The organism is Paenibacillus sp. 1SOY10 (genome assembly GCF_056836745.1).
The window spans coordinates 1-57,671 of record NZ_JBXENK010000009.1 but is presented as its reverse complement, the minus strand read 5'-3'; the positions used below and the strand labels follow the sequence as shown (position 1 = coordinate 57,671).

The window sequence follows — 57,671 nt, the reverse complement described above, 5'->3', positions numbered from 1 at the left end:
GTATTTCCTGTTCAGTATGCAGAGGGGAGAGCGCCTGCCTCCGCGGATGAAATCGCGTTATCTGTGATTAACGGGAGCGAGCTGGGGAAGCGGGTTGGCGATGTGCTTAGCCTGGTTATCCAGGGACAGGAGCGGCAACTGACGGTCTCCGGGATTTATTCGGATGTTACCAATGGGGGCAAGACGGCCAAGGCCATGTTCATTGCACCATCAGTGGATATCATGTGGAGCGTTATCGGAGTGGAGTTGCAGGACCCGTCATTGACGAATGCCAAGGTGGCTGAACTGACAAAAAAATTCAGTGATGTGAAGATCTCAGGCCTAGCTGAATATATGAATCAGACCTTCGGTTCCACGGTCAACTCGATTGGCATGGCTGCACGAATTGCGATAGTGGTGGCGATAGTCATCATGGTGCTGGTCACCTTGCTATTCATGCGTATGCTGGTCCTGAAGGATCGGTATGCTATCGCTGTTCTGAAAGCCATCGGCTTTACGAACTCGGATATTGGTCTGCAATATGTTTGGCGTTCAGTCTGCGTACTGGTGCTTGGGCTGGTGGCGGGAACGCTTCTGGCTAATACCGTGGGTGAGGGACTGGCGGGGGCAGTGGTCTCTTCGCTGGGCGTCTCTTCCTTCACCTTCGAGATTGACCCCTTGTCAGCGTATCTGCTTTGTCCGCTTATGATGGCTGGCACCGTCCTTGCAGCGACGCTGATCGGCACGTCGGGAGCCGGAAAAATTCAAATATCGGATCATATAAAGGAGTAGACATGCACATGATTACAGGTCATGATATGATCAAAGCCTTTGGCGCAGGCGAGGAACGACGCCGTGTTCTGGATGGCGTATCGGTAGAGATCGGCGAAGGCGAGTTCGTGGCGGTGATGGGACCTTCCGGCTCCGGTAAGTCGACTTTATTGTTTGCACTTAGCGGCATGGATTATCTGGACAGCGGGACGGTATCCTTTGCCGGCAGGGACTTATCTGCTCTGGATAGCGAAGAGCTTGCCAGCCTGCGTAGAACACAGATGGGATTTGTATTTCAGCAGGCTACTCTGCTGAAGAATCTGAATTTAATAGACAATATTATTTTGCCTGGTATTCGTGAGAATCGGAAAAATGCAGCATCTATCATCGCCAGAGCGAAAATGCTGATGAGCAAGACGGGCATTGCGGAACTGGAGAAGCGTGATATAACCCAGGTATCCGGTGGTCAGCTTCAGCGGGCGGGCATCTGTCGTGCCCTGCTTGGGAGCCCCAAGGTCATTTTTGGTGACGAGCCCACCGGAGCGCTGAACTCCAGATCGGCCGAAGAGATCATGGACATCTTCACTGATATCCATGCGGAGGGCACAACGGTGATGCTGGTTACGCACGATGCCCAGGTAGCGGCGCGAACGCAGCGTATCCTGTTCATGCGTGACGGCAGCATTGTAAGTGAGATGCGTCTATCGAAATACGAAGGTCATAGTATGGACGATAGAATAGGAGCCGTTACGGCGAAGCTGCGTGAAATCGGAATATGATAGGAGAAGGAAAGAAGCCTCATGAGAATGATTATTTCACCTGCCAAGAAGATGAATACCGATACGGATATTCTGGATTATCGTAAACTGCCGGGGTGGCTGGCCGAGACAGAGCAACTGCTGCAACAACTTCAAGGGATGTCTTATGATGAGCTCAAGTCCCTCTGGAAATGTAATGATGCTATTGCACAGTTAAACGAAGAACGGATTCGGCAAATGCAGCTAACGGAAAGGTTGACCCCGGCGATTTATTCCTATGAAGGTATTCAATATCAATATATGTCACCCGGCGTGTTCAGTAAGCAGGAGCTTGATTATCTGGAGGAGCATCTGCGTATTTTATCAGGATTTTACGGATTACTACGACCGTTTGATGGTGTTGTACCCTATCGACTGGAGATGCAGGCCAAGCTCGCTGGGCCGGGATTCCGCTCTCTCTATGAATTTTGGGGCCGAAGGCTGGCTGATGCGTTGTTCTCCGAGACCGATTGCATCGTTAATCTGGCTTCCAAGGAATATAGCAAGTGCATTACCCCCTACTTGGAAGACAACATTAGCTTCGTGACCTGTGTGTTCGGCCAGCTTGTTGGCGACAAGGTCGTCGAGAAGGGAGCGCTGGTCAAGATGGCCCGGGGGGAAATGGTTCGCTACATGACCGAACGTCAGATTGCATCTCTTGAAGAGATCAAGCACTTCGACCGGATGGAGTTTAAGTATAATAATACGTTGTCCGATGAGCATACTTATGTCTTTATTCAATAATATACAGTCATGCCCCCCTCGCTGAAGGCGAGGGGGGGGTTCGGCTGGACGGCAGAAAGCGAAAATGAGCGATAAGTTGGGTGCATTTTGTTCCCGTGCCTGAGAGAGGAGATTTTTATGAGAATCTTTGATGCTCATTTCCATATTATTGATTTTGATTTTCCAATCCAGGAGAACCAAGGATACACGCCCCCCAGCTATGTGGTGGAAGATTATAAGCATGAGACTGAGGCCTTGAATGTATTAGGCGGAGCCATCGTGTCCGGTTCGTTCCAGGCATTTGACCAAGCTTATTTATTGAAGGCGCTCCAGCAGATGGGTCCCACATTTTGTGGCGTTACCCAGTTGCCTTATACGACTACCGATGAAGAAATTATCAGGTTGGATCAAGCTGGGGTCAGAGCCTTACGTTTCAATATCAAAAGAGGTGGATCAGAGGATTTAAGCCACCTGAACAATTTGGCCAGGAGGGTCTACGATCTGGTGGGATGGCATAGCGAGCTTTATATAGATGCGAGAGAACTATCCGAAGTAGCAGCAACCCTTGAACGCTTACCTGCGGTATCCATTGATGATTTGGGCTTATCGGAAGAGGGATTGCCTTATTTATTAAAGTTAGTGGATAAAGGCGTCCGAGTGAAAGCCACGGGCTTTGGACGTGTGGAGTTAGATATTGAGCAAGCATTACGCTCGATCTACCATGTCAATCCTGATGCTCTTATGTTTGGAACAGATTTGCCGTCTACCCGGGCGAGAAGGCCTTTTGAAGTGGCGGATATTGCATTGATCCAGCAGTTATTTGATGAGCAGGCAGCCGATAAGATTTTGTTCACCAATGCTATGAATTGGTATTTTAAATAAGCTTGTCCTGTGTAATCAAGAGGGTACCCTACAGCAACGAAAAAATCGTGCTTGGGGTACCCTTTCTGCATGAGTTCATTTCGAGGTATGATATTAGGCAAAAGGTAAATAGGCTCCTTCAACTTCAACCTTTCGATCATTTCCGGTCGTCCGGTATTTGACATCAATCCAGGCGCCTTGCTGGAACTTCGGAATGTCGATAACCGAGATAAAGGTTCTGACCGTCGCGGGGAAGCTCTGACCACTTGGCTCTGTCACCATCAGGTCCAGTTCGATGCCTGGTCGGTCATCCATGGTTGAGGAGGTCTGCCTGACCGATTGGATCAGGGCCTTGGCTTGAATGCCTTCCACCAGAATATCCCTGCGGGTGTGCAAGGTTTCCCGTTGCTGGCGAAGTCTCATGAAGACGAAGAGGAATGTCAGGGAACTGGTGATCAGCGCTACAACAATCCACAAAATAATCAAGACTGTGCTGGTCATGGTAACCTCCTAAATGGAATATAGAGAATATTTCATTACCTATTTTCTTGTAATTTTCTCAGTAACACAAGCGACCAAGCAAAATAGATGAACCCAGAGAGGAGAACTCACATGAATACGACACTTAAAGCGCTAGAGGATGCTTACTATATGGCTATAAGTCTCAAAATAAACCGTGAAGACAGAAAAGACTTCCAGCAAAATTTCCAGAAACAATTGGTCCAGGAACTGAATTTTCACTTCAATAATATGGTTATTGGAGAGGTGGAGATTTATAGTCATCGGTTCGCCGCAGAGAAGCATGGGGATTTCCAGAAATGGGATTACCTTGTGCTGATTCCTGTGCATCAGATGGAGCAGGCGGACTCCGTATTTACTGAGTTGAGCAAGAGCCAGCTTTTCTCCCAATACGAGACGGTTCGAACGGAATTGCTTGTTACCACTCCCAACAGCACGTATCCAATCCCAGGGGAAAAAGCGCAAAAAAGAAAAATTTCTCCTTTTTACGCCGTTGAATATGTGGACGTGCACTCGCCTTACTTGGACGAATTTCGCGATATCATGGTGACCAATAATGGTCCGGCCATGCGCTATATTATGGAAAATGTGGGTTGGTGTCATTATTTTCTGGCTTTGGAGACGATCAAAGTATATGCTCACCATTCCGACTATCCAACTTGGAACCAAATACATGTCATTGGTTTATATCCCGATGCTTTAATCCGTTATAAGAAAGATTTCTCCAAAGGCCTGGCATTGGCGAACCAGATTACGTTTGATGACAACTTTGAACGTTTAAAGAAGATTAGGACGATGTTGTACAAATCCTTAGGTGGAAAAGTATCTAATTGCGCTAAATAAGTGTCCCCGAAAATTTTTGTTGACAAAGTTCTACAAAGTTTTTATATTCAAAACATACTAAACCACTTGGATAAAATGATTTAACGCAGCTCAGAGACAAAAATTTTCAACATGTGAAGGGGACAGAAGGATATGGCAAAGAAATGGTTCAGTCTCGTCTTGGTAATTACCGTGGTTTCATTGCTTGCCGCTTGCGGAAATGGTGCGGGCAAGAATGGTACGACAAATAATACCGGGGGAAATACAGCGGCTAATACAAGCGCAGCAGATAGCTACCCGGAGAAAAATATTGAATTTATCGTTCCGTTCAGTGCAGGCGGGGTCTCGGATATCCTAACACGCAGCTTTGTTGAAGCCGCTACGGGCATTATTGATACAACCATTACCGTCAAGAACGTTAACGGTGGTTCCGGTACTGTCGGCAACTACGAGTTGGTTCGGGCGAAGCCGGATGGATACACATGGTTGTGGGCTGCGACAGGTCACCTGTCCTCAGCGCTTCATATTACACCGGCTGAATACACCATGGAGGATTACACGATCGTTAACAAAATCGGGGATATGGTTGGGATCATCGTCGTTCCTAAGAATTCTCCGTTCCAAACGTTGGAAGATCTTATTAACCACGCCAAGGCTAATTCGGGTGAACTAACGATTGGTAACCCGGGTGAAGCTACCGTGGTGGCGATGCTGGCCTATTTGCTAGAGGATCGTACCGAAGCGACATTCCAACACGTTCCATTCCAGGGTAGCGGCGAATTGCTGCCAGCCGTTCTCGGTGGACATGTGGACGCAGGGATCATGAATGTGCCAGAGGTAGCTTCCCAAGTATCAGCCGGAGAGCTTCGCGCACTGGCTGTGTTGAGTGAGAACCGTGTCGATCAACTGCCTGACGTACCCACTATTTCTGAAGCTGGTGTAGATGGAGTCAGCGGTGGCGCAGGTCACTTTATCGTCATTCCGAACAATGTAGATCCAGCCATCGTAGCGAAGATCGACGAGTTGACCAAGAAGGTATACGAGTCGGATAAATTTAAGGAGCTTATGGCGCAGGCAGGCTACCAATTGGGCTACAAGAACGCAGAGGACTCACGTGCTGAGGTTGAAGCTTGGTATCAAGCCACTGGCGAAATCTATGAGAAGTTAGGAAAAACTAAATAATGAGCCGTCCTGTTTTCCTCGCCCGTATCCTGACTGCCTTCTTGATGCTGGGAGCAGGAATCGTTACACGAATTCAAACAGCCGGCTTGCCCTTTGGGACTCTCAAACGAATAGGGTCGGGATTTTTCCCGACGCTATTCGGCAATTTAATGATCATATTAAGCCTATGTATGCTAGTTTCGTTATTTGTGGCCTATCGCCGCGGGCAAGTCAATCAAGTGGAGACAGAAGATATCATTACTAGCCTCAAGGGGTTCGGCGTGTTTCTGGCCATCCTTATCGGCTTTATCCTGATCAATCATTTTGCTGGCTTTGTTATTGCCTCTCTGGTGGCTGTATTCGCGGCAGGCTTTGCGCTCGGGTTAAAGGGTTGGCGCTTGTGGGTGCTAACGGCAGCAACGACCCTGGTGATCTGGCTGGTGTTCGATCTTTGGCTGATGTTATCATTGCCATCCGGAATATGGTTCTCTTAACCTCACAGCAACTGCGATTGGAAGGAGCAGCAACATGTCAGAACAAATTATAGAAGGTATATTAGCCGCCTTCACCTTCAAGCACTTGCTTATCTGCTTGCTGGGTGTCGCCTTGGGAACGTTGGTTGGCGTATTACCGGGGCTCGGACCTGTGGGTGCTATCTCCATGCTTTTGCCGATTACATTCTCCATGGAGCCCTTGGCGGCATTGATTCTTATTGCGGGTATTTATTTCGGCGGGATGTACGGCGGATCGACCACCTCGATCCTGGTGAATGTCCCGGGAGAAGCAGCCTCGGTGGTCACGACCCTGGACGGGTACAAGATGACACAGAAGGGCCGGGCGGGTGCCGCTTTATCCATCGCAGCAATCGGATCGTTCGTGGCGGGTACAATTGGCGTTATCCTCTTAACCTTTATGGCCCCACCCTTGGCGCGAATGGCCTTGAAGTTCGGGCCCCCGGAATACTTCGCCATCGTCCTTGTCGGCCTGCTGGTCTTGTCCCGGATGACCGACAAATCTTTGATTCGCAGTTACTTGCTAATCGCTTGCGGTATCGTCATCTCCGTGATCGGTATTGATCCGGTCAGTGGTGGCCTACGATTGACGTTTGGCTTGCCATCTCTGTTCGATGGGCTCGATTTTATCCCTGTTATTATGGGGCTGTACGGCTTAAGTGAGGTTCTGTCCGCTTGGGAGAACAACGATACGAAGCCGGTCAAGGCAGATTTGTCGTTTAGAAAATTGCTTCCCACCAAAAATGAATTCAAGCGAAGTACGGGACCGATGGTTCGCGGGGGTCTGCTGGGCTTCATTATGGGCTTGATTCCTGGCCCGGCCAGTATTCTTAGTACCTATGCTTCCTACGGTTTGGAGAAGAGGCTCTCCAAGCATCCCGAGGAATTCGGTGAAGGCGCAATTGAAGGAGTAGCTGGACCGGAGTCGGCCAACAACGGCGCAAGTACGGGGGCCCTGGTTCCCTTGCTGTCGCTAGGGGTTCCGTTCTCTCCGCTGCCAGCTATCCTGCTGAGTGCCTTTATGATTCAAGGGATCACGCCGGGGCCGATGATGATTCAGGATCATCCCACGATCTTCTGGGCGCTTATTGCCAGCATGTATATCGGGAATGTGATGCTGCTGATTCTTAATCTGCCTATGGTTGGTCTCTTCGCCAAGATTGCTCACCTGCGCTCTGCGGTGCTAATGCCTATCGTGCTGATCTTTTGTATCGTGGGTGCCTTCTCGGTGAGAAGCAGCATGGCCGACGTAGTCATCATGGTCATCTTTGGTGCTTTGGGTTATCTGCTTCGCAAGGCGAAGATGGAACCATCTCCGTTGGTGCTGGGTGTAATGCTCGGTCCAACGCTGGAAAATTCGTTCAACCAATCCACTCTGATCTTCAAGGGTGATCTGACCATGTTCCTGACACGTCCGATTTCCGGGACGTTGTTGATTTTGGGAATTCTGGTCACGATATGGCCGCTAATTATGAAGCTGGTTCGCATGCTCACTTCAAAAAACAAGCACACAGCAGCTAAAGAATAGAGGGCTCGCGATATGAAAAAGGTAGAGACCGTATATGATGTCATCGTAATAGGCAGCGGGGGCGCCGGGCTGAAAGCAGCCTTGGCCTCTGCCGAGAAGGGGGCCAAGGTGCTCGTCTTGACCAAGGGCGAGCCTCAGCGTTCGGGCGGAACCTTGTCCGCGCATTACTCCTTCTGTGCGGTCCCTCCTGTCTCCTCTGCCGGAGATACCCCGGAACAATTTGCAGAAGATATCATTCGTTCAAGCGAGGGCATCAGTGACCCGTCGCTTGTTCGTGTATTAACGGAGCAAGCGTATGATGCGATAGCCTATGCGGAAGCCTTGGGTGTCAAGTTCGACCGCACTGAGGAGGGTGACGAGCATCACCTGGGCTGGTTGGCCGGGCATACGCATGCCAGAGCGTTCCATGCAGGCAATGTGGTCGGCCGTGACCTGACCAGAGTGCTGATGCGGCGGCTCACCAAGCAACAGGTCGATATCCAGGCATTTACCCAGGTGCTTCAATTGCACGTGGACCAAGGCCTGTATAAAGGCCTGTTTGCTTATCATCTGCCAACGGATGAACTGCGCTATTACACTTCCAAGTCCGTTATTATCGCGACCGGTGGCGGCTCGCAGCTCTACGAATTAAATACAAATCCGGTCGAGGCTACCGGCGATGGGTATAGTCTGGCGTTGCAAGCCGGTCTTGAGCTGGTGGACATGGAGTTTGTCCAGTTCTATCCTACGGTGTTGGTAGCTCCGAAGGGAACGCGAGGCCTGATGTTCAATTCAGGCATCGTCATTCCCCGCGGCGCAACGATCAAGAATGCGGGTGGCGAAGACGTATGGGAGCGGAATGAGGCAGGCGACCTCAAGCAAGCTACCCGGGATACGATGTCCCGGGTGATGGCCGCTGAGATTGCGGCGGGCTACGGAACGGAGCAGGGCGGCTTGATCGTCGATGCCTCTGCCGTGGACGATAGCGATCTGCCGCAGTTGCAGCAGCAGCTCTTAACAGACCTGGGGGTAGACGGTGCCTCCAAGCGGTATGAGGTGGCCCCCGGGGCCCACTACTTCATGGGCGGCATCCGCATCAATCCCCGGGCAGGGACCTCCGTCTCCGGCATCTTCGCCGCCGGAGAATGCACAGGCGGTCTGCATGGCGCCAACCGGCTGGCCGGAAATGCGCTGTCGGAGAATCAAGTCTTCGGCGCTATCGCCGGATATGAAGCGGCCGAATATGCGCTAAGCCAGCAGGGGAGCGGGCCGCTGAGTCCCAAGGCGAAGATAGCGGGTCAAGGTGACGGAAGTGATGTTGATCAGAGTGAAAGAAGCATCGTGCAGCAGTATGAGGGAAGTTTGGCCGCAGCATTTAGTCAATTTCAGGCTCGTTGGGGGTTTGTATTTGACCAACCGCAGACGGCAATTGGTAGTAAAGTCAGAAGTGCTGACGGCGAAGGTAACGAGGGCCGAAGCGATGATGATGAAGGCGCGAGTGGTAACGATGAAGGCGGACGCGGTAATAGTGAAGGTGGAAGCGGACGCGGTAATAGCCAAGTTCATGAAGACGGAGCTCATGTTGGTGACAAGCCTATCCACAAGCAGAGTCATAAAGAGGGCAATATTGCGGCCTGGACGAAGCAACTCAAGAGCCTGATGCAGCGTGATGTAGGCGTCAATCGCTCGGAGGAGCGACTTCGCTTGGCTTTTGAGCAATGTGAGGAGATCGAGGCGGCTTTGTGCAGCCAATTTGCGGTGACGCATCCAAGCTTGCCGTATAATCGCGAGCGAATGAAGGCCATCGAGCTCCGGCATATGCTGCTGGTGGCCAAGGCGGTCATCTATGGCGCGCTGGAGCGGCGCGAGAGCAGAGGCGCCCACAACCGGGCCGATGCTCCCGGCAAGCAGCCTGAATACCAAGCGAGCATCGTGGTGACCTTCACCAGCGATTCCCCTCGCCCGTGGTCACACACATTGATTCCACGAGAGATAGAGTGACTTTACAGGGAACGCGTAAGCATGGAGCATGATAAGAAAAAGCACAACACTTAATTAAGTAACAAGAACACGGAACAGTTAATGAGCGACATAACAAGTACCAGCATAAGTAGGACAAATAAGTCGCAGTAACACATCACAGTAACAAGTAGAACAAATAAGTAACAAGTAGAACAAATAAGTAACAAGTAACAAGTAACAGTAACAAGTACAAGAAGTAACAGAACTCAGTAGACGAAACAAGTAACTAGTAGCAAGCAGCAGAAACTAGTGTAATCAGAAAACACTAATTAGTAACAAGGAACAGGAAAGCACACAAAAGCTCCTGACTTGAAGAGTAATCTGCAACCGGGATTAGAACTTAGGGTGGTTTGGAGCAGGCAATTCATACTCCACTTATAATCTACTCTACTCAAACTCTACTGGCGGCTGTTATCTTAAGGTTTTCCAGTAAAGCTGGGCTTTGTGAAGGAATTAGTAGGAAAAACTCCTGCTAATTCGCGGGATATTGGCAAAATAACGCATTTATATGGAATTGCTCCTGCTAATTATGGCAATTTTGCTGCCTGGTAGCTGAAATGGACAAATTAGATGGAGGATTTCCCGTTAATTAGTTGAAAAGGGCTAGAATCGGGGAATTAGCGGGAGAATTTCCCGCTAATCTATCTTATGAGAGTAGCCGACACAAGTCGAACTACTCGAACAGGAACAGGGGATGAAGGCATGCCGGAAGTAAGGCCAACAACCAAACGACTGTATGTCGAGAGAAGAGAACATGCTGAGGCAGAGCCCTATACGGCCTGCTATGACATTCCCTATGAGGAAGGCATGACCCATATGGACGCTTTGCGTTTCATCGCGGATGAGGTGGACCCGAGCTTTGCCTTCTATGAGCATAGCTGCAAGCGAGGCTTTTGCGGGGCGTGTCTGATTCAGGTGGATGGCAAAAAGTTGTTAAGCTGCCGGTCGCTCCTGCCTTCTGATCGGGAAGAGCAGGTCATCAAGCCCGCGCTGAAAGTAGACAAGGATTATTACCCACGAGTGGATAAATAGATTTAGAGGGATACAGAGAATTGAGATATACCAAGAAAGGAAGGATTCAACATGAGCAGAAGCGAGTGGTTGAAGCAAGAGGCGGCCAAGCACACTGAAGCCTGGTCAGCCATACGGCGCGAGTTGCATCAATATCCAGAACTCTCGAATGAGGAGTTCGAAACAACGAAGAAAATCCGGAGCTGGCTGGAGCAGGCGGGGGTAACCTTGCTGCCTTTTCCGCTGCCAACAGGTGTGCTTGCCGAGATTAAGGGTGACAAGCCGGGGCCGGTTATCATGCTTCGCGCGGATATTGATGCTTTGCCTATTTTTGAGGAAGCGGATGTCGATTACAAATCCAAGGTGGACGGCAAAATGCATGCATGTGGTCATGATTTTCACACCACATCGATGATTGGCGCAGCTACCTTGCTACAAGCCAGACGTGAGGATATCGCGGGCACGATACGCATTTTGTTCCAGCCTGCGGAGGAAATTGCCGTCGGTGCCAAGGCGGTTATTGAAGCCAAAGTGCTGGATGGCGTACAGGCAATCTTTGGGATGCATAACAAGCCGGAGCTGCCGGTAGGAACGATTGGCTTGAAGCCTGGACCGCTGATGGCTTCTGTGGACCGTTTCGAGATTGAGGTGTACGGAAAAGGTGGCCATGCCGGGATTCCCAATGCAACGGTGGACCCTATTGTGGTCAGCTCCGCAATTGTCTCGGCTTTGCAGACGGTGATCAGCCGCAACGCCAGCCCGCGTCATTCTGCTGTGGTCAGCGTGACCCGACTGGAGTCCGGTACGACCTGGAATGTAATCCCGGATACGGCTCAGATGGAAGGGACAGTTCGTACCTTTGAACCGGAAGCGAGAGCGGCGATCCCTGAGCAGATGCGCCGGGTGGTGGAGCAAGTAGCTGCTGGATTCGGAGCAACTGCGAAGCTGATTTGGCACGGTATGCTCTCTGCGGTGCAGAATGATGCGGCAATGGTAGAGATTGTGGCCGAGGCGGCGGCCTTGCAGCAGCTAACTGTGGTTGAAGCCGAGCCAACGATGGGTGGCGAGGACTTTGCTTTGTACCAGGAGCTGATTCCCGGTAACTTCCTCTGGATGGGAACTAGCGGTACGGAGCAGTGGCATCATCCCAAGTTCACGCTGAATGAGGGAGCGATTGAGGTGAGTGCGGCTTTGTTTGCGGAGACGGCTCTGCTGGCGCTGGAAAAGTTGGCGTAAAGGCTAGCTGATCGAAAGAAGCAAAGTAGTCATGGGAAGCAAACTAGTCAAGGGCGCAAAGTAATCAAAGGAAGCAAAGTAGCTATGAAGAAATCAATTTGCTGGAAGATGTGTAGCTAGACTATGGCATATCGCAAGCGGCGCGAGACTCAGCAGAAGGAGGCGGGAGAATGGCTCATCAAGCGGACGTGGAAGGATGGACACGGCAAGTCGCTGAATTTGCCGCTAACACTCCTATTTCATGGACAAGCGGGCTTAAGGATAAAATCTACGACGGGATTACGGACTGGTTAGCTTCGACTTTGGCTGCCAGACAGGACCCTATGGCAGAGCAGCTTTTGCGCTCACTAGGTTATACGGTCTTGGATGCATCCCTCCAGCCATTCCCTTGTACGGTTATCGGCCGGAGCGAACGGGTTTCGGCGTTGGATGCGGCCTTGATCAACGGCTACTTGGCCCATGCGCTTGATTATGATGATGCGCATGAGGATGTGAGGGGCCATCCCAGCGCGGTCCTGCTCTCCGCCTTGATGGCGGAAGCCGAGCAGTGGGCCAGCCCCGGCTTGGCCCTCATGGAAGGCTACCTCATCGGTATGGAGACGATGTGCCAGCTTGGACGCTTGTTGGGCGCTGCCCATTATGAGCAGGGCTGGCACACCACCTCCACCGCGGGAGGGATCAGCGCCGCGGTCGCCGTCGGGCGCATGCGCGGGCTGACCACAAGGCAGCTACAGCACGCCATCGGGCTGGCCGCGACGCAGGCGGGCGGCCTACGCGCCCACTTTGGCACCCCGGTCAAGCCGCTGCATGCGGGATTGGCTGCGCGAGCCGGAGTGCTCGCAGCCAGAATGGCCGCGGAGGGCGTGGAAGGTGCCGAGGAAGTGCTGCAGGGCAAGCAAGGCTTCCTGCATATGTATCGCCACGGCCGGGAAGGCGAAGTGCTTGACACCGCTGGATGGGGCAAGCCTTGGCGGCTGGAGGCCCCGGGCCTGTGGTTCAAGAAGTCCCCATGCTGCTCGGCTTCTTACCATGCCATCGATGCAGCGAATACCCTCTGGGAGCAGCATCGTTATGCTCCAGGTGATATTCAAAGCGTCAAGCTGATTTATCCGCCGGGCGGGGATGCCGCTTTAGTCATCCGCGAGCCCCGGAACGGGATGGAAGGCCGCTTTAGCGCTGAGTATATTGCCGCTCTGAAGCTGACGCGCCCGGAGCTGTCTCTGCAAGATTTTGAAGAACAGCCTATAGATGAAGCCATATTACAGTTAATCGGACGATCTCATCGGGAGTATCGTTCCGATATCCAGGTATACCCCGAGGCCATGCCAAAGGGGAGGTTCACCATCGTTGAGGTGACGAAGCGGGACGGGACAATGGCTTCGGCCCGCTGCGACGTACCCAATGGTTCCCCAGGCAAGCCGCTGGCACCTGAGGAAATTGCCTACAAGTTCAGACTTGCAGCAGAGGGAACCTTTCAAAACGTGAATGAAGCATTCCAGCGAGTGCGGCAGCTTGATGAGCTTGAGCAAGTAGCTGATTTATGGGTTGGCGCACAACGACTACAATAGGGGAGGAACTACAATTATGCCATCACATGTCATTGATATGATCATGATGCAGAACAATTTTGGAACAGCAGAAATGCGCGAGGTGTGGAACGATGAGAGCCGCTTGCAGAAGCATCTGGACGTGGAAGCAGCCTTGGCTTTGGCTGAAGCGGAGGTGGGCCTGATTCCTGCCGAAGCAGCTCGTGCTATTGCCAATGCCGCTAAGGTGGAGAACATGGACATTCAGGCTATCGCTAACGAAGTATTGAAGGTGAAGCATTCCCTGATTCCAACCATCAAGCGCCTGCAAGAGCTGGCAGGTCCCGAGCATGGCGAGTGGGTCCACTATGGGGCAACAACTCAGGATATCGTCGATACAGGCTTCATGTTGCAGTTGAAGGAAGCCCATCATATTTTAGTACGGGATACCAAGGCAGTAGCAGTCGAGTTGGCCAAACTAGCCGAAACCTACAAGAGTACGCCGATCGCTGGACGCTCGCATGGGATGCAAGGATTGCCGACGACTTTTGGTTTTAAAATGGCTGTTGTGCTGGATGAAATCATTCGTCACCTGGACCGGTTGAAGGAAGCCGAAGCCAGAGTGTTTACGGGTGTGATTGGCGGGGGCGTGGGGACGCATGCTTCCTTCGGCGAGCAGGGACCGGAGATCGAGCGGAGAACGATGGACAAGCTTGGCCTGAACACGGCGAATATTTGCTGGCATTCGTCCCGTGACCGCTCGGCGGAATATGCGGGAACCGTCGGCATGATCTCAGCCACCTTAGGCAAGCTGGCAAATGAATTCTACAACTTGATGCGTACGGAAATCGATGAGCTGGAAGAGCCGTTCACATCGGGGAAAATTGGCTCGACCACCATGCCGCATAAGCGAAATCCTGCTGCACTCGAAGGCGTAGCCAGTCTGGTTAAGCCGGTTCGCTACAATGTAGCTCTGGCACAGGAGTGTATGATCGTGGAACACGAACGCGATGCCATGTCCTGGCGCGGTGAATGGGTGGCTATTCCGGAGAACTGCATTTATGTGTCAGCGCAACTCGCTTCTATGAAAAACATATTAGCAGGCTTGATTGTGAAGCCGGACCATATGCTGCGCAACCTGAATGCGCTTGGCGGCTTGCTGCTGTCCGAACGTGTGATGTTCGTGCTGGCTGGTCCACTTGGCAAGCAAACGGCTCATGAAGTGGTATATGAATTATGTATGGAGAGCGTAGAGAAGGAGATCCCGTTCCGCGATGTGTTGATGAGCGATGAGCGGGTGACTGCCGTCTTTACAAGAGAGCAACTGGAAGAGGTCATGGACCCGTCCACCTATCTGGGGAGCGCTCCACAAACCGTCGAACGCGTACTCGTTGCAGCAAGACAAACAGGCTATCTAACGGAGGATGCGCAATGAACATACAATGGGATCACTTAATCGCGGAGCCCGGCCAATCGGTTAGCGGCTATGTTAAGGTAGGAGAATTGTCCAATTGGGCAACGGTAGAAATGCCGGTCATGATTGTCAATGGTGTGGAGGAAGGTCCGGTGCTTTGGCTCAACGGTGCCATTCATGGTGATGAGTTGAACGGTCCCATGGCTATTCGGGAGGTCTTCCCTCAGCTCGATCCGGCCAAGCTCAAAGGAGCTGTCATTGCTACGCCGGTCTCCAACCCTTACGCCTGGCAAGCCCGGCGGAAGAACACGCCACAGGACGAGCTTGATATGGACATGCAATTTCCGGGCAACCCGAAGGGAACCTTATCTCAGCGCTTGCCGTACTATCTTTTTGAGAAAATTAAGACTTACGCGACGCATCTGATTGATTTCCATTCCTTGGGGACGCCTTATGATGCCTTGCCTTATACCGTCTATAAAAAAGTACCAAACGATCAAGTCGGGGCTAGCGAGCAAGGGGAGCGGATGGCGCGTGCCTTTGGTGGCTCCGTACATTGCTGTGTGGATCTGAATGGCAACTTGAATGAGTTGCCGGGCAACGTAGCTGGTTTTCTGGATGTTCAGTGCCTGATGCATGGCATTCCGGCCTTTATGACGGAGCTTGGATCAGGTGGCCAGATTCAGCAGGATATGGTGGACTATGGCCAGCGGGGGATTTGGGCCGTGTTGCATGAGCTTGGTATGTGGGCGGAGGCGCCTGAGCCGCCGGTGCATACGCAGACCAAAACGTTGACGAAGCGCAAATTCATTTACGCGGATCGAGGCGGGTTGGTGGTTCAGCAAGCGCCAAGCGGCAGTATTGTACGAAAAGGTGAGCGGATCTGCTCTATCATTGACATGTTCTCGGTGGTGCAAGAGGTACTGGCCGAAGAAGACACCTATATTATCGCCAGTCGCAAGAATCCGCCGGTAGACGCCGGGGACCGGGTTGCCTTTGTTGGCGTGGAATGGAGAGAGGACCAGTAATATGACGACATTTCGAATCGCAACAGTAGAGGATGCACCGGAAATTCAAACGTTGTCGCATAAAGCGTACGCCTCCGTTCGCGACCTGGGTATCAACTTTGCAGCGGCAACGGCCGATTTGGCTACCGTGGAGAAGAATATCCGCAACAATATTTGCCTGGTGATGGAGGAAGACGGCAAAATTATCTCGACGATCTCCGTTCGCCTGCCTTGGGGACAGCAGCCTGGGCCGTTTGGATTGCCGCATGTCTGGTGGTTCGCTACGGACCCCGATGTGGGCCGCAAAGGAATTGGTCGTGAGATGATTACCTGGGCGGAGGAAAGCTTCGTCCGTGATACGTTAAGAGCTCCTGCCGTGTCTCTGGGCACAGCCGAGGAGCACCCGTGGTTAATTGAGATGTATGAGCGCCGTGGCTATGAGATCATGCATAAGAAAGCGCTGGGACGGGGACATATCACTGTGTTTATGAAAAAAGTGCTGAATCCTGCGTTTTTAGAAGGGGCGGATCATTAAATGAGTGGAGATCGTTACGACATCGACGGCATCACACCTCACGAGGCACTGCGTAACCCAGTCATTGATCAATTGGTTCGCCATAAATCGGTCCGCAGCTTCGAGCCGGGTCGCCCCTTGGAAGAAGGGGTCATTGAGACGATGCTGACCGCAGCGCAAAGTGCCCCGAATTCCTCGAATTTTCAATCCTGGAGCGTCATTGTTATTGAGGACCCGGAGCGTAAGGCGCAGTTGATGCAGCTATGTGACAATCAGGCCTTTATTGGGGAGTCCTCGGTGTTCCTGGTCTTTTGCGCGGATGCTTCCCGGCATAAATATGTAACGGATCGTCAGGGCTATCCGTTCAACTCGGATTATCTGGAGCTGCTGTTGGTATCCAGCTTCGATAGCATGCTCGCCGTGCAAAATGCTTCAACTGCCGCGGAATCGCTGGGCCTCGGCTGCTGTATGGTAGGAGCTATTCGGAACAAGGCCCGTGAAGTGGCCAAGCTGCTGAAGCTGCCTCCATTGTGCTATGCAACCGTCGGGCTCGCAGTAGGTTATCCTGCGCGTGACACCAAGGTGAAGCCACGTTTGCCGCAACAGGTGATCGTTCACCGTGAAGAATATTCGACGGCTGCGCTGGAAGAGGGAATTCAGGCCTATGATGCGAAGATGGCGAATACGGGTATTTATGAGGGACGGCGCATTAACATCCCCGGTGTCACACCGGAAGTGGAGCCGGAGCATTACGGCTGGCTCGAGCATACGGCCAGACGCATGGCGCGGGGGAATGATTTCCGCCGTGATTTGGCCCCATTTTTGACGGAGCATGGATTTACCTTGAAGTAAAGAACCAGTCTGGACAAGCCCAAGTTTTATTTTTTTGAACTACCTCTAAGGGAGGGCTCAAGCATGAGTAAGCAAACATCAGAAGCATCGGTAAGACTGGGACGCGATCTCTTATTCGATATGCTGACGGCATATGACATTCCTTATGTATTCGGAAATCCAGGGACCTCGGAGTTGCCTTTCATCGACGGCGCTGAGCAGTACGGACATATTGAGTATATCTCCGCCTTGCATGAGGCGAATGCGGTATCTATGGCGATGGGTTATGCCCGCCAATCCCACAAGCCAGGGGTGGCTATTGTGCATGTGGCCCCCGGACTGGCGAATGCCATGGGGAATATCTATAATGCCTACCGGGCAGGTATCCCGCTGGTGATTATTGCCGGGCAGCATCATAGTGATTGGCTGCTCGGGGAGCCAATTCTGGCGGGGGATCATGTGAAGCAGGTTGAGAGCATGACGAAGTGGGCCCATGAAATTCGCAATATGGCGGAATATCCTGTGGCTATGCAGCGTGCTTTTAAGGTAGCGATGACGGAGCCGAAGGGCCCCGTATTCTTATCTGTTCCGTACAACCTTTCATTGACACCGACCGAGGCACGGATTGGTAAGCCTGAGTTGTTCGAGCAGGCCATCTCTGTATCGAGATCATCGGTCAAGCTGTTTTTGGATAAATTATTGAGCCATGAGCGAATCCTGTTGATTAGCGGGGACCAGGTCGGAGATCAGCAGGCGGTGGGTCTTTTGCAGGAATGGGCAGAACTGCTAGGAGCACCGGTTATGGCGGAAGGGATGCCAACGCGGCAAAATATTGACTCCGCCCATCCCCAATATTTAGGCACATTCCCTATGAATGCGGGCGTCATCAGGCAGGTATATGCGGAATGTGATGCCCTGGTGATGGTCGGTACAACGGTCCAATTGCCGGCAGCGTTGTCTGATGGGTTGGGACTTCTGGTCGAGGATCAGAAGCCGGTGTTCTATATCCAGCAGGACGCCTGGGAGATTGCCAAGAATCCAGGTCTTGCCTACGGCTTGCAAGGCTCGGTTCGTGGCTTGCTGGAGCAGCTTGTCGAGGCAACTTCCGGTCTGTTGACCGAAGCCCTGCAGCAAGTGGTGCAGGAAAGAAGGAGCAAGACAGAGGAAGCCGCCGCACGCAGACGGGAGAGCTTGCAAGCGCAGCTAGAACAAGACCGGGCGGAGGAGCGTATTACGGCTTCGGTGTTGGCTGCTGAACTGAACCGGCAACTGGAGCCATTGCCTGAAGGGAAATTTACGCTCGTCAATGAGGCGGTCTCCAATTCGGTGGCGTTCGTTCAGCATATGCATCTGTGGGAACCCCATCAGTATACCGCGGGTAAGGGGGGAGGCCTTGGACATGGCGTAGGTCAGGCCCTTGGCATCAAGCTTGCTGACCCTGAGCGAACGGTGGTCTGTGCGGTGGGTGACGGTACCTTCTTGTATTATCCGCAGATTTTGTATAGCGCGGTGACTTATGACATTCCGGTGCTGTTCCTCATCGTACAGAATGAAGCTTATCGTGTCTTGAAGCAAGGCCTTCAGGCAATGGGAGAGCCGCTGGGTCATAAGGAGATTCCTTCTCTGGAGCTAGAGGGGGCAGCCCATATGATGAAGCTGGCCGAAGCCTTCGGTGTTGAAGGGGAGACGGTACGAGACAAGGAAGCATTGGCTCCTGCGTTGGAGCGGGCGCTTTCGAGAAGTCAGAAGCAGCCATACATGCTGGAGGTTTATGTAAAATAAAGCTGATGGTTGGTACTGATCAGGCTCGGGAGATTTGCGATTAGAAATGCGAGTTCAAAAAGTGGGGTTTACAGGATCAAGAGAATTCAAGATTTGATGCCAAATCTACTCCTCGAACTGCTTCGTTCTGGGAAGACGACTTTTTGAACAACCTCTAGAAGGAGCGAGAGTCCATGCAAAATCAAGCAGGTAAGCTATTTATAGGCGGTCAATGGCTGGAGACGGAGCAGCATATCGATGTGTTCAATCCGGCTACGCTGGAGAAAATCGCCGATGCTCCGCTAGCTAGTAGGGCACAGGTAACGGCTGCGGTGGATGCCGCAGCCGCAGCGTTGCCAGCTTGGAAAGCACGTACCGCGCAGGAGCGGGCGGTGCTGATGCTCAAATGGTATGCGCTGATTGAAGAGCATAAGGAGCGGATCGCTCGCACGATGACGGAGGAGCAAGGCAAGCCGTATCCGGAAGCGCTGGGCGAGGTCACTTACGCGAACAGCTTTGTACAATGGTTTGCAGAAGAGGGCAAGCGGGTCTACGGGGATACGGTGCCGGCTTCGCATCCCGACAAGCGGATTATCACCATCAAGCAGCCGGTAGGCGTGGTGGCGGCCATCACCCCTTGGAATTTCCCCGCGGCGATGATTACGCGCAAGATCAGCCCGGCGATTGCTGCTGGCTGTACGGTGGTTATCAAGCCTAGCGAGCTAACGCCGCTGACGGCTTATTTGTTAGCTGAGCTGGCGGAGCAAGCGGGCATTCCGGCAGGAGTCCTGAACGTGATTACGGGTGATCCTGAGCAAATCGGCAAGCTGTGGATGGATGATAAGCGGGTACGCAAGGTTTCTTTTACCGGCTCAACCCGGGTCGGCAAGCTGCTGATGGCCAGTGCTGCAGCCACGGTCAAAAATATATCGCTGGAGCTTGGTGGTCACGCGCCGTTTATTGTGACGCGGTCCGCCGATCTGGATTTGGCGGTACAGCATTTTATCGGGGTCAAGTTCAGAAATGCGGGACAGACCTGCGTGTGTCCGAACCGTGTTTATGTGCATAGCACCGTGAAGGAATTGTTTATTAGCAAGCTCACGGCCGCGCTAGAAGGCCTCAAGGTAGGCAACGGCCTGGAGGAGGGCGTGGCAATCGGAGCGCTGATTAACGAGCAGGGCAAGGAAAAAGTGGAGCGCCATATCGCAGATGCGGAGGCTCAAGGTGCCACGGTTATTCGCACCAAGCAAGCCTTGCCGCAGGAGGGGTATTTCGTAGCTCCCACGCTGTTAATCGACGTTAAAGAGAACATGCTGTGCATGAACGAAGAGACGTTTGGACCCGTTGCGCCTATCTTGGCCTACGACACGTTGGAGGAAGTCATTCAGCAGGCAAACGATACGCCTTACGGCTTGGCTGCCTATGTATTCAGCCAGCAGTTGACGGAGGCCTTCCACCTGAGTGAAGCCCTGGATTATGGCATCATCGGTCTGAACGACGGCTTCCCGGCGACAGCCCAGGCTCCGTTCGGCGGGATGAAGGAAAGCGGACTAGGCCGCGAAGGGGGATACTGGGGCCTGGACGAGTTCCTGGAAACCAAATATATCTCGATGAATTTAGGATAAATTCATACTTCGCTATACTATAGTGTAGTGAGGATTGAGAAGTACGAACTGAGAAATAAGGAACGAGGAGTAAGGAATGAGGTGTGGGATGCGAGGTGCGAATCCCAAGGGAAACTGATTTTCCTCGGCGGAGTCGCACCTTTTTGGTTTGGGATCGCCAGACCTCACCTATTTAACTGGAAATCCTCCCGCTAATTTGCGCAAATTAGCGGGAGGATTTCCCACTAGTTGTGGAAATACCGATCCAAGCTACAAATAGAGACGCACGGTAGATTGAACCGTGCGTCTTTGTCCTAGCGAGGTACTTAGCATCACACTCTATAAAGTAATAAAATACCGAATTTCCTCTTGATCCGCCGTAAAACCAAGGGACTGATAAAGAGTCAAGGCAGAGTGATTCGTAGTCAGCGCCGTCAGGCTGGCGTAGGGCAGGCCCCGGGCTTGGAGGTAAGTCAAAGCTTGAACCAGCAGGTGCTTGGCGATGCCGCGTTGTCTCCACGGCTTGCGGACGAATAGATCTTCAATCAAGCCATAGCCAGTCTCTTGCCAGACCATCAGGCTAGCCACAATCTGGTCTTCCTCTCGTACGACCAAGGCGGTCCAATGGGGTTTACTTTTGTATTCAGCCAGACGGCCCTGTCCCAAAGGGGTATCGGGCCAAATCTCGGCTTCGATATCCAGATAGGTGCTTTCCTCCTCGGGGGTTCTCATGCTCCAAGGCGAGTAGCTAAGCCCCTTGGGAATTGCTGCTGTCGGAATGGCTTCCTTCAGGCTACGGCTCATGCTAAACAAGCTATTTAAATAGTTAAATCCTTGTTGAACAAAAAATTCCTCATTCGCTGTTTCTTCCTTCAAATAACCCACACATAACCGCGTTTCGTATGCCGCAGGCAACGTTGCTTGGAGTTGCCGGGCTCTTTGCAGAAGCGGTTGGTAAACTTGATTCAGCAGATCATAGTCCCTGTCCCTCTGGGGCAAAGCCTTGAGATTAACATAGATGGAGTGATAATTCTCTGCCGGACGCCCTGGGGGCACCGTGTTAATGATGCTTACTTGTCCTTTGGCAACCATTTTCCCATCCTCAAACGCACAGTAAACATTCTCCCAATGCTCTTCCTCTCCAATCCACCAGAAGATAGAGTTCCCCTGAGTAGTTATGGCCTGATACAATTCACCGAGTAGAGGCATATCTTCTTGCCGGAATGGACGAATGACCGTATTGGATGTTTGATTCAATATTGAAACCCTCTTCGTGGAAGGGACTTCGCAGTTTACAGGGCAATGATGCGAGCTTTCCCTTCAAAATGTCCCTTCAATAACCGCCCGTTGTCCATCACAAGCGCCTCCCTTTTGCTAATTTCCAGACTAATGCTCACTGTGTACGTTAGCATAATTTGAGCGACGCCTCCAAGTTACTTAATGGCTATAATTGTTCTTTCCTGACTAAGCCATCAGGCTGCCTAGTCCGCGGGTCACGTACGGGAGCGCCAACTCTATATATTGCTCGGCAGGTAAATTGCTGTTCTGACGCCAATCCATGGACGCGCCAATCATTCCCCAGCTAAGCATGACCGCTGCAACTCTCAAGGACTCATTACTGGCTCCACCATGCTGATTCATTAGCATTTGGCCGAAGGCCTGTTCCAATTCCTTCTGAATGATGGCTTCAATGGTAGTCTTAAATGTCTCAAAGCCGCTGCGGCAGCGTGCGTAGAGGCTAGTTTGAAACCGGGTGACGCACAGGAAAATATCTGTAATCGTCGCTGCGTCCAGCAGGGTGTATCCGGCAATCTGGTGGCATACGGTATCTGTGAACTCTTTGCGCAACACCTTCTCCAGCAGGTCATATTTGTCAACAAAATGATAATAAAAAGTCGCTCGGTTCACGGTTGCCTCATGGGTGATATCCTGGATAGTAATGTCCTTGAACTCCTTGCTGGTCAGCAGGTGGGCAAAGGCGTCCATAATCAACTTCTGTGTTCGAACGATGCGTGGATCAAGCTTGGTTGTTGTTGTCACGAGAGTCCCTCATTTCATTCATAAACTTTTAAAGACAAATGGATCAATATGTTGTATATCCGACGCTGCTTGGGAATTGTCGGTTGATTGGTAAGCTGAACTATTTTATGATAACTATACAACAAATGTTGTATAAACTAAAAGTGTTGCAATATATAAAAAGAATGCAGAAGGTAATGTTGCTCTTACGGGCAGAAATGGACTGAAAGCACGGATTTATAGGGAGTTTTTCCAGCTAAACACCGAAAATCGGCTCATTTCCATAAATTAGCGGGAGAATTTCCTACTAATGGGTAAGGCCGAGCTTCTTCGCTGAGGTTATGACCTTATGGCGCCTATTGAGCTATGGCCCTATGGCGGCTAGTGAGCAGGTCCGGGGTTTCTTCGCCAAGGTTGTGGCTGTGTGGCAACCAGCGCTGCAAGTCGGGGCTTCTGCTCTTCCCCCAAGGTTACTCCTGTATAGCCCCAGCCCCGCATACTCCAAACCAATACTAGTTTTCCAATCATCCCCCTCAACGCTTCACCTGAGGGGGATTTTTCCTGTGTCCAGCGCATCACATAGTGCCAGCCCGCCAGCTTCTATTCTCCCACCATTCTCCCTTCACAAAAGCAACCATCTCGATCTTCTTTCCCAATGTGGCCGTGCGGTTGCGCGCATGCTATTCTGTAATCACTCAACAGCTTAAACCATTAGTCCCAAGGGAGGAAGGTCATGACGGATCAGGATAGCAGCATGAGTCTGTTGCAGGAGTTCAAGGGTAATCGGAAGCTGCTCAACGCCATTGGTGACGAGACCAGACAAGCGATTATTATCACTCTCATGCAAGGGACGTGGTCGCCGGGGATGAGAGTCGGGGAGATTACAGAACACACCAATTTGTCCCGTCCCGCGGTGTCGCATCAACTGAAAATTTTGAAAGAGGCCAAGGTCATCAACGTACGCAAGCAAGGGACGATGAATTTTTACTATCTGGATGCGGTAAGCGAGTTAAAGGGACTTAAAGCTCTGATTGAGCATTTTATCAGGGATTGCAAGCAACAAGAAGGAGGGGATCAGTAAATGTATCAAGGGAAAACAGCGCTAATCACAGGAGCATCCTCCGGCATTGGAGAATCCTTCGCGCACGAATTGGCGGGCAAAGGAATGAACTTAATTGTTGTCGCTCGCTCCGAAAGTAAGCTGAAGCAACTTGCCCAGACACTCATGGCTAAGCATAACGTACAAGTGGATGTCGTCGTAGCCGATCTGACGCAGGATGGTGTAGCCCATAGCGTGTATGATCAGATTACGCAATTGCAGCGCAAGGTGGATTTGCTGGTTAATAATGCGGGCGTGGCTTACTATGGTGTTTTTGATAAAATGTCTTTGGAAAAGCAAGAGAATGAGATTAAATTAAACGTCTTGACGGTGGTCAGCTTGACACACCTCATTTTGCAAGACATGCTTAAACGCCGTCAGGGGGCTATTATCAATGTAGCCTCAGGCTCCGGGTTTCAACCCACGCCCTTCATGGCCGTATATGGCGCAACCAAAGCATTCATCATCTCTTGGAGCGAATCATTATGGGCAGAAACCAGAAGCCAAGGAATTACCGTCGTTACTTTATGCCCGGGCCGTACGGCAACCAATATACAGGAGGTAATGGGCGGGGATACCGGGGCTCCAGGCAAGGATGTACCGCCTGCCCAGGTCGTGCAAACGGGACTGCGTGCGCTGGAGAAAGACAAGATGACGGTGATTGATGGTGTAGGAAACTATTGGGTAGCGCAGCTTGCTCGTTTATTTCCTCGTAAATTTGTTGTCAATCTTTCCTATCGTATCTTTGGCAAAAATGTCACTCATGGCGTTTAGCGGACAATCTAAGTTCAGGGAGATCCCTGATTACTCATAATAAGGAAGAGAATGCGAAATTGGCGTTCTCTTTTTTTCTTTACAATATTTTCATGGTTTTAACATATATGTTGTCTTGCTCTAATACTTAGCACCTAACATGGCAATAGGTATGGCTAGATGATGCTAAAAAATACCTTTGCGAAGGAGACTCGGGATGATGAGTATGAAGAATGTAAAGACCAAAATAGCAGGTTTACTATTAGGTGCAATGCTGATTGCTCCAGTATCTGCCGGGAATGCCTTTGCGCAGGAAGAGAACGCCAAATTGTATCAACCGGATGGATTTGGCAAATTGGCCTCGGTCGGCCTGGCCACCTCAACCTCTACGGTAAACAAGCCAGCAGTAGCTCCCCACGTCAAGAATAATGCGCCTAATCGTATTGTAGCTACCTTTAATGGGGACACACGGACGCAAATGGGCTTTAACTGGTATACCTCGGATCAATTTCAAGATGCTTATGTATGGGTAAGCGAATCGAATACGATGGCTGAACCGGTCTCTTTCAAAGCTACGGCTAAAGTCGTGGAGGCTCATTACATAGAGCGGGACAAGAACGGATTTTTGATCTTTGCCAAGGTAAAAACGGATGAAAATAAGAAGCAATCGATTGTGGGCTATTTTACGGATGAAGGTACGGTCGGAGAAAGCTTCAACCCGAGCAAGGAGCTTGGTGAAGATTCAGACCTTTCCTCCAAGGTGCAAGTGCAGAAGGTAAAGGAAGCCTCCTACAAAGCACTGGCAACAGGGCTAAAGCCAAATACCCAATACTACTATCAGGTGGGGTCGGAGAAGGGGCAAAAGAGCGCAGTAGGGCAATTTAAGACATCGGGCGACTCCGGGGATACCTTCAAGTTCATCCATTATACGGATACACAAAATGCGTACTGGAACGAGCATGCGAGAAATGAAGCAGCCTATGGGGCAAGTACACTTGAAAAGGCGCTGGAAACAGCAGGAGATGCCAACTTTGTCGTTCATACTGGCGATGTTGTAGAAATTGCTGAGGTGGAGGACGAATGGGTTGATTTGTTCAGCCAATCCCAAAGTTCTTTGTTAATGGGGCCATTAGCTCCTGCCTCTGGCAATCATGATGAGGCAGCACTGACCAGCGGTGAGAAATTTCTGGAATCCTTCAACGACCACTTCAATGTACCAGCAGCGCAGGGGAAAATTGATGGTGGCTCTTATTATTCCTATGATTATAACGGCGTTCATTTCGTTGTCGCTAACACCAATGATAATAAAAATGAAGACAAGAAGGCGCTTGGCAAGGAACAAATGGACTGGATTAGACAGGACGTAGAGCAAGCGAGGAAGAAGGGTGCAAAATGGGTTGTGCTGCAATACCACAAGCCTCTGTTCTCCAAGTCATATCACTCCCTATCTGATGAAGACGTTCAAAATGTCAGAGACGATTTTATGAAGCTGATCGATGATCTGGACATTGATGTGGCCATGCAAGGACATGATCATGTGATGTCGGTCACGAAATCCTTAAAATATGCTCCTAAATCGGAGAGCTTTGCGAATGCCCAGATCGATTATGCGAATATGACAACTGGAGCAGATCAGGTCGAATATTATGATAATCCGCAGGGGACGGTCTTTATTTTACCGAACACGGGTGGGACTAAGGCTTATGATGATATCTATGGCAAGTCCCTGGAGCATATCAAGCAAGTCAGACCTAAACTGAGCTGGTTAACTCAGGAGAATCTGGATCATTACAACTCGTTGTTTGCCTTTGGCAACCAGCCACAGAAGAGTGAGAAGTTCACCAAGTCTCATTCTAATAACAGAGATTCCTCCCAACAGAACTTCGCCGTTTATGAATTTAATGATAATGAACTCACCGTTAAGGTGTATCAGGTATATGGCGATTTGTCCAAGTACGAGTCAAGACAAGTGAAGCTGGTCCATGAGTTTGGCATTCAGAAGAATTAATTTCAGCAGCTAGCACCTTTCCGAGGGAATTTTGTTATTCGCCCACCAAAATAGCTATAATAAACTTAACTATTGATGGAAAGGGTTGGATACCATTAAACTACGGGATAAAGTGATTGTCGTTACGGGTGCGGGTGGCGGAATTGGAAGACAATTGGTGCTGAACCTACTGGGCAGAGGGGCACATGTGGCCGCTGTCGATATTAGCAAGGAAGCTCTGGAGGGAACCGTTCAAGCGGCGGGCAGCCATAGCAGCAAGCTGTCCATCCACACGTTGAATTTAACGGAGCGGGAAGTGGTTGAGGCCCTGCCCGAACAGGTGATCGAGCGCCACGGGCAAGTGGATGGCATCCTGAATAATGCCGGGATTATCCACCCGTTCATCCATGTGAATGATCTTGATTACGACAAGATTAAGCAGGTCATGGATATTAACTTTTACGGGACGCTCTATATGGTGAAGACCTTTCTTCCGCATTTGCTGGCAAGACCGGCTGCGCATATCTGCAACGTGTCGAGCATGGGGGGATTCCTTCCGGTTCCCGGTCAGACGATTTACGGGGCATCCAAGGCTGCAGTGAAGCTGCTGACCGAAGGGTTACAGGCTGAGCTTAAGGATACGAATGTGAAGGTCACGGTGGTGTTCCCGGGTGGGGTAAGCACCAATATTATGAAGAATTCCGGCATCGACAATATGGACAATACAGAAGCTAGTCAGGAGCAGTTGGCGCAATTGCTAACCCCTGAGCAAGCCGCTGAAATTATTGTGAGCGGGATGGAAAGTGATAAAGTACGCATTTACGCAGGCAAAGACTCCCGACTCATGGACAAAATATATCGGCTCAGCCCGGCAAAAGCTACCAACCTGATTGCTGATAAAATGAAGGACCTCGTCTAAGAGGGGAATGCAGTAGAGGTATTTGCACAAAATGTTCGAAAAAAATAGCCGTCCTGTCGAGCGTATCGGAAGCGCAGCAGGACGGCTATTTTCTATAATATAGTGGGGAGCATTTTATGCCCGTGGCTTAAAGATACCAAATGGGCGTCCAACGGGCAGGAAGCTTCTTCCAAAGTGGACATTAAGCACGGCTGCCCCTGCTCCATAGAGGGATAGAAGCCCGATACAGAGCTCTGCCCATGCCGCCAGAGCATGTGAAAGTTCAGGAAGAATGCCAAAGGCATCCAGACTCAGCCCCAGAAACAGGACATCAATCAGAGCAAAAATGAAGAAGAGCACTTTATGTGTCTCCATCGCACCGATGGTCATAAATAACGTGAAAATGAGGTAGCCAAGGAAGGCAAAGCCTAATTGTTTGCCGTCCACACCGGAAGCAAGCTCAGCCCCGAATACCCCCAGCTTGATCAGCCAGCTTGTCCCCATGGCGAACCAGAAAAAGGCATAGGCTCCAAATGCGGTCATGCCAAAGGTGTTATTATGCTTGCCGTCCTGAATGCTGGCAAATAACTGCGCGAACGCTCCAAGAAAGATGGCCCATGGAATGGCGTAGCTGAGGCCCTCCGTCCATCCCAGCTTTTGTGAGGATGCCACCAGAGTGACAATCGCCAGCCCGAATAAGCCGATTCCGCTGGGATCGGCCGTAATGATTTTTACTTGTGTTGATGTTGCGTTGTGCATAGTGTAGGTTGAGCCTCCATAGTTCATTTCGCTGCCATTCCTCCGATACCGCAGAATGGACACATGGATGTATTGTAACTGACCAAGGGGAGTACGTATAGTGGTCATTTTGTTACAACCAAAATAGTAGATGATTTGAGAAGTTTTTGTTCATTTATAGAGTATAGAAATGGTTCTTGAGGGCATCTAATCTCTCAAGTATCAGATGCTTCAAGCTGGCAGGCTGAATAGAGGACAACGCCTCCCCGTAAGCCAGGAAGTAGCTGGCGATAAACCGCTCTTCTCCCTTGTTGTAAAAGCCTCGTATGATGTGCTTGCCATGCTCGTGGTACAACTCCATGGACGGATAATGCTCCTTATGGAACAGGTCCACCCCTTTCGCAGACACTTCGACTTCGAACCAGGTCGCATCCGGCTCGCGATACATCTCTCTGGCATCACTAAAAAAGTCGGCCAGCGGCTTGGCCTTATATTGATCAGATGGCCCCACGGCATGGATCTTATCACAGCGGAACACTTGCGGCTTCTGTGTCTGGAAGTTGTAAGCTGTCGCATACCACTGCCCATAGGCCGAGGTAATATCAAAGAACTGGACGTAGTAACGTTTGAGGTTGAGACTATCCCCTTTGGCATAACGCACCTCGCACACTTTTTCTTCCACGGCCATGTGCAGAATCTGGTCCAGGTATTTGCACTCATTGTTGCTCTGGTAACTGTGCAGGCTAAAGATCAATTCCATCTTCCGCAGCTTCTGCTTCCGTTCCTCGGAAATACATCCCTCGAACTTCTGCTTCAAGGTGGCGACGCTCAAGTGAAAGGGCGTGGATTGATAAGCACTTAACGTCTGCATGGAAAAATATAAGGCTTGCACCTCATCTACAGTGAACACAATGGGCGACAATAGGCGGTTGGGCAGAATGCCATAGTATCCGTTGCGTCCGGGCTTGGAATAAATAGGCATGCCGATTTCTTCCAAGGACCCTATATCGCGCAGGGCGGTGCTTTTTGAAATAGCGTATCGCTCCATGATGTGCTTGAGCTGGAAGGACTTCTTATCATTGAGGTAGATCATCATATCGTTCAGACGTTCTGACTTTCTCATGCAGATTCCTCTTTCTGATTAAAAGGTTTCATTTATTGACACCATTTAATAATATACTACAACTCAGAACGACAATAAAAGGAGTGTAGGATATATGAATACAGAACAAGAATTTATCCGTATGATGGACATCCAGACCGAGCTTGCCTTGGCGACTTCGGTCCAGGATCAGCCCAATGTGAGAATTGTAAATTTTGTTTATGACAAGGATGCCAAGATGATTATGTTCACCAGCTTCGTTCAAAATCAAAAGGTCAAAGAAATGGAAGTCAACGCGAGCGTAGCCTTTACCACCGTCCCCCATGAGGGAACCCAGCATGTCAAGGCGAAAGGGAAGGTGCAGAGAAGCCGCCATACGGTGGCCGAGGTAGCGGATTTATTTAACCAGAAAATCCCTGGCTACCATGAAGTGGTAGAACAGGGCGGGGATGCGTTGGTGCTCTATGAGATTATCTTCGATTCAGCCGTCGTCACGTTGGATTTTGAGCATATCGGAAAGTACAGCCTGGCGGATTGATGCTTTTAGCAAGGGAGGAGGGGCGCTGCGAGATTGCAGCGCCTTTTGCTTACTGCATCACACCTTCATAGGATGTGCAAGTCTTCGAACTCGACTCTGATCGAGTCCCCTTCATAATAGAAGCGCAGAAGCAATGTCCAGTCGTTCAAGTCTCCGTTCACGGTAAGAGCATATTCGCAAGTCATACCCGAGCCGTCGTTAAAATGATAGAACTGCAACTGCTTGTACTCGTAGTTGGGACGGAAGGTGCAAGGCACACCGTAGACATCAATTCCCCCGGTCTCCTCCACAATATGCTCTCTCATTTGCTGTAGCCATTCAGGTGTATAGCTGCCCATATCATCCACAAGCGTGGGAATACGATCCAAATCTCCTTGAGCAAGCGCATCAACAATCGCTTGGAGTGTAGGCATCACATCCTGCTCCTCGTGGTCCTTCGTTCTTGGAATCATAGCCTGGCCTCCGGGTGTTCGTAGTAGGTAAGTTTTATTTTATGGCTCTAAGAAAAAGCTGCAATAGCGCATATGCATCTTTACGTTGCGTATCTGTACATTGATCAAGAGCATCAATGATTAGCTTGGATTCATCGTTATTATGGGACTTGTCCAACTGGCCTAGAAGAAGCTGATCAGGAGACAATTTTAGTAAGGAACAGACGGCAAGCATGGTTTCAATCGACATCCCCACTTTTCCACGCTCAATATCAGCGCAAAACTTAGGTACACGTCCTATCCGCTCTGCGAATTCTTCTTGAGAAAGACCTAACGCTTTTCTACGGGAACGAATGCGTTCACCGACAGCTATTTTATCATAATCGGTCATGTTAAATCCTTCCTGAATCATAGTTTTCAAGTACTATTATGTAGGAGTTTTAAATTGACTTTAATGAGTTATAAAAGTAATATTTATAGTAGTTTTAAGATTCTATATTCTTTCCTCTAAAGGTTGAAGAAATACGTTGTTTGAAAAAGGAGAGGTAGAATGCCAGTTCCTATATGGTTCCTTAATGCCATTCGTCAAAGGCTGGACTTGATTATGCTGGACATTGAACGGCAGTCAGAATGGCGTAAGCTTCGGGCTGAAGAGCGTAGCGCCTTTGCAGAAATGTTTCCTGGTGAGGACAAAATGAAGGGGGCAGATTATTTGGAATGGGAGGACAAGCATCTATTCAGACGAGCTGTTGAACATGAATTACTTTATACCCAAGGTGTGAAGGATGGTATCCAACTGATGATTGGCATAATGGAAGAAGTGAATAGTAAATAAGGAGCAAATACGCTTTGGGGCGAAACTTCAAGCAGCATTGCTGGAAGAACGAGTGGAAAAATGGTATTGCACTTGTGGTTGCAATTTCTAAAAAATACAACAATAATTAGGGTAACTGTATTGTGAAAATCATTTTGGTGCGAACCCCAAGCGAACATGATTTTCCTGGGAGATTCGCACCAAAATAAGTTACTTTCATTTCTTTATATGTAAAAATATAGAATTATTTGAGCCGTTTTTAATTAAAGTAAGGCTATGAATGGCTAATTAGGCAGCATAATACCCTTATTATGTTAAAAATCGGGGTCGCACCTTACGCAGGTGCGTGGATTGAAATCACTCGTAAGATTGTTGACCCCCGGAAGACGACGGTCGCACCTTACGCAGGTGCGTGGATTGAAATCAGGATGAACGTATTGCCAGTAAGTGGATCATTGTGTCGCACCTTACGCAGGTGCGTGGATTGAAATTTCTTCTCCGAACCCTGTGTTGTGTGGCGGGTGTGGTCGCACCTTACATAGGTGCGTGGATTGAAATTTCGCCAGCCCGGTCTGACTCAAAAAGCAGGGGACCGTCGCACCTTACATAGGTGCGTGGATTGAAATTACGCACTTGTAAACAGGTCTGTCCCAAAAGTCCTTGTCGCACCTTACGCAGGTGCGCGGAATGTAATAACACGAAAGAGGGGTGATTTTTAGGAGGTTCCAGTCGCACCTTACACTGTTGTATAGAGCGAACGGCTTATGTACTTGCTGCCCCTATTAACTTACACATCCAGTAATCTATAGAATTGGAGAAAAGTATGCATCAACAAAACACTATTTTTTCTTTGGAGTACCTGCCATTGCTTATTAGATTAAACTGTCAGGAGGCTGCTAGATTGCCAGCTTTTCTTGGCTCGACCCTGCATGGGATTGTCGGGTGGGCGTTGCAGAATGATAGGGAGGCCTATACTTACTTGTTTGAGAACCGTCGTTTGGGAGGGGCGAAGCAAGATATAGTTAATCCATACATGATTGAGCCGCCGAGACCTCGCAGTGTTTATCATTCAGGAGATGAGCTTTCCTTCAAGCTTGTGCTGTTTGGAAATGCTATAAACTATGCCGAAAGAGTGGTAACTACCCTAGCAAAAGCCGATACCTTTAGGCTAGGGGCTGAACGGAAAAGCTTTAAATTATTGGATATCCTACATGCTGAACGATTTTCTTCTATATGGCAAAGAGGTCATGTTCATACGAATTCAATAACTCCTGTCAATATTAATTCTGTTGCAACAACAGAGTTTGCCAAGTGGTGTTCTATTCATCTATTGACACCCGTTCGCATTCGACGTGGCGGGGAACTAGTGCAGCATATTGATTTCTCAACTATTATACGAGGCGGGGTTCGAAGAATAGAGACGTTAACCGAGCGCTATGGTGGGTTGATTAATGGAGATATGGCTACAAATGCTATTACTTTGGCAGGGGAGGCACAGCAAATTTCTTCCGGTTTATATCTGAATGAAATGCATAGGTATTCCAATCGTAAGAGTGAATCTGTAGATTGGAGTGGAATGCTTGGGGCTATGACTTTTGAAGGCGAATTGAGTATTTTTACCCCTTGGTTAAATGCGGTGCGTATCTTGCATGTTGGACGGAACACAACTTTTGGCTGTGGGCAGCTAGATGTTGTTTATCGATAGAAGGAAGATTAAAAACTGCCTAGGTGTGCGTTCTGACTCTGTCAGGAGCATGCCTTTTTAGTATTTTAGACCTATTCGTTTTCATTGAAATGTAGATATACTATCTATAATTTTGGGTTTTTTGTCGAAATTTTAGAGGGGATTTGGGAAAATGTGCTACAATAATGGTGAAAATGACCATTTTATCCTATTGAACCGAGGTGTCTCTGCATATGTCCAAAGAACTATCTGTTGAAGAGAAGAAGAATAAGCTTATAAACAACGTCAGAGAAAATTACCGCCAGGTTGAAAAGTCTATTGTGAATCAATTGTTTATGAAGCATGATTTGCACGGAACAACGATAGGTTCGGAACGTGAAATGATTTGGGCGCAACTCTTTGAAATGATCATTCCGCGAAAATTTGTTATTGAGTCATCTGTCTTTATTATAGATTCTGAAGGAAAGGTCTCTCATGAAGTAGATTTAGCGATTATGGACGAAACTTATACTCCGTATATCTTCCGCTATGGAAAGGTGAAATTTGTGCCTATTGAAGCGGTTGCGGCCGTGGTTGAGTGCAAGAGTCAGAGTACTAAAGGGGTTAGAAACTGGGCAAAAAGTTTGAATAAGCTCCGTACTTCAGATGATTCTTTTGCAAGAATGGCAACCCAAATCGCTCATACAGCAGTCGTTACACAAAAGTCTACCCGTCCCATTCGTATCCTCTGCACTCTAAAAAATTGCAGTGAAGAAGTTGCGAAACAGTTTGATTTTACTTTACTTGCCATTAAACCCGATGGGAATATCGAAATCAACCTCAATCCCCAAAAATCAGGGTCATCGTTATTAGAGTGGTATAGGGATCTCAATTTTCACAAGCCTAAAATTCAACAAGATGAGTTAATTAAAATTAAAAATACGAACCAATTAGAAACGGTCTATCTAAATCAGTACAGCGTTCAGGATGAAAAAGGAATTAACGTCTCCTTACTCACCTTTAACTTCCAGTTAAATCAACTATTGATGTTAATCAACAACCCCATTTTGTTCCCACACCGTGCTTACGCCAAGCTATTCAATCACTTGGGAGAGGAAGGCCAGCAATGAGTAAATATGTAGTAGCGATCTCCATAGATAAGGTTCAGAGCTTTCTTTATTATGTGTTAAATGCCCCAACTCAAGATAAACAAACCAATAGCGGCACGTTAAGTACAATCATCCAATCCTCAAGAATGATCTCGGAACAATTCTATGAAGACATTGGTATTGAGGGAAGTAAACAAGAGACGTTCGCAAATCATATTGACGAACAATTATTGAAAAGTTCAGGGAATTGCGTGTTTATTACTTCGCTTCTGGAGGCTGAAATTGCTGAAAGATTAAAGAAGTTGTTCAGGAGCTACTATAAAAAATTTAACGGACAACTGCTTATGAAATATACTTACTTCCCTTTGGAGAGCCTGGAACAGCCTGATCCAAACCGTAATGGCTCGTCCTATCAACTGCTTGCTATAAAGGAAAGTAAACGGCGATTGCGTGCAGATGTATGTCTGAGTCGAATTGTTGAACAGAATAAAGAATTATTATTTGGTTTTGAAGGATCTATTGAACTGCCTCCGGGTGAATCTTCTTCTGCAATTGGTTCAAAGTACCCAGCTTTCACAAAAACCATCAATGATCTGTTTGATGAGAAAGAAGCAGACAATGAAAATCACTTCCGTATAGCCGTCATTAAGGGCGATTTGGACGGTATGGGGGAGTTATTCAAAAGTATTAAAAATTACGAATTATACAATGTTGTAAGCAATATACTCTCCGACTATGTGTCACTGGATTATCTTCATCAACTCACAACAACTAAACGACAAGCTACAGAGAACGAGAGTAATCGACTTCGGTTATATCCCCTCTATATGGCTGGTGATGATGTGTTTTTTGCTGTGCCAGTGCATCAATTGGGCGATGGAATCAGTATTTGCAAGGGTGTCTTGTCGAAATTGAATAAAGAAATTGAACAGGCTTGCAAGAAATTGGGACATAGCATCAATTCATTAGAACTGTCTATGAGTATTGGAGTTGATCTTACATTCAATCGGGAGCCAATTCGTTATTATTATGAGCGTGTACAGAGACAGTTGGAGCTGGCTAAAGCAGAGGGACACGGTCCTGAGGCCACCAACGACATGCGTCCTATTAATCGTATAAAAATCAGTATTAACAACCTTGTTTTCCATGATTACATGAAAGAAAAACGGAATCAGAAAGTCGAAAATTTGGAAAAGGCTGATGAGAATAACGCCAATCTAATCACATGGCAATCCATGATGGATGGCGTAGAGAGATTAAGCGCAGCGGTGAAACAAGAGTTTGCGGCGCACCATTTCTTGTACGGGCTTTTAAATAAAATTACAGATCCTGAGTTCTGTGAAAATGAACTCAAGTATAGCAATGCTTTGTTCTATCATTTAATTCCGCAGCATCTTGAGAGTGAGAACCAACACTTAAGAAATGCTGAGCTTTCACTGCTGGAAGCGATTATGGGGCGAATTTTGCGAATTAAATTCATAGGAAAGACCCTAAAGGGAAAACTCAAGGTTAAAAAAGAGATACTTCTTGATGACTCACATAAAAAAAGGTTAGAAGGGTATATTCGTGTGTTGCTTTTATTCACAGATTCCAGGTTTAATAGTGCCGCCCAATCATATCCTAACAACTTTGATGCAGCGAGAGTCAAAAGTGATTTATTTAACAAGCCATTAAAGTATATCTATGATGTGAGTTTGGGGAATTTCTCTGTTCGTCCTTTGCGTGAAGTGTTTATTACACGAGACGAGTATAAGTATAAAGTGCATCAAGATAAGGATCAAAGGGTAGAAGTGTATCGCACCTTGCGAATTTCAAATTCCTTGTTTCACAAAATCAAGCAAAAATATGTATACCAGCCCAGGGTGGTCGGAGAACTAATCGCAGCAGCTAATCCGCAAACCAAAGAGCAAGTAAAAGAGCGTATGAATCAATCAGCACAGGAGTATAAGGCTCCCCCGGGATTATTTTTTGAAAAAGAACTATTTTTGAAATACGCACGCAATCCCCAGCACTGGAGTACGGATTTTATAGATGCTTTGATGATCTTTTACATGCTGAGGGACAAATCAATTCACTTGAAGGAAATGTTCGATTTTAAAACCTTAAAAGCTAACCAAAAGCAGAAACGAGATAGAAATCATTCAGGAGGTAGAGGAAATGACTCAAGAAAAAAAGGCTCATCAAATAGACGTTAAATTAACGACAAAATCCAATCTTTTTATCGGTGGCTCTCCGGTGACATTTGAGATTGGCGGCGTTGATTTGTTTACGGTGACAGATGTGAACGGGTTACCTTATATTCCGGGCTCTTCCTTAAAAGGTGTGTTGCGAAATATGGTTCGTGAACTGTTGTCTGAGGAACTGGAGGATATACAGAGTGAAACGCTATTAGGTCAAGCTGAAAAAATTGGAAAATGGTATAGAAGTTATCTGGAGATGGTAGGTGAAGAGCAGAAGGAGCAGTTGTCTCTTATAAAGGAGAATGAGCGCAAGGAGAGCGCCATACAGCGGATGAATGCTGTCATTGATTGCGCATCAGCAGAGTATTTGTTCGGCATAGAAGGATTTAATAATACGCCCAAGTTGTTGTTTAACGATCTGGTTGTTGAATCTCCTGGTGATCCTAAGGATTTGTTTTCAATAGATTCCAAAAATAGTGTCACCTCTACAGAAGATAAGAACGGTAGAGAAATTGTAATGGCAAATCCGAGAAGTTATTGCGTAGTTCGTCCAGGTGTATCCTTCACTGGAAGTATTGTGATGCATCGAATGAATCTTCTGGGGGGAAATGAAGCATCACAAGAAATCAATAAGTTTATTCAACAGTTATTACTCCAATTTAATGAGGGAGTCTATCGATTAGGCAATTCTGGTAGTCGCGGGTATGGGCGTGTGCAAGTGGATATTATTAAGGGGGAATAAGCATGGCTGAGTGGATAAAGCACCGAGTAGACGTAAGGCTGACTGGCCGAATCACGCAAATTCCTGATTCACAGAAAGTATTTGGAGCGCTGGTACACCTTTATGCTGAATATACTTCATCTGATCAAGCGACAGCATTAGTTAACGCTATAAAGGAGTCTTCAAAGGGGTTCATGTTATCCAATTTGTTGCCCAAAGGGTATTTCCCTGTACCTCATAACTATATATTTGATAAGTTGTCTGGCAAAGATAAAGAGCCTGATAAGAAGTATTATAAGACACTTAAGAAATGTTTGTTTGCCCCTATGGAACAGATTGAACTGATGATATCAAACCCGGAAAATCTACCCAATACCTATATTGAAGTAGAGCAAACCCAGCAAATTCATGCAGCTATAGATAGCAAACGATATAATATCCCTGCACTTGCACCGAATTTGTATTCTGTGCCTGAGATAGTAGTTAGGGAAGTCATTACTGCAAAGGATGGGAGCTTATCAGCCAATAGTAGTCCGCTTGTCAGAGATTTTTCATTTTATATCACTATGGAGAAGTGCAAGGAGTATGATTCGTCACTGAATACGCTAGTAGAAGCTGCAAGCGACAGCAGGCTGCTTATTCTGGGGCCACGCAGCTCTCAGGGGATGAACACCTTTGAACTCATCCAAATTCAGGAAGAAGACTACGAGCCTTCTTCTGGTACAAAGCTTTATCTTAACCTGGGGATGCTGCTCCCCCGAAATATTAACTTTTCTAAGTCAAGTTTGAAGCTGTTCACCTCCGAGCGCCGCCCGTTTAGCTCACAAGCAGGGTGGGATAAGACTTCGATGAATGGTCAATTTATTAGTTTTATAGAAAGTGGAAGTGTGGTGTGTGTAGAGCAGGGTTTACTTCAAACTGCTGGAACTTGCGTGACTGCTCCTAACCGTCCTAATGAGATTGTGTTTGGTCGGGCGTTTTTGCACCCACTGATGGAATTGGAGGCTAAAAAGTGAAACGTTATCAATATCGTTTACAGACTCTTTCCTGTCTTGCTCTATCGCCGAGAGATCATCAGGGTTATTATCGGGCTGCGAAGGAATTCGGACACAAAGAATTAAAGATATCACCGCATGGGGATAAACTTGAAACTGCGGCAGACAAGATTAATATTATTTATCCGTTTTATCAGTATGGGGCATACCCTGGGTATGATCCAGACCATACAGATTATTATATTCCAGGGTCCTCGATTAAAGGAGCTATATTGGCTAATGAATCTAAAACTGTGGGAGAGCGAACAAAGAGCAGACTGATGGTGGATGATATATCTTTACGGGCAGAGCATCTTCATCTTCATCGTCTTTATAAGGTGCAGAATATGGCTCCTGAATCGGAATCAGCGATTGAACTCGATGAGTTTTTCCCTAATGTGGCTGTAGAAATGCTTGCTCGTGATAGTGAATATGTGGGGGAAATGTTTGGAGACGGAGAACATATTCGTGGATGTCTGTCTCGCGCACAAGCAGCAACCGAAAGGAAATTAGAAGGATATGTGGAACTGTTAAAATCACCAAAAACCAAAGAGAGAAAAATAAAGGGAAATACGCATCTCAAAATTAATAATATGGTTGAAAATATAGACAAGCTAATAGATGGAATGAAAAAGGGGAAATCTTTCATATTGCTTTTAGGAGGATTTAAGGGTTTGGCTTTGTCCAGAGAAATTTCAAATATAGATAATGCCAAAAGCGCAATCTATGTGGATCATGTTGAAGGCTCCTACTTGCCACATGGTCTGGTCCGCATTATCATGGAAGATGCGTAACAAGGACTAAAAGAAACTGGTGCGAACCCCAAGCGAACATGATTTTCCCGGGAGATTCGCACCAAAATAAGTTACTTTCATTTACTTATATGTAAAAATTTTAAATTACTTTAGCGATTTTTTGATTAATTAGGGCTATAAATGGCTAATTAAGCAGTATAATACCCTTTTTATGTTAAAAATCGGAGTCGCACCTTACGCAGGTGCGTGGATTGAAATTGTGTTGTGAGAACGGTACCCCATGTTAAGGGCCTGTCGCACCTTACGCAGGTGCGTGGATTGAAATCTAATGAGATGGCTGGTGAATTAGGAGGGAGCGAGTCGCACCTTACGCAGGTGCGTGGATTGAAATAATTCTTGCCCTATTTCCATTTGAATCCATAGATGGTCGCACCTTACGCAGGTGCGTGGATTGAAATGAAAAATACGTCATTAAAGAAAGATGGTGAGAATGTCGCACCTTACGCAGGTGCGTGGATTGAAATCGTAAGGATTTTACCAATCGCAATAGCACCCGCGTCGCATCTTACGCAGGTGCGTGGATTGAAATGTTTTGTCGGAATTGTTTATCGATTACTCTCTTGTCGCACCTTACGCAGGTGCGTGGATTGAAATTAAAAAATTAGAATATAGTTAATTGAACAACTTGTGTCGCACCTTACGCAGGTGCGTGGATTGAAATCCCTTTATATCACTAACTAAAGAGCCAACGGTTTTGTCGCACCTTACATAGGTGAGTGGATTGAAATTCGTTATCTATGTATATTTTTTCATTATCAAGAGTCGCACTTTACATAGGTGAGTGGATTGAAATGCATGGTATGCAATCCATATGTTTTTACCGTCTGTTGTCGCACCTTACGCAGGTGCGTGGATTGAAATCTGACGTAGTTAACACCGTTTTCCCGGTCGATGATGGTCGCACCTTACATAGATGCGTGTTTTTAAGTTGATAAGTTCACCACTGAGCTGCCCCTTGTCTGCCAAACCACCAGCCAAGCCCCCCCTGGACATGCCCTGCATGTTTTTGCTTGACATCTGGCCCGGGGTGCTATAAGATTTCAGTTAATATTTCAATACGTTGAAGAGGAATAGTAAGACCTTCTGAACGACCAGAGAGCTGCTGGGTGGTGCGAAGCAGCCGTGACGAGAGTCTGAACTCACCTTGGAGTGGCTTGCTGAACATACCAAGTAGGTGGAGCCGGTAACCTGACCGTTATATCGGGAGGGCATGAGAGCTGATTCATCAGACGCTCATGTCTATTGAGAGCATGCCAACTGGCATGAATGTGGAGTGGTACCGCGTAGGACGTCAAAGTCCTTCGTCTCTGTTGTTAGCAGAGATGAAGGGCTTTTTTTGCATGCTGTCGACATTTGTCAATCAGGATTGGAACCATGAAGGGGAGGAAGGATACTTATGCGAAATGCCGAAAAATACACTCGGGGTTATTTCATGCCCCCGGAGACCAGCTTAAACTGGACGCGCAAGGAATATATCACAGAGCCGCCAATCTGGTGTAGCGTGGATCTTCGTGACGGGAATCAGGCGCTGGTGGTGCCGATGAACCTGGAGGAGAAGCTGGAATATTTTCAAATGCTGGTGAAGCTCGGCTTCAAGGAGATTGAGGTTGGATTTCCCGCAGCTTCGGAGACGGAATTCGCGTTCTTGCGCACATTGATTGAGCGGGACCTGATTCCAGACGATGTGACCATTCAGGTACTTACCCAGTCGAGAGAGCATATTATCCGGAAAACCTTCGAATCGTTGAAGGGGGCCAAAAAAGCGGTAGTCCATCTCTACAACTCAACCTCGGTGGCACAGCGGGAGCAGGTATTCCGCAAGTCGAAGGAAGAAATCATTAACATCGCCGTGACCGGAGCGAAATTGCTTAAGGAGTGTGCGGAAAGTACGGAGGGGAACTTCCAGTTCCAGTATTCGCCGGAGAGCTTTACGGGTACGGAAATTGAGTTCGCCTTGGAAATTTGTAATCGCGTGCTGGAGGTATGGCAACCGACGGCGGGTCATCCGGTCATTATCAATCTGCCAGCCACGGTATCGATGTCGATGCCTCATGTTTACGCCAGCCAAATTGAGTACATGAGTGAGCATCTGAGCTTCCGGGAGCACGTAATCTTATCGCTTCATCCCCATAATGACCGGGGAACAGGCGTAGCTGATGCAGAATTGGGCATGTTAGCCGGGGCTCAAAGGGTAGAAGGAACCTTGTTCGGGAACGGGGAAAGAACCGGGAACGTGGACATTGTCACGCTGGCTTTGAACATGTACTCCCATGGGGTTGATCCCAAGTTGTCTTTTGAGCATCTTCCTGAAATCATTGCCGTCTACGAGCGATTGACGAAGATGAACGTGAGCGAGAGACACCCGTATGGCGGGGAGTTGGTATTTACCGCATTCTCCGGTTCGCATCAGGATGCGATTGCCAAGGGAATGCAATGGCGCGAGGACAAGAAGACGTCCCATTGGTCCGTGCCGTATCTGCCGATCGATCCCAAAGATATTGGCCGCCAATACGAGGGCGATATTATCCGCATTAACAGCCAGTCGGGCAAAGGCGGCATCGGTTATGTGCTGCAACAGAAATACGGGCTCGATCTTCCAGCGAAAATGCGTGAGCATTTCGGTTACTTCGTGAAGAACGTATCCGACCAACAGCAGAAGGAACTGCTGCCGGATGATATTTACGACCTGTTTATCAGCGAATACGTCAACATCAAGACGCCGATTGAGTTTATCAAATATCGCTCCAAGGACGATGAGAATTTTGAGACCATGGTGACGATTGGGACCCAAAAAGAGGGCGTCAAGGAGATTACGGGCAGTGGAAACGGTAGACTTGACTCGATCAGTAATGCTTTGCAAACGTATCTCGGCATAACCTATACCGACCTGATATACACGGAACATGCGTTGGAAACGGGCTCCAAATCCCAAGCCGTCTCCTATATCGGAGTGACTGCGGCGGATGGGCACATCCATTGGGGCTGCGGCATCGACGTCGATATCATGACTTCCTCGGTAAAAGCGCTTTTCAGTGCCGTTAACCAAATGATTGCCAAGAATCAGTAATAAACTGGTTGGATTAAAAGGCGATAGTTTGATGGCTATTGGGTAAAAAAAGCAGCGGTGCGAACCCCAAGCTCACATGAAATCCCGGGGACATTCGCACCGCGCGCCCCACAAGGGTTCCCGGGTTTTTGGTCATTTTTTGCTCTAATTTTAGAGCCTCATTTTCGAGGTTCGCACTTGAGGGCCTCTGAACCCTTGCTACGCCTGGGCTCATTTGTGCCGCCGTCGCACCTTACGCAGGTGCGTGGATTGAAATCAATACCTCACCGCGTCAGTTCCGTTTGTCATTATGGTCGCACCTTACGCAGGTGCGTGGATTGAAATTGTGCAAGGCTCAACAGAGCCGTAGAGGACTTCAAGTCGCACCTTACGCAGGTGCGTGGATTGAAATATCATGGCCGTGCCTCTGATGTTTTTTTAGGTCTAGTCGCACCTTACGCAGGTGCGTGGATTGAAATATCATGGCCGTGCCTCTGATGTTTTTTTAGGTCTAGTCGCACCTTACGCAGGTAGCGTGGATTGAAATACGTTGATCCACTTAACTCCGCCCCCCGCATAATGTCGCACCTTACGCAGGTGCGTGGATTGAAATAAATGCCGGGGAATGCAATATGAGGTGGGCAAGAGTCGCACCTTATGCAGGTGCGTGGATTGAAATGCGTAATATGATGGTCGTATAGACATAGCTATACAGTCGCGCCTCCCACAAGTGAAAAAAACTTAAAGACATACCCCCATATTAAGCATCTAGCCCCCATCTAACTTCGATGGGGGCTATTTGTCGTTCACACCTAACCCATTGCAAAACCATTAAATTTGATTTAATAATATATTATTGTTATATTGATAATATATTAACAAATAAACAAGAGGTGATTAACAATGGCTCAACAGGCTTTTCTTAATTTAGATAAGGAAAAACAGGATGAACTGATGAATAAGGCCATGCGTCTTTTTGTAGATCATAAGTACGAAGAGATCACGATCAAGCAGCTTCTTGAAGCATTGTCGCTGTATCCGGCAACCTTTTACCGCTATTTCAAAGATAAGGATGATCTTTATCATCACTTGTTAGTAAGCTTGGCTGAGAAAAGAAAGGCGTTCTTAGAGAAAGATGGTCAAGAGTATGTATTTGAGCTTACGGATTATGACAATACGGCTGAGCCTTTAAGTGAATTGGAGCTTAAGTTCGCCAAGACCGTAATGCATCTGCCTGTGGATGTCTTGCTTCACTTATACCTGGATCTGTTCAAGGACGAGTCGATTGCCGTATTCAAGAACAGTTTGCGCAAGTTAAGGTACGACGGTAAGCTCCGCCCTGACATTGACGATGACTTGATTTCCTATATTTATGCCACGGTGCAGTTTAATCTGATTTTATTTTATAGGGAGGCCGGCATTGAAGACGAAGACTTGCAAGCCAAGATTCGCAAGTATTTTGATCAATTTTTCCTGCACGGGCTAGTCAAAGATTCTGAATTTGAAGAAGAGTAAGCGAAGTCAACATGATTGAATAACATCCATGGAGGGAAATAATGAATAAATTACTGATAACGATTTTGGCGATGGTTCTCACAATGACGATGCTTTCCGCTTGCGGTCCAAATAGCAATAACTCGGCAAATAAGGAGACGCCTAAGCCGGAAAATAATAGCGCCAATTCCGCAAATCATGAGCCATCCGCAACAGAAGATAGCGAGACTTCTACAACGGCATACAAGGAATTCCCCAAACCGATTGGCAGTTATACCGTCGGGCGTACACAGATGGACTTCAAGTACACCGCATCTAATCATTCTGAAAGAGAACTGACGGCATTATTTTACTATCCAGCCGACAGTAATGAAGGCAAGCCTACGGCAGAATACGCATTTCCCGAATTTCATTCTCTGAGGAACGAGCTGCTTACTAAATTAGGGGCACCCACGGGAGAGCCGCTTTTTGACTCTGAATTTAAGACCTGGACCTATGAAGATCTGGCTCTGTCCGAGAAGGAAAAGCAATATCCGGTGTTATTCTTCGCTCACGGCGCGGGTGCTTATCCGCAGCAGGGTACTTTGTTCGCTCAAGACCTGGCCAGCTCCGGGTATATCGTGATATCCATTGGACATGCGGAAAGCGGTGTGTACAAGCTTAAGGATGGACGAACGGTTGGAATGACGGAAGAGTTCATGGAAGAACTAACTAAATATGGCATGGAAACGGCCACTCTGACTCCGCCTGAGATTGTGACTAACAAGCTTGAGCAAGAAGAAGCTATTGAGATTTCCCGCAAATTGACATCAGCTCCTGAAGCGGTCAAGTTTGCCAAGTATGCCGTTTTGCAGAGCGAGGACATCCGCTATGTCGCAGATCATTTGTATAAAATGAATGCTGGTGACCTTGACTCCATGTTTGAGGGAAGACTCCAGCTTGACATCGGTATGGGGGTGTTTGGACACTCTTTTGGAGGAACGACAGCAGCTATTGTTAGTCGTGATGATGAACGGTTTGTTGGTGCTGTAAACCTGGATGGCAATATGGTAGGTGCCCTGGATAGCGACCTTAAGAAACCGTTCATGCAGCTCGGCACCGTGCTCGCTTATAATACGAATGCCTTCTTGTTGGAAACCAACAGTGAGGATACCTACTTTGCCATTATTGATAATGTGATTCATAGCGACTTCTCCGATTCCATGTTCACTACTACCAATCAAGCCACCCGAGGGACCCGTGATGCCATGGAGCAGCGCGACATTATTACGTCTTATACCAAGGCATTTTTTGATCAATACCTGTTGAAGCAGGAAGCAGACATTGAAAGTCTTACTTTTGACGGTGTAGAAATGATTAAGCAGCCTTAGTTGAGTAACCACTCATAACCGTGCTACTATGGGTCTTAACTCAAGGGTTATGGGGGATTCAAATGTCAAAGACCATTTTGATTGTGGAAGACCAGCAAGTGTTAAGGGAAATTACCAAGGAATATTTAGTGGATGAAGGCTATCAGGTACTGGAAGCCGGCGACGGCAAAGAGGCGTTAGCTTTGTTCCAGGAACATGAAGTGGCTTTGATTATCCTTGATATTATGCTGCCAGAATTGGATGGGTGGTCAGTATGCCGCCGGATTCGCAAGACGTCCAATGTTCCAATCCTGATGTTGACTTCCCGAGCCGATGAAGACGATACCCTGCTAGGTTTTGAATTGGGAGCCGATGATTATGTGGTCAAGCCCTGTAGTCCACCGATCTTGTTGGCCCGGGCGAAGCGTCTATTGGAGGGGCAACAAGGCCATCCTTCGCGGGAAACATTGGAGGGCGGCGCAATTACGCTGCATCTGCCTTCAAGAAGTGTCACGGTGGAAGGTTCGCCTTGTAATCTGACTCATACGGAGTTTGAAATTTTGGCTTGCCTGTTGGGCAGCAAAGGTACGATTTTTACCAGGGAACAGCTCATCACCAAGATTTGGGGTTATGACTACATTGGTGACGACCGGACGCTCAGCAGCCATATTCGTAATCTTCGTTCCAAGCTCGGGGAGCATGCCGATCAGATTGTGACGGTCATCCGTTCAGGTTATAAATTTGAGGAACACGCATGAGGAAAAGTATTGTTATTAAACTGTTTTTGCTCATCGTCAGTTTGTCTCTCTTTCTTCTGGCCAGTTTATTTGTGGGGCAGGTTTTGTTCTTTGAACGATTTTATATTCATCAAAAAGTTGCAAGCGTCCAATCGGCACTAAGCGCCGTATCTACTGAATCATGGGAAGCGACCGGGGATGATTATGCAGCCGAACAACAGTTTTATCAAAATCATAATACGTGGGTTGCTCGTTTGGACGCTTCGGGGTATCTCTCCGATACCCGTAACTTTGCAGCCGAGGTGAAGCTGGAGGATGTAGCAGAAGCGCCCGCTCTATCAGGGAAGACGCTGACGATTCCGCTGTACACTGTGATGAATGTGGAACAATTCAGGGAGGATCATCCTCTGCGGGAAGAGGTTTTTGTTCAGCCTGGAGAAGATATTGCTATAGAAGGACTCCTGATCGACAACCAGTTCGTTCCGCAGCGAGTGGCGCGCGATAGCTCTAACCTGAGAGATGAGAATCATCTGGAGAATACACCCTTCGTGCAGAAGGAATATGAAGTCGTTCCCCGCTTCGCTAGTGCATCAGAATATCGCGAGCATTATCCGAGTATTCTTGTTCACGGAACAGTAACCGAACTGCGAACACCTCAGGGAGCAGAGGAAGCCCGGTATACCAATCATTTATTTTTGGAACAAATGAAGACATTTCAAGCCAATTTGCTCTATGGGGACAAGCCTGAGCAGGACCAAGCCGTTATGGATTATATAGGGAATAACGTTCCTTATAAAATCTTTGTGAATCGATTTACCGATAGCACGGGGAATCCAACCTATTTATTCGCCATGACCTCCCTACAGCCGGTAGATGAAGCTGCGGGCGTCATGCGCCAGTATTTTCTGTATATCGCCTTGGGGGCATTGTTGTTGGTAGCCTTGGTCTCCTTCTTCTACGCTAAGCGTATTGCCCGTCCGTTGCTTCGTGTCAATGAAGCCACCCGGCAAATGGCCAGTCTCAACTTTGCGACTCGGATTCCGGTGAAGACAGAGGATGAGATCGGCCAACTATCGCAGAACATCAACGAGCTTTCACGAATGCTGGACAGTCACATTCAGCGACTGGAGCAGGATATTGAACAGGAAAGGCAATTGGAACAAACCAGAAAGGCGTTCATTGCGGATGTCTCTCATGAGCTAAAAACACCGCTCAGCATTATGGAGAGCTGCCTGTACATTATTCAAGACAAGCCGGATAGCGGGAAGCGGGACCATTATTTCTCGGCTATGAAGGAAGAGGTTCACAAGATGAGCCTGCTGGTGAACGATATGATGGAGCTGGCAAAATACGAATCGGGCACCTATCGGATGGAGACAACCGTCTTTCGTCTGGATGCTTTGCTGGAGCGAGTTTGTGCCAAGCAGGCCTTCGCCATCAGTGGCAAGCAATTGAATTTGCAGACGGATTTTGCTCCCATCGAGGTTGTTGCTAACGCTCAGCGTATTGAACAAGTGCTGGTCAACCTTCTCACCAATGCGGTGCGATATACGCCGGAGGGCGAGAGCATCCTGGTCACGATGAAGGAGCAGTCGGAAACGGTTCTGGTCACTGTTGAAAATCAGGGTACCCATATCCCTGAGGAGCAACTGGACAAAATCTGGGATCGCTTCTATCGGATCGAGCAGTCTCGTCATCGCTCAACGGGTGGCACCGGACTGGGCCTGGCAATCTGTCAGCAAATCCTCAAGCTACACGGTGCACCTTACGGAGTGACCAATACCGAGCAGGGCGTACAGTTTTATTTTGAGCTATATAAGTCGAACTGAAAATAGGAGTAAGTCATTTGCTCCACTTAGATACACATAGTAAAGCGTAGAACTTAAGGTTCTGCGCTTTTTTTATTTCATCTGCAACTGATCTGCACATAAACTGCATATCACTCCTGTACTATTCCTCTTGTAGATAAGTTGAATCAAAGAAAAGGCATAACAAGCAAGAGAGAAAATGATTCTGGAAGAAGCGGAGCGTTCGCCTTTGTGAATGGATTTCTACCTTATAAGAATTTATTGAATAAAGGAAATCCATGAGCAACAGCGATCGTAAGAACATTTTCTCGTCTGCTTCTTCGCCTTAATCATAAGTTCAACTCATATAGATCAACGAAAGGGGATAGAAGAGATGAAGAGAACAGGATTAGGAATACTGCTGATCGCCATGGCTTTAGTGATGGGGGCTTGTGGAAGACAGGATAACGGAGGACAAGCCAATACGGGGCAAGTGGAGCTTCCCTTAAACTACAAAGAACAGTATGGGACAAGCGTGTTCCTGGGGGACTCGATCACGGAAGGGCTGAGCTATCACGATGTATTAAACGAGGAAAATGTACTGGCCGGTGCGGGAAAAACAGCAGAATTTACTATGATGGAGGATGATGTTGACCAGTTGATTGCCCGCAAGCCTGAGCATGTCTATATTCATTTAGGCTCCACGGATATTCTTTGGCCGACCGATCAGCCGATAGAACATTCGATGACCCATTATGAACGACTGATTGACGCTATTCAAGGCGGGCTGCCGGATGCAAGCATATCTCTACTGTCGGTGCTGCCAGTCACGGCCGAAGCGGAGCAGCAGGAGCCGCGTTATGCCACGATCGGAGAGTATAACCAAGGGCTTCAGGCACTTGCCGAGAAGCAGCAGGTTCAATATGTCGATTTGACCTCTCTTGTTGCGGAACACACCGATTTGTATGACACGGATGGGATTCATTTTCAGGCTGCGTTTTATCCGCTTCTGCTTGACTATTTGAGCCCTCCTTTCCAATGAAGTCCAGATCATAGGAGGGGAGAACGATGGTTTTCAGCAGCTTGATTTTCCTGTTTCAATTTTTGCCGATGGTTCTGCTGGTCTACTACATTTCGCCCAAGCGGCTGAGAAATGCAGTGCTGCTGGTAGCCAGTCTTGTTTTCTATGCGTGGGGAGAACCGCTTTATATCTTGCTCATGGTGTTCTCTACGGTGTTCGATTATGCCAACGGACTGCTGATTGAGCGGTTCAGACATCGACGGCATGTAGCCAAGCTGGTCCTCTTGATTTCCTTAGCCGGGAATTTAGGAATTCTCGGTTTTTATAAATACGCCGGGTTCGTTATTGATAATCTAAACGGGCTATTCCACCTACATCTGCAAGCCGCCGATCTCCCGCTGCCTATTGGTCTGTCGTTCTACACGTTCCAAACGATGTCCTACATCATTGATGTCTACCGGGGAAAGGTGCAGCCACAGCGAAATTTGATCGCCTTCGGTACCTATGTAACGCTGTTCCCTCAACTGGTAGCAGGTCCGATCGTCAAGTATGGCGATATTGCACGGCAACTGGTCTCGCGTAACCTCACGCTGAAGCGCTTTGGTAAAGGTGCGGAATTGTTTATACGCGGTTTAGCCAAAAAGATGCTGCTAGCCAACAACCTTGGCCTGTTATGGACCAGCGTTAAGGCTACGCCCGCAGACGAAATGAGTATGCTGGGGGCCTGGCTGGGAATCGCTGCGTTCACTTTGCAAATTTACTTTGATTTCAGTGGCTACTCAGACATGGCGCGAGGCTTGGCTAAAATGCTGGGATTCAATATGAAAATTAATTTCAACTACCCTTATATTTCTCGTAGTATGACCGAATTTTGGCGACGTTGGCATATCTCGCTGGGCTCCTGGTTCCGCGAATACGTCTATATTCCCCTCGGCGGGAATCGGACGGGAATGGGCAAGCAGCTACGGAATTTACTCATTGTCTGGTTCATGACGGGCTTATGGCATGGAGCCAGTTGGAATTTTATAGCGTGGGGGCTGTTCTTCGGAGGGCTGGTCACGCTGGAGAAGCTTTTTTTGTTAAGTTGGCTAAAATATGTCCCGCGTCCAGGGCAACATGTATATTTACTTTTGGCCGTTGCCATCGGCTGGGTACTCTTTGAATTTCAGCAAATGGAGACGGCCTGGACGTTTGTGAAGAGTATGTTTGGCGGGGCTGCGAGCGGGTGGGCGAATTCTCAGGCACTTTATGATTTATCCGCGTATGGCCTGATACTGGCGCTGTCTGCACTATGTGCTACACCACTCCCACGTCTATGGCTACTGCGCTGGACCTTCAGACGACGCCCAGTCTCTGTGGCGGTCCTGCCGCTTCTGTATCTGTTGGCTCTACTGCTGTCGACGGCTTACTTAGTCGGCCAAACCTATAATCCATTTTTATATTTCCGATTCTAAGGGGGAAGCTTGATGAGACGCAGGGTTAGCTCAACCTCCCTGATGGGTCTGTTGTTACTGCTATATATTGGCGGGGTTGCCTTGGCGACGATGCTGACACCTGAAAAAACCTTCTCAGAGACGGAGAACCGCGTGCTGGAGGGACGGCCAAGCTTCTCGCTGCGAGTTCTGCTGTCGGGGCAGTTTACGACCGATTACGAACGTTATACGTCGGATCAGGTGGCTTTTCGCAATCTTTGGATGGGGATGAAGACGGACGTAGACCGTGCCTTGGGCAAACGAGAGAGTCAGGGTGTTTTTCTGGGCAAGGAGGGATACTTGATGGAGCAATACCTCTCTCCCTCTGCTGCACAACTGGAAGAGCGGGGCCAGGCGATGGCGGCTTTGGACCAGGCTACGCCGGAGCTGCATAAAGTGCTGATGCTTGTGCCAACTGCCGCTGCGCTGTACCCTGACAAGCTTCCCGCACATGCTCCTGTGGGCAACCAACTTGCGGATGTGGAGCAGTTGAAGGCGTTGCTGCCAGAAGGTATCCAGTTTGCTGATGCTTACGCTGCCTTGTATCCCAAGCGGAGCCAATCCATCTACTATAGGACGGACCATCACTGGACCACGAAGGGGGCCTATTACGCTTACCGTGAGTTGGCCAGACATTTGGGAGTCGTTCCCCAGAATGAGGATTCATTTCGTATTCACTTGGCGACGGAGGAATTCTATGGCTCCCTTTATTCCAAGAGTGGTTATCGCCACCTCTCGGCAGACTCAATCGGGCTTTATCTTCCCAGGGAGCAAGAGTCCATCAAGGTATCGTATGACGAAGAAGGCCGGGTTACAGACTCGCTGTATGCCGAGAACCGACTGGATGAAAAGGATAAATACGCTGTTTTTCTGGATGGCAATCATGCCTTGATTCGCATAGTGACTGGTGGGCCACCTGAGAAAAAGCTATTGGTGGTCAAGGACTCTTACGCCAATAGTTTGATTCCCTTCCTCACCCAGCATTATGGAGAAATCGACGTGGTCGACCTCCGTTACTTTACGGATTCGCTGCTAGATTTGATACGTGAGCGTGGGTTTCAGGACATGGTAATCCTTTATAACATCAAGACCTTCTTTGAAGACCCGTCGATTTTGAACGTAATGGAGGAAATATCGTGATGACTGGTAAGATGAATTTATATGGAATGGAGGAAGTATTATGGTGTCCAAAAAGTGGGTCCTGCTTGGATTTATAGTGTTCATCGGACTCTTGAGTGCCTGTTCAAGTAATTCTGCCGGGCAAGCATTGACTGTTGCCGAGATTCAAGATCAGATGGAGCAAAAGGTTGATTTCAGTGGGATGCAGCTACGAGATGAGGGGGAATTGCGAAAATGGTACGGGATCGAACCGGGAACGCTTGAGGACTTCGTCCTGTACACAGCGACCTCCAACGTCAAGGCAGACGAACTAGCCATCCTGAAAGTCAAGGATATCCGTGAAATTGCTGGGGTGATGGAACAAATCGAACAAAGAATTCAGGCGCAAACCGTGAAATTCAAGGACTACCGCCCTGAGGAATATTATCTTATAGAAAAACATGTGCTCAAGTCGAAGGGCCAGTTTGTTTTCTTCGCAGTTTCTAATGAGGCAGATGGTATGGAAGCAGCTTATGATGCGGTGTGGAGATAGGTAGGGAATTAGCTGTTAAAAAAGTCACTATAATCCCCTCGAATTCACACATTTTCCTCAAAGTAATGTCTTTTTGATGAACTGAGGTGCTTTGAATTTTTAGTGTGTCATCGAGCTGGGTATAATAAATAATTAAATTATAAAAAATAGAATGGATAGGGACATTGGGAGGAGCGATTATTCAAGATGATTGATACGCTACTGTGGAGCAGGTGGCTAACGGGTTTAACCTTAACCTTTCATGTCATATTTGCCACGGTTGGAGTTGGAGTTCCCTTAATGATTGCAATCGCGGAATTTGTGGGAATATGGAAAAAAGACGAACACTATATATTAATGGCCAAAAGGTGGACAAGAGGATTCATCATTTCTGTAGCTGTCGGAGTCGTTACAGGGACGGCGATTGCTTTGCAATTAGCCTTAGTCTGGCCTAATTTTATGAAGCTTGCCGGAAACGTAATTGCCCTTCCTTTATTTATGGAGGTGTTTGCGTTTTTCTTCGAAGCCATTTTTCTAGGCATCTATTTGTATACCTGGGATCGGTTTCGAAATCGCTACATTCATTGGCTGCTTACTTTGCCTATTGTTGCGGGGGCGAGCATGTCAGCGTTTTTCATTACAACCGTAAATGGTTTCATGAATCAACCGGAAGGGTTCGTGATGGAAGCGGGTCATTTTATTGCGGTTCAGCCGCTGGAGGCCATGTTTAATACAGCTACCGCCTCTAAGGTATTCCATGTGCTGACATCGGCTTACGCCACAGGAGCCGCTTTGCTCGCGGGGGTTGCTGCTTTTTCTATTCTGAAAAAGGGAGCCAGCCTATATGCCAAGAAGGCTTTGCGGCTTATGATGTCTGTCTTGCTGATCTTCAGTGTGCTCACTACCCTGGCCGGAGACATGTCAGCTAAATTTCTGGCAGCGCATCAACCGGAGAAGCTGGCTGCCGCGGAGTGGCATTTTGAAACGGAGCGAGGGGCAGACCTCATATTGCTGGGCTGGCTGAATAGTGAACGGGAAATTATGGGGGCTTTGCATATTCCCAAGGCGCTCAGCTTTCTGGCCTTTGGGGATTTTAATGCCGAGGTGACCGGATTGGACGAGTTTCCAGCAGATGAGCAGCCGCCGCTAATTGTGCATTACTTGTTTGATTTAATGGTTGGAGCAGGCGCAGCGCTGGTTGCTATTCCGGCTGTGTATTTCCTATTCGTAATATGGAAGAAGCGCAATGAACTGAATCGATGGCTTCTTTGGGCAATCGTTGGCTGTATTCCTTTCGCTTTTCTGGGGGTTGAGCTGGGATGGTTCTATGCCGAGATCGGTCGCCAGCCCTGGATTATTCGCGGTTACATGAGAGTGGAAGAAGCGGCTACAACCTCGCCCAGCGTAAGAATTCTCTTCTTCTTGTTCTTGCTGCTCTATATCGTGCTTGGGACGATCTGTGTCTTCGTGCTGCGAAGATTATTTCGTAACAATCCGGCTGAGCTGGAGATGGAGAAGTCGGCGGGAGCTAACCACCTTAAGTCGAAGGAAGCGGGGGATGTCAGAAGATGAGCTATGAATTAGTCGGCATTTCCGTATTGTGGGTGTTTCTTTATGGTTATCTTATTGTAGCTTCTATTGATTATGGAGCCGGATTCTTTGCCTTTTATGCACGGCATACCAAGCAGGATCATCTCCTTAATCGTTTGATTTCGCGCTATTTGTCCCCGGTGTGGGAGATAACCAATGTTTTCTTTGTCTTTTTCTTCGTGGGGATTATAGGCTTCTTCCCGGATACGGCTTATTATTATGGCTCTGCGCTGATTGTGCCGGGGAGCATCGCGATTATACTTTTAGCGATACGCGGCTCCTTCTACGCCTTTGAGAACTATGGCTCCAAGGAGAGCAAGCTCTACTTATTTCTTTATGGAGCGACCGGACTGTTCATTCCGGCTGCCCTATCAGTGGCGCTTACACTTTCCGAGGGCGGCTTTATCGTGGCCGGGGACAACTCGGTATCTCTGGATTATATGAAGCTTCTGACCAGTCCGCTGTCCTGGAGCATCGTTGGATTGGCCATTGTATCTGTTTTGTTCATCAGCAGCTCCTTTCTCACCTTCTACGCATCGCGAGCCGGGGATCTTCCGGCTTTGAAGCTGATGAGGAACTACACACTGTTATGGGGGACGCCAACGATTATTGCTGCGCTTACCTCCTTTATTTCACTAAGTCAGCATAATGAGAGGCATTTTCAGAACATGATAGATTTATGGTGGCTGCTCGGCCTGTCAATTATATGTTTTATGCTTGCGCAGTGGCTTTTCTACAAAGGAACTCATTACGGGCTGGCATTTATAAGTGTGATGCTGCAGTTTTTGTTTGCCTTCTTCGCCTATGGCATCGGGCAGTACCCATACATTCTTGATCCGTATATCACCATTCACAACGGCGCTACATCGCCTGCGATGGGGACTGCATTAGTGGCTGCTTTTATCGGAGGGCTGCTGCTGCTCATTCCTTCTCTGATTCTTGTATTAAGGCTGTTCCTGTTTGACGCAGATTATGTGAAGGGGAAGCGTTAAAGACACGTTTGAAAATAGATAGGGGAGTAGGAGGGCTTGGAGTGAGAAGGAAGGCAAGTTTACTGTCCGCACTGATGGCTGCACAAAGAAAGCGGCTTGTCATTTTGGCAATTTTGTCCTTGGGGCTGGGCGCGGCCTTGATCACTCAAGCTGTGCTATTGGCCGAAGTGGTGCAACGCGTCTTTGTGGAAGGAGATACGCTGGGGGGAGTGACTGCCGCGCTTGGCTATTTGCTGCTGGTAATGGCAATTCGGGTGCTGCTGATCTATGCCAGTGGAAGAATGGGGCTCAGCATGGCGGCGACAGCCAAGCAGATCATGAGATCTCGTCTGCTTGCCAGGCTGACAGGCAGCTCTCTAGCTGGTGCACTGGCAGGACAGGCAGGGGGGAAGATCAGTGTGGCACTGGATGCTGTTGACGAATCGGACAGCTATTTCAGCCAATATATGCCCAAGATGATAGAGGCACTGTTTATCCCCGTGCTTCTACTGATTTCTTTATTTATTCTGCATCCAAATTCAGGTCTTATTGTCCTTTTTACGGCGCCGTTCATTCCTCTATTTATGGTGTTGGTAGGCTTGAGCACCAAGCGGAAATCGGAGGAGAAGTACGAGCAGTTAGCTCAGTTTTCAGGCATATTTCTTGATTCTTTGCAAGGTCTGGTTTCGCTTAAATTGTTTGGATGGACTAAACGTCAGGAGGAGCGGATTGAGCGTAGTAGTCTTAACTATCGTGATGCGACTATGGGGATTTTGAGGATCGCTTTTACGAATACGTTTATGCTTGAGGCTATCGTGATGATGGGAATTGGAGTGGTGGCCCTGGAGCTGGCCCTGCAATTGGTCGTATTCAAGACACTCACCTTTCACACCGCCTTGCTGGTTTTGTTGCTAGCGCCAGAGTTCTATAATTTATTGAAAAATACAGGGACGGCTTTTCATAGCGGGCGGACAAGCATGGGAGCGATCCGAAAGGTCGAAGAGATGCTTGAGACGGTGGAGGATGATCCGCAGCATGAGGCTTCTGACGCCATGGATGCTTTAGCACGGAAGCAACTGGAGCAGCAGTTCGCGGAAAGGCCTCCTGTTATTGAATTGCAGGATGTCTGCTTTGAATATGAGCATTTCAAGCTGAATACTGGAAGGTTAACCATTCATCCTGGCGAGCAGATTGCAGTGGTTGGACGAAGCGGATCGGGAAAGACTACACTGCTGCACCTGTTGTCCGGCTTGCTTACTCCTGCATCCGGGGAGGTGGTTATTCAGCACCAATCCCTTGCGCTGCTTGGGGAAGAGTTATGGTTTCGTCATATAGGCTATATTACACAGCACCCTTACATTTTCGCAGGCACCTTTGCTGACAATATCGCTCTGGGGGCAGGGCGGGCGGTATCCCGTGAGGAGATTGTTGCTGCAACTGATGCGGCGGGCTTGACTGAGCTAGTCTCCGAGCTTGAGTATGGCTACGATACGGAGATTGGTGATGGGGGAAGAGGGCTTTCTGGCGGCGAGCGGCAGCGGCTGGCCTTGGCCCGGGCGTTTTTGAAGCAGCCCTCCGTGCTGCTATTCGATGAGCCAACCGTAGGGCTGGACGTGCAGACGGAGAAGATATTGCAGCGTTCTATCTCGGAGCTTGCCCGGAAAGCGACTGTCATTACTGTGGCGCATCGCTTGTATACGATTCGTCATGCCGACCGGATTCTTTATATGGAGAAGGGGCAGGTGGCAGATAGTGGAACGCATGAAGAGCTGCTTACACGTCTTCCGCAATATGCCGAGCTGGTCACTGCCCAGCGAGAGGGGGGATTATCATCAAGGAGCTGACGATTTTCACCAAATTGATGCTTCAAGAGCGAAGAGACATTCTAATGTCCATTTTAGGAGGGTTTATCGCTGGTATTGCAGGTGTTGTTCTGTTTGCCACAAGCGGGTATCTTATTTCGCAAACGGTATTCGCTCCGCCTCTTTACACGCTGATTGTGCTTACATCGCTGGTGAAGGTGCTGGGTTTTGTCCGTGCGGCAAGCCGGTATGGAGAACGCTTGTATTCTCACCGGGCAACCTTCTCCCTGCTCAGCCGCTTGCGGGTATCTTATTTTTCCAAGCTGGTTCCCTTGGTGCCCGGCCTGTTAAATCGTACACGCAGTGGAGAGCTGCTTGCGCGGATTGTTGGGGATATTGAAAGCCTTCAATTTTACTTTTTGCGTGTGGTCTATCCTCCCATCATGGTGGTGATGGTATTTCTGGCTACGGTTATTTTCACCTCTGCCTTTTCGATATGGATTGCACTGCTCCTGGTGGTTGGGATGCTGTTAACGGCCTTTGTGGTTCCGGGTATTGTTCTGGCCGGACGAAGTAAAATTCATGAGCAAGTGCGTTCTCAAAGAGCAGCTTTTTCTGCCGAGGCGGCTGAACTGCTTTATGGCTTCCGTGATTTGAAGCTGTATAGTCAATTGACGAAACGGGGAGACAGGCTCCGCCAAATGTCTGAAGAGCTGACAGACAGTCAGAGACGGGAAGCAAGTGGCTTGCTTCGTGGGCAGTCGCTTCACGTGTTTGTCACCTTTTTAATTTATTGGGGCGTGTTGGTGCTGGGAAGCTATTTAATTATGCAGGGCTCCTTGGCTGGCGTATTTCTTGCCATGCTTGTGATGGCGACTAACACTGTCTTTGAGGAGGCAGCTCCAATGGCAATCTTGCCTGCATATAAGCAGGATAGTGAATATGCCGCCAGACGCCTTCAGCAGAGCATCCCCCCAGGTCAGAATTTGAGTTCGAGTGAAGAGGTCCTGGGGAAAATGCCGCCAGATGCTCCCTCTATTGAACTTGCCGGGGTAAGCTTTCAGTACAAGGACGAATGGAGACCTGTACTGTCTGATATTTCTCTGGAGCTACCAGCAGGCTCGAAGACAGCCATTGTAGGACCCAGCGGATCGGGAAAGACAACGATTCTGGAGCTATTGCTCAAGCTTCATATCCCAACGGCAGGCAGTATCAGCTTGAACAACATCTCTGTCAAGGCGCTGGATGAAGGGGATATTTGGCGGCATACGAATGTGGTGCTTCAGCAAGGTCACTTCTTTCGTGGAACAGTTCGTGAGAACATGTTGGCGGGGCAAGAGCACTGCGATGATTCAGCATTGTCAGTAGCTCTGCAGAGAGCGCAGCTCCAAGGGCTGGAGCTTGATGCTCCGGTGTTGGAGAAGGGCGAAAATCTGTCAGATGGAGAGAAGCAGCGACTTGCTTTGGCAAGAGTGATGTTGCGATCCGGGAAGCTGTGGCTGCTGGATGAACCGACCTCCTCATTGGATTACGTGACCGAGCGACTTGTGTTGAACCAGCTATTTGAACAGGCCGCCGCAGATACATTAATTATGATTAGCCATCGGCTCGCGGGCCTTGAAGTGATGGACAAGATTGTGGTCATGGATCGAGGCCGAGTGGTTGAGCAGGGAACTTACGATGAACTGATGAATGGTAAGGGGTATTTTTATGAAATGAAGCAGATTGAATTACAGTTGCTAGCAGAGATAGAAGCATCCTAGTTCACGTCTTAGTCAAGGTGCAAAGGCACAGATCAGCCCATATAAACCGCTCTCGCCCAAATTACCGATGAAGCCTTGGAGGACGCGCTGCGCTTGATTAACCAAAGGCCACGCAAATGCTTGGGCTGGAGAACCGCTCACGAATCCTTTTCAGAGGAACTGTCGCACTTGGCTTGACAATCCGTCTTCGTCTTATAGAAAAACATGTGCTCAAGTCGAAGGGCCAATTTGTTTTCTTCGCAGTTTCTAAAGAGGCACATGGTATGGAAGCAGCTTATGGTGCGGCGTGGAGATAATTGGGTTTGTGCGCCGTTCCAGTCTCGCAATTATGATTGCTGGTGGGTAGGGGATGATGGAGGGGAAAGCGGACTCTTCTGTTCCCACCTCCATCTATCTAGCAATAATCCGCTGATTAACGGGAAATCCTCCCGCTAATTAGCGGATTATTGCCGGAAAACGACTATTATATGGAATTCCTCCCTATAAAGTCACCGATATACCCGTTTTGACGGTAATATGGCTAAATTAAC

The 57,671-nt window shown here is 48.5% G+C and carries 50 protein-coding genes, 1 pseudogene, 2 CRISPR repeat arrays and 1 other annotated feature (1 of these 54 running past the window's edge); of the genes and pseudogenes, 44 read left to right on the top strand and 7 right to left on the bottom strand.

Annotation, left to right across the window (positions count from 1 at the left end; all coding sequences use genetic code 11):
* The 4 genes from AC1VOR_RS18295 to AC1VOR_RS18280 form a co-directional block, all read left to right on the top strand.
* On the top strand, positions 1 to 771 hold the 3' portion of the coding sequence (locus AC1VOR_RS18295) for an ABC transporter permease (RefSeq protein ID WP_482619908.1). The gene continues 1,545 nt to the left of window position 1, outside the view; only the last 771 of its 2,316 coding nucleotides appear in the window; the start codon falls outside the window, past its left edge; its stop codon occupies positions 769 to 771.
* 8 nt (positions 772 to 779) lie between these two features.
* Complete coding sequence (locus AC1VOR_RS18290) at positions 780 to 1,529, top strand: ABC transporter ATP-binding protein (protein WP_482619906.1); 750 nt, start codon at positions 780 to 782, stop codon at positions 1,527 to 1,529.
* A 21-nt stretch (positions 1,530 to 1,550) separates the two neighbouring features.
* Positions 1,551 to 2,291, top strand: a complete 741-nt coding sequence (yaaA, locus tag AC1VOR_RS18285) for a peroxide stress protein YaaA (protein WP_482619904.1) — start codon at positions 1,551 to 1,553, stop codon at positions 2,289 to 2,291.
* Positions 2,292 to 2,408: 117 nt separating this feature from the next.
* The gene (locus AC1VOR_RS18280; RefSeq protein ID WP_482619902.1) at positions 2,409 to 3,152 is read left to right on the top strand and encodes an amidohydrolase family protein; all 744 of its coding nucleotides are present in this window, start codon (positions 2,409 to 2,411) and stop codon (positions 3,150 to 3,152) included.
* 93 nt (positions 3,153 to 3,245) lie between these two features.
* On the opposite strand, the gene AC1VOR_RS18275 is transcribed toward AC1VOR_RS18280, so the two are convergent.
* Complete coding sequence (locus AC1VOR_RS18275; protein WP_482619900.1) at positions 3,246 to 3,632, bottom strand: hypothetical protein; 387 nt, start codon at positions 3,630 to 3,632, stop codon at positions 3,246 to 3,248.
* Positions 3,633 to 3,743: 111 nt separating this feature from the next.
* Here AC1VOR_RS18275 and AC1VOR_RS18270 point away from each other — a divergent pair, with 111 nt between their 5' ends.
* From AC1VOR_RS18270 to AC1VOR_RS18205, 14 genes are all read left to right on the top strand, one after another.
* A complete protein-coding gene (locus tag AC1VOR_RS18270) occupies positions 3,744 to 4,493 on the top strand; it encodes a hypothetical protein (RefSeq protein ID WP_482619898.1) in 750 nt (249 codons plus the stop codon).
* A gap of 132 nt (positions 4,494 to 4,625) precedes the next feature.
* Positions 4,626 to 5,654, top strand: coding sequence for a tripartite tricarboxylate transporter substrate binding protein (locus tag AC1VOR_RS18265; protein WP_482619896.1), 1,029 nt, complete (start codon positions 4,626 to 4,628; stop codon positions 5,652 to 5,654).
* A complete protein-coding gene (locus tag AC1VOR_RS18260) occupies positions 5,654 to 6,127 on the top strand; it encodes a tripartite tricarboxylate transporter TctB family protein (protein WP_482619895.1) in 474 nt (157 codons plus the stop codon). The genes AC1VOR_RS18265 and AC1VOR_RS18260 overlap by 1 nt, the downstream gene beginning before the upstream one ends.
* A gap of 34 nt (positions 6,128 to 6,161) precedes the next feature.
* On the top strand, positions 6,162 to 7,673 hold the full coding sequence (locus AC1VOR_RS18255; protein WP_482619893.1) for a tripartite tricarboxylate transporter permease: 1,512 nt from the start codon (positions 6,162 to 6,164) through the stop codon (positions 7,671 to 7,673).
* Positions 7,674 to 7,685: 12 nt separating this feature from the next.
* On the top strand, positions 7,686 to 9,653 hold the full coding sequence (locus tag AC1VOR_RS18250; protein WP_482619891.1) for an FAD-dependent oxidoreductase: 1,968 nt from the start codon (positions 7,686 to 7,688) through the stop codon (positions 9,651 to 9,653).
* A gap of 723 nt (positions 9,654 to 10,376) precedes the next feature.
* Positions 10,377 to 10,706 (top strand): 2Fe-2S iron-sulfur cluster-binding protein, encoded by a 330-nt coding sequence (locus AC1VOR_RS18245; protein WP_482619890.1) that lies wholly within the window; start codon positions 10,377 to 10,379, stop codon positions 10,704 to 10,706.
* 51 nt (positions 10,707 to 10,757) lie between these two features.
* On the top strand, positions 10,758 to 11,921 hold the full coding sequence (locus tag AC1VOR_RS18240; RefSeq protein ID WP_482619888.1) for an amidohydrolase: 1,164 nt from the start codon (positions 10,758 to 10,760) through the stop codon (positions 11,919 to 11,921).
* 170 nt (positions 11,922 to 12,091) lie between these two features.
* Positions 12,092 to 13,489 (top strand): MmgE/PrpD family protein, encoded by a 1,398-nt coding sequence (locus AC1VOR_RS18235; protein ID WP_482619886.1) that lies wholly within the window; start codon positions 12,092 to 12,094, stop codon positions 13,487 to 13,489.
* Positions 13,490 to 13,505: 16 nt separating this feature from the next.
* The gene (gene purB, locus AC1VOR_RS18230) at positions 13,506 to 14,882 is read left to right on the top strand and encodes an adenylosuccinate lyase (RefSeq protein WP_482619884.1); all 1,377 of its coding nucleotides are present in this window, start codon (positions 13,506 to 13,508) and stop codon (positions 14,880 to 14,882) included.
* Complete coding sequence (locus tag AC1VOR_RS18225) at positions 14,879 to 15,889, top strand: M14 family metallopeptidase (protein WP_482619883.1); 1,011 nt, start codon at positions 14,879 to 14,881, stop codon at positions 15,887 to 15,889. Before purB ends, AC1VOR_RS18225 begins: the two co-directional genes overlap by 4 nt.
* Position 15,890: 1 nt before the next feature.
* On the top strand, positions 15,891 to 16,403 hold the full coding sequence (locus tag AC1VOR_RS18220) for a GNAT family N-acetyltransferase (protein ID WP_482619881.1): 513 nt from the start codon (positions 15,891 to 15,893) through the stop codon (positions 16,401 to 16,403).
* Positions 16,404 to 17,234 (top strand): NADPH-dependent oxidoreductase, encoded by an 831-nt coding sequence (locus AC1VOR_RS18215; RefSeq protein WP_482619880.1) that lies wholly within the window; start codon positions 16,404 to 16,406, stop codon positions 17,232 to 17,234.
* A gap of 63 nt (positions 17,235 to 17,297) precedes the next feature.
* Positions 17,298 to 18,995 carry a thiamine pyrophosphate-binding protein gene (locus AC1VOR_RS18210; RefSeq protein WP_482619878.1) on the top strand — a complete coding sequence of 566 codons (1,698 nt, stop codon included), beginning with the start codon at positions 17,298 to 17,300 and terminating at the stop codon, positions 18,993 to 18,995.
* 173 nt (positions 18,996 to 19,168) lie between these two features.
* Positions 19,169 to 20,599: an NAD-dependent succinate-semialdehyde dehydrogenase gene (locus AC1VOR_RS18205; RefSeq protein WP_482619876.1), complete on the top strand. Its 1,431-nt coding sequence runs from the start codon at positions 19,169 to 19,171 to the stop codon at positions 20,597 to 20,599.
* Positions 20,600 to 20,917: 318 nt separating this feature from the next.
* Here AC1VOR_RS18205 and AC1VOR_RS18200 read toward each other — a convergent pair whose 3' ends face one another.
* On the bottom strand, positions 20,918 to 21,835 hold the full coding sequence (locus AC1VOR_RS18200; protein ID WP_482619874.1) for a GNAT family N-acetyltransferase: 918 nt from the start codon (positions 21,833 to 21,835) through the stop codon (positions 20,918 to 20,920).
* Between the two features lie 207 nt (positions 21,836 to 22,042).
* Entirely contained in the window at positions 22,043 to 22,618 is a 576-nt protein-coding gene (locus AC1VOR_RS18195; RefSeq protein WP_482619872.1) for a TetR family transcriptional regulator, read from the bottom strand.
* A gap of 712 nt (positions 22,619 to 23,330) precedes the next feature.
* Between AC1VOR_RS18195 and AC1VOR_RS18190 the strand changes: the two genes are divergently transcribed.
* The 4 genes from AC1VOR_RS18190 (at position 23,331) to AC1VOR_RS18175 (ending at position 27,355) form a co-directional block, all read left to right on the top strand.
* Positions 23,331 to 23,678, top strand: coding sequence for an ArsR/SmtB family transcription factor (locus AC1VOR_RS18190; RefSeq protein ID WP_482619871.1), 348 nt, complete (start codon positions 23,331 to 23,333; stop codon positions 23,676 to 23,678).
* On the top strand, positions 23,679 to 24,470 hold the full coding sequence (locus AC1VOR_RS18185) for an SDR family NAD(P)-dependent oxidoreductase (RefSeq protein WP_482619870.1): 792 nt from the start codon (positions 23,679 to 23,681) through the stop codon (positions 24,468 to 24,470).
* Positions 24,471 to 24,666: 196 nt separating this feature from the next.
* Positions 24,667 to 26,457: a purple acid phosphatase family protein gene (locus AC1VOR_RS18180; protein ID WP_482619868.1), complete on the top strand. Its 1,791-nt coding sequence runs from the start codon at positions 24,667 to 24,669 to the stop codon at positions 26,455 to 26,457.
* Positions 26,458 to 26,542: 85 nt separating this feature from the next.
* Complete coding sequence (locus tag AC1VOR_RS18175) at positions 26,543 to 27,355, top strand: SDR family NAD(P)-dependent oxidoreductase (protein ID WP_482619867.1); 813 nt, start codon at positions 26,543 to 26,545, stop codon at positions 27,353 to 27,355.
* A 114-nt stretch (positions 27,356 to 27,469) separates the two neighbouring features.
* Here AC1VOR_RS18175 and AC1VOR_RS18170 read toward each other — a convergent pair whose 3' ends face one another.
* Positions 27,470 to 28,093, bottom strand: a complete 624-nt coding sequence (locus AC1VOR_RS18170; protein WP_482619865.1) for an acetate uptake transporter — start codon at positions 28,091 to 28,093, stop codon at positions 27,470 to 27,472.
* A gap of 154 nt (positions 28,094 to 28,247) precedes the next feature.
* The gene (locus AC1VOR_RS18165) at positions 28,248 to 29,195 is read right to left on the bottom strand and encodes a helix-turn-helix transcriptional regulator (protein ID WP_482619863.1); all 948 of its coding nucleotides are present in this window, start codon (positions 29,193 to 29,195) and stop codon (positions 28,248 to 28,250) included.
* Positions 29,196 to 29,289: 94 nt separating this feature from the next.
* On the opposite strand from AC1VOR_RS18165, the gene AC1VOR_RS18160 reads away from it, so the two are divergent.
* Positions 29,290 to 29,712: a pyridoxamine 5'-phosphate oxidase family protein gene (locus AC1VOR_RS18160; RefSeq protein ID WP_482619861.1), complete on the top strand. Its 423-nt coding sequence runs from the start codon at positions 29,290 to 29,292 to the stop codon at positions 29,710 to 29,712.
* A gap of 65 nt (positions 29,713 to 29,777) precedes the next feature.
* Here the strand turns inward: AC1VOR_RS18160 and AC1VOR_RS18155 are convergent, their stop codons facing one another.
* Together AC1VOR_RS18155 and AC1VOR_RS18150 are read right to left on the bottom strand one after the other, a co-directional pair.
* Positions 29,778 to 30,164 carry a DUF7668 domain-containing protein gene (locus AC1VOR_RS18155; RefSeq protein ID WP_482619859.1) on the bottom strand — a complete coding sequence of 129 codons (387 nt, stop codon included), beginning with the start codon at positions 30,162 to 30,164 and terminating at the stop codon, positions 29,778 to 29,780.
* A 34-nt stretch (positions 30,165 to 30,198) separates the two neighbouring features.
* Positions 30,199 to 30,534 (bottom strand): helix-turn-helix domain-containing protein, encoded by a 336-nt coding sequence (locus AC1VOR_RS18150; RefSeq protein WP_059050777.1) that lies wholly within the window; start codon positions 30,532 to 30,534, stop codon positions 30,199 to 30,201.
* A 159-nt stretch (positions 30,535 to 30,693) separates the two neighbouring features.
* Between AC1VOR_RS18150 and AC1VOR_RS18145 the strand changes: the two genes are divergently transcribed.
* The 21 genes and pseudogenes from AC1VOR_RS18145 to AC1VOR_RS18045 all read left to right on the top strand — a co-directional run.
* A complete protein-coding gene (locus AC1VOR_RS18145; protein ID WP_482619858.1) occupies positions 30,694 to 30,978 on the top strand; it encodes a hypothetical protein in 285 nt (94 codons plus the stop codon).
* Between the two features lie 305 nt (positions 30,979 to 31,283).
* A CRISPR array of direct repeats spans positions 31,284 to 31,651; the repeat unit is 32 nt; unit sequence GTCGCACCTTACGCAGGTGCGTGGATTGAAAT.
* A gap of 129 nt (positions 31,652 to 31,780) precedes the next feature.
* On the top strand, positions 31,781 to 32,662 hold the full coding sequence (gene cas6, locus AC1VOR_RS18140) for a CRISPR system precrRNA processing endoribonuclease RAMP protein Cas6 (protein ID WP_482619857.1): 882 nt from the start codon (positions 31,781 to 31,783) through the stop codon (positions 32,660 to 32,662).
* Between the two features lie 212 nt (positions 32,663 to 32,874).
* A complete protein-coding gene (locus tag AC1VOR_RS18135) occupies positions 32,875 to 33,750 on the top strand; it encodes a DUF6602 domain-containing protein (RefSeq protein ID WP_482619856.1) in 876 nt (291 codons plus the stop codon).
* The gene (locus AC1VOR_RS18130) at positions 33,747 to 35,924 is read left to right on the top strand and encodes a Cas10/Cmr2 second palm domain-containing protein (RefSeq protein WP_482619854.1); all 2,178 of its coding nucleotides are present in this window, start codon (positions 33,747 to 33,749) and stop codon (positions 35,922 to 35,924) included. Before AC1VOR_RS18135 ends, AC1VOR_RS18130 begins: the two co-directional genes overlap by 4 nt.
* Positions 35,887 to 36,651, top strand: a complete 765-nt coding sequence (locus tag AC1VOR_RS18125; RefSeq protein WP_482619852.1) for an RAMP superfamily CRISPR-associated protein — start codon at positions 35,887 to 35,889, stop codon at positions 36,649 to 36,651. Before AC1VOR_RS18130 ends, AC1VOR_RS18125 begins: the two co-directional genes overlap by 38 nt.
* A gap of 2 nt (positions 36,652 to 36,653) precedes the next feature.
* A complete protein-coding gene (locus AC1VOR_RS18120) occupies positions 36,654 to 37,646 on the top strand; it encodes a hypothetical protein (RefSeq protein WP_482619850.1) in 993 nt (330 codons plus the stop codon).
* Positions 37,643 to 38,458, top strand: a complete 816-nt coding sequence (locus AC1VOR_RS18115; RefSeq protein ID WP_482619848.1) for a hypothetical protein — start codon at positions 37,643 to 37,645, stop codon at positions 38,456 to 38,458. Before AC1VOR_RS18120 ends, AC1VOR_RS18115 begins: the two co-directional genes overlap by 4 nt.
* Positions 38,459 to 38,645: 187 nt before the next feature.
* A CRISPR array of direct repeats spans positions 38,646 to 39,340; the repeat unit is 32 nt; unit sequence GTCGCACCTTACGCAGGTGCGTGGATTGAAAT.
* Between the two features lie 190 nt (positions 39,341 to 39,530).
* Positions 39,531 to 39,791: a binding site (T-box leader), on the top strand.
* A gap of 84 nt (positions 39,792 to 39,875) precedes the next feature.
* Positions 39,876 to 41,546 (top strand): 2-isopropylmalate synthase, encoded by a 1,671-nt coding sequence (gene leuA, locus AC1VOR_RS18110; protein WP_482619846.1) that lies wholly within the window; start codon positions 39,876 to 39,878, stop codon positions 41,544 to 41,546.
* 882 nt (positions 41,547 to 42,428) lie between these two features.
* The gene (locus AC1VOR_RS18105; RefSeq protein ID WP_482619844.1) at positions 42,429 to 43,040 is read left to right on the top strand and encodes a TetR/AcrR family transcriptional regulator; all 612 of its coding nucleotides are present in this window, start codon (positions 42,429 to 42,431) and stop codon (positions 43,038 to 43,040) included.
* Positions 43,041 to 43,081: 41 nt separating this feature from the next.
* Positions 43,082 to 44,389: an alpha/beta hydrolase family protein gene (locus AC1VOR_RS18100; RefSeq protein WP_482619842.1), complete on the top strand. Its 1,308-nt coding sequence runs from the start codon at positions 43,082 to 43,084 to the stop codon at positions 44,387 to 44,389.
* 62 nt (positions 44,390 to 44,451) lie between these two features.
* Positions 44,452 to 45,126 (top strand): response regulator transcription factor, encoded by a 675-nt coding sequence (locus AC1VOR_RS18095; RefSeq protein WP_482619839.1) that lies wholly within the window; start codon positions 44,452 to 44,454, stop codon positions 45,124 to 45,126.
* Positions 45,123 to 46,934, top strand: a complete 1,812-nt coding sequence (locus AC1VOR_RS18090; protein WP_482619838.1) for a sensor histidine kinase — start codon at positions 45,123 to 45,125, stop codon at positions 46,932 to 46,934. The genes AC1VOR_RS18095 and AC1VOR_RS18090 overlap by 4 nt, the downstream gene beginning before the upstream one ends.
* A gap of 352 nt (positions 46,935 to 47,286) precedes the next feature.
* Positions 47,287 to 47,934: a GDSL-type esterase/lipase family protein gene (locus AC1VOR_RS18085; protein WP_482619836.1), complete on the top strand. Its 648-nt coding sequence runs from the start codon at positions 47,287 to 47,289 to the stop codon at positions 47,932 to 47,934.
* 26 nt (positions 47,935 to 47,960) lie between these two features.
* Positions 47,961 to 49,367 (top strand): MBOAT family O-acyltransferase, encoded by a 1,407-nt coding sequence (locus tag AC1VOR_RS18080; RefSeq protein WP_482619834.1) that lies wholly within the window; start codon positions 47,961 to 47,963, stop codon positions 49,365 to 49,367.
* A gap of 12 nt (positions 49,368 to 49,379) precedes the next feature.
* Complete coding sequence (locus AC1VOR_RS18075) at positions 49,380 to 50,525, top strand: DHHW family protein (RefSeq protein ID WP_482619832.1); 1,146 nt, start codon at positions 49,380 to 49,382, stop codon at positions 50,523 to 50,525.
* A gap of 40 nt (positions 50,526 to 50,565) precedes the next feature.
* Positions 50,566 to 51,036: a DUF4358 domain-containing protein gene (locus AC1VOR_RS18070; RefSeq protein ID WP_482619830.1), complete on the top strand. Its 471-nt coding sequence runs from the start codon at positions 50,566 to 50,568 to the stop codon at positions 51,034 to 51,036.
* A gap of 186 nt (positions 51,037 to 51,222) precedes the next feature.
* Positions 51,223 to 52,587, top strand: a complete 1,365-nt coding sequence (locus tag AC1VOR_RS18065; RefSeq protein WP_482619828.1) for a cytochrome ubiquinol oxidase subunit I — start codon at positions 51,223 to 51,225, stop codon at positions 52,585 to 52,587.
* Complete coding sequence (locus AC1VOR_RS18060) at positions 52,584 to 53,597, top strand: cytochrome d ubiquinol oxidase subunit II (protein WP_482619826.1); 1,014 nt, start codon at positions 52,584 to 52,586, stop codon at positions 53,595 to 53,597. Before AC1VOR_RS18065 ends, AC1VOR_RS18060 begins: the two co-directional genes overlap by 4 nt.
* Positions 53,598 to 53,638: 41 nt before the next feature.
* Positions 53,639 to 55,420, top strand: coding sequence for a thiol reductant ABC exporter subunit CydD (gene cydD / locus AC1VOR_RS18055; protein WP_482619824.1), 1,782 nt, complete (start codon positions 53,639 to 53,641; stop codon positions 55,418 to 55,420).
* On the top strand, positions 55,408 to 57,141 hold the full coding sequence (cydC, locus tag AC1VOR_RS18050; RefSeq protein ID WP_482620115.1) for a thiol reductant ABC exporter subunit CydC: 1,734 nt from the start codon (positions 55,408 to 55,410) through the stop codon (positions 57,139 to 57,141). The genes cydD and cydC overlap by 13 nt, the downstream gene beginning before the upstream one ends.
* Before the next feature lie 54 nt (positions 57,142 to 57,195).
* Positions 57,196 to 57,318: pseudogene (locus AC1VOR_RS18045) on the top strand (IS30 family transposase); the annotation flags it as partial.
* Positions 57,319 to 57,671: the final 353 nt, after the last annotated feature.

What these genes read in the sequence shown, in the direction of transcription:
- purB (WP_482619884.1), top strand. Translation starts at nt 13,506, where the DNA reads ATGCCATCACATGTCATTGATATGATCATGATGCAGAACAATTTTGGA.
- cas6 (WP_482619857.1), top strand. Translation starts at nt 31,781, where the DNA reads ATGCATCAACAAAACACTATTTTTTCTTTGGAGTACCTGCCATTGCTT.
- AC1VOR_RS18270 (WP_482619898.1), top strand. Translation starts at nt 3,744, where the DNA reads ATGAATACGACACTTAAAGCGCTAGAGGATGCTTACTATATGGCTATA.
- AC1VOR_RS18060 (WP_482619826.1), top strand. Translation starts at nt 52,584, where the DNA reads ATGAGCTATGAATTAGTCGGCATTTCCGTATTGTGGGTGTTTCTTTAT.
- AC1VOR_RS18255 (WP_482619893.1), top strand. Translation starts at nt 6,162, where the DNA reads ATGTCAGAACAAATTATAGAAGGTATATTAGCCGCCTTCACCTTCAAG.
- AC1VOR_RS18210 (WP_482619878.1), top strand. Translation starts at nt 17,298, where the DNA reads ATGAGTAAGCAAACATCAGAAGCATCGGTAAGACTGGGACGCGATCTC.
- AC1VOR_RS18215 (WP_482619880.1), top strand. Translation starts at nt 16,404, where the DNA reads ATGAGTGGAGATCGTTACGACATCGACGGCATCACACCTCACGAGGCA.
- AC1VOR_RS18070 (WP_482619830.1), top strand. Translation starts at nt 50,566, where the DNA reads ATGGTGTCCAAAAAGTGGGTCCTGCTTGGATTTATAGTGTTCATCGGA.
- AC1VOR_RS18245 (WP_482619890.1), top strand. Translation starts at nt 10,377, where the DNA reads ATGCCGGAAGTAAGGCCAACAACCAAACGACTGTATGTCGAGAGAAGA.
- AC1VOR_RS18150 (WP_059050777.1), bottom strand. Translation starts at nt 30,534, where the DNA reads ATGACCGATTATGATAAAATAGCTGTCGGTGAACGCATTCGTTCCCGT.
- AC1VOR_RS18065 (WP_482619828.1), top strand. Translation starts at nt 51,223, where the DNA reads ATGATTGATACGCTACTGTGGAGCAGGTGGCTAACGGGTTTAACCTTA.
- AC1VOR_RS18120 (WP_482619850.1), top strand. Translation starts at nt 36,654, where the DNA reads ATGGCTGAGTGGATAAAGCACCGAGTAGACGTAAGGCTGACTGGCCGA.
- AC1VOR_RS18250 (WP_482619891.1), top strand. Translation starts at nt 7,686, where the DNA reads ATGAAAAAGGTAGAGACCGTATATGATGTCATCGTAATAGGCAGCGGG.
- AC1VOR_RS18155 (WP_482619859.1), bottom strand. Translation starts at nt 30,164, where the DNA reads ATGATTCCAAGAACGAAGGACCACGAGGAGCAGGATGTGATGCCTACA.
- AC1VOR_RS18260 (WP_482619895.1), top strand. Translation starts at nt 5,654, where the DNA reads ATGAGCCGTCCTGTTTTCCTCGCCCGTATCCTGACTGCCTTCTTGATG.
- AC1VOR_RS18090 (WP_482619838.1), top strand. Translation starts at nt 45,123, where the DNA reads ATGAGGAAAAGTATTGTTATTAAACTGTTTTTGCTCATCGTCAGTTTG.
- AC1VOR_RS18085 (WP_482619836.1), top strand. Translation starts at nt 47,287, where the DNA reads ATGAAGAGAACAGGATTAGGAATACTGCTGATCGCCATGGCTTTAGTG.
- AC1VOR_RS18080 (WP_482619834.1), top strand. Translation starts at nt 47,961, where the DNA reads ATGGTTTTCAGCAGCTTGATTTTCCTGTTTCAATTTTTGCCGATGGTT.
- AC1VOR_RS18125 (WP_482619852.1), top strand. Translation starts at nt 35,887, where the DNA reads ATGACTCAAGAAAAAAAGGCTCATCAAATAGACGTTAAATTAACGACA.
- AC1VOR_RS18290 (WP_482619906.1), top strand. Translation starts at nt 780, where the DNA reads ATGATTACAGGTCATGATATGATCAAAGCCTTTGGCGCAGGCGAGGAA.
- AC1VOR_RS18130 (WP_482619854.1), top strand. Translation starts at nt 33,747, where the DNA reads ATGAGTAAATATGTAGTAGCGATCTCCATAGATAAGGTTCAGAGCTTT.
- AC1VOR_RS18190 (WP_482619871.1), top strand. Translation starts at nt 23,331, where the DNA reads ATGACGGATCAGGATAGCAGCATGAGTCTGTTGCAGGAGTTCAAGGGT.
- AC1VOR_RS18165 (WP_482619863.1), bottom strand. Translation starts at nt 29,195, where the DNA reads ATGAGAAAGTCAGAACGTCTGAACGATATGATGATCTACCTCAATGAT.
- AC1VOR_RS18160 (WP_482619861.1), top strand. Translation starts at nt 29,290, where the DNA reads ATGAATACAGAACAAGAATTTATCCGTATGATGGACATCCAGACCGAG.
- leuA (WP_482619846.1), top strand. Translation starts at nt 39,876, where the DNA reads ATGCGAAATGCCGAAAAATACACTCGGGGTTATTTCATGCCCCCGGAG.
- AC1VOR_RS18105 (WP_482619844.1), top strand. Translation starts at nt 42,429, where the DNA reads ATGGCTCAACAGGCTTTTCTTAATTTAGATAAGGAAAAACAGGATGAA.
- AC1VOR_RS18135 (WP_482619856.1), top strand. Translation starts at nt 32,875, where the DNA reads ATGTCCAAAGAACTATCTGTTGAAGAGAAGAAGAATAAGCTTATAAAC.
- AC1VOR_RS18170 (WP_482619865.1), bottom strand. Translation starts at nt 28,093, where the DNA reads ATGCACAACGCAACATCAACACAAGTAAAAATCATTACGGCCGATCCC.
- AC1VOR_RS18205 (WP_482619876.1), top strand. Translation starts at nt 19,169, where the DNA reads ATGCAAAATCAAGCAGGTAAGCTATTTATAGGCGGTCAATGGCTGGAG.
- AC1VOR_RS18180 (WP_482619868.1), top strand. Translation starts at nt 24,667, where the DNA reads ATGATGAGTATGAAGAATGTAAAGACCAAAATAGCAGGTTTACTATTA.
- AC1VOR_RS18240 (WP_482619888.1), top strand. Translation starts at nt 10,758, where the DNA reads ATGAGCAGAAGCGAGTGGTTGAAGCAAGAGGCGGCCAAGCACACTGAA.
- AC1VOR_RS18075 (WP_482619832.1), top strand. Translation starts at nt 49,380, where the DNA reads ATGAGACGCAGGGTTAGCTCAACCTCCCTGATGGGTCTGTTGTTACTG.
- AC1VOR_RS18095 (WP_482619839.1), top strand. Translation starts at nt 44,452, where the DNA reads ATGTCAAAGACCATTTTGATTGTGGAAGACCAGCAAGTGTTAAGGGAA.
- AC1VOR_RS18100 (WP_482619842.1), top strand. Translation starts at nt 43,082, where the DNA reads ATGAATAAATTACTGATAACGATTTTGGCGATGGTTCTCACAATGACG.
- AC1VOR_RS18275 (WP_482619900.1), bottom strand. Translation starts at nt 3,632, where the DNA reads ATGACCAGCACAGTCTTGATTATTTTGTGGATTGTTGTAGCGCTGATC.
- yaaA (WP_482619904.1), top strand. Translation starts at nt 1,551, where the DNA reads ATGAGAATGATTATTTCACCTGCCAAGAAGATGAATACCGATACGGAT.
- AC1VOR_RS18280 (WP_482619902.1), top strand. Translation starts at nt 2,409, where the DNA reads ATGAGAATCTTTGATGCTCATTTCCATATTATTGATTTTGATTTTCCA.
- AC1VOR_RS18265 (WP_482619896.1), top strand. Translation starts at nt 4,626, where the DNA reads ATGGCAAAGAAATGGTTCAGTCTCGTCTTGGTAATTACCGTGGTTTCA.
- AC1VOR_RS18185 (WP_482619870.1), top strand. Translation starts at nt 23,679, where the DNA reads ATGTATCAAGGGAAAACAGCGCTAATCACAGGAGCATCCTCCGGCATT.
- AC1VOR_RS18220 (WP_482619881.1), top strand. Translation starts at nt 15,891, where the DNA reads ATGACGACATTTCGAATCGCAACAGTAGAGGATGCACCGGAAATTCAA.
- AC1VOR_RS18225 (WP_482619883.1), top strand. Translation starts at nt 14,879, where the DNA reads ATGAACATACAATGGGATCACTTAATCGCGGAGCCCGGCCAATCGGTT.
- AC1VOR_RS18235 (WP_482619886.1), top strand. Translation starts at nt 12,092, where the DNA reads ATGGCTCATCAAGCGGACGTGGAAGGATGGACACGGCAAGTCGCTGAA.
- AC1VOR_RS18145 (WP_482619858.1), top strand. Translation starts at nt 30,694, where the DNA reads ATGCCAGTTCCTATATGGTTCCTTAATGCCATTCGTCAAAGGCTGGAC.